The following is a 51,030-nucleotide window of genomic DNA, read 5'->3' on the forward strand; positions in this document are numbered from 1 at the left end:
CCATCGGTTACACCGCCACTGCGGAGTAGCGGGTTGGGCGGCCAGCCAGCGACAGAGTGATGACGCGGGTCATCAGGTTGTTGCGGGACAGGGCCGGGGTCGACGTGATGGTCACGTAGGCGTTGTAGAGGATGCTGTCGCCGTTCGGTAGGTTCAGGCGCAGTACACGGGTCACTTTATCCTCGTCGGCGCCCTCAACCACCGGCACGTACGGCAGGGCCGGGTCATCCGCTACGGTGAACGACATGCTGATCGGGTTCTTGGTGGTCGGGATCTGGCGGTCGTCATCGTCAGCCAAGAAGCCGAAGGTCAGGAACTGCTGGTCGCCGCCCGTGGTTGCCACGTCGGTGATCTGCGATATCTCAACGAAACCGGTTACTTCGCGTACCGAACCCAGGCCAGAGCCGGCCGGGTATGGCTGGAGATTGGTGGTGTTGATGTTCTCCAGGGCGAAAGTGCCGGTCAGGCTGTTGGCCACGCGTGCAGCGCGGTCATTCAGGCGGGTCCAGCCCGAGGTCACAGCGATGATGTCGCCATCAGTCAGGCCGTGGGCCGCTGCGCTCGCTACCGCTGGATTTGCGTTGCTCAGCGCGGTTACCGGGATAGCCGGGCCGTAGGTCGAAGCGATTTGCAGGGTCGCGCCGTTGGGGAGTCGAAAGCCCATGTGTATTTTCCTCTTTGCAGAAATGACAAAACCCGCTCAGTGGCGGGTTCTGGGTTTGCCCAGCGGGCGAATTCAGTTGGTGTCGGCTCGGTATTGGAACGAGGCCGGCACGGTGTAGGTGGAGCCTTCAGGAATGCCTGGGCCTGGGCCAACTGGCGTCAGCACGATGGCGATCAGACCGGCGCGCGGGATGCGCAGGTTCACCGGGAACAGCGCGGCCAGTTCATCCACGATGCCGCTGGCCTCTGTCCGGTACTTGCCGGAGGGTGCAACGATGTTCACCTGGAACACGCCTACGTACAGGTGGTGGTCGCCGCCGAGCGTGTTGCTGGTGGTTACCGCCGGCAGAGTGAAGGACCGCAGGTACGTCTCACCGGAAGCCGGGGTATAGGTCTCGTTCTCCACCACCACCTTCAGTGGCTTGGCTCGAGCCCTGGCCCAGGCCAACAGGCGCGACTCGAAAGCGGCCGCTATGATGTTATGGCTCATACCTGGTTATTCCTGATGGCTTCTTCGACGATCTGCTGAAAGCGCGCCTGGGTGATGCGCACCATGCCGCCCGGCGCCTGATCGGAGTGGCCGTACTCGAGCGGGATGGCGTAAGGCAGGTTGTTCACGATGAAGGCCGTGGTCCCAGCCCGGAACAGGATCGACTCGCCTGCGATGCGCGCCGTGGCTTCAGCCCCGGTAGGATCAAGCGTGCTGAGCGCACCCGCCGGCGGAGCATCAATCGACATCTGCCAGTTGCCACGGAACCGGCCGGTGTCGACCGGCGACATCCGAATCAGCGAGTTGCCGACCTCGATGATGATCTCGCGAAGGCTGGCGTCCACCGCTTCCTTGGCCTGTTCTGCAAACTCGGCCAGTTGTAATCCGAAGCTGCCCTGCTGACCTGCGTACTTTTTCATGAGCGCACCTGCAACTCATACAGGATCGGCGTGCCGGCCGGGTTGATCTCCTTGAAGTTGATCACCGTCCACGTCTTTCCCTGCACGTCAGCCTTTATCAGCGGCTTTGGCTTCCATGCCATGCCCAGCGCCGCGACCTTTAGCTTCTTGTCGCCGCGCACGATCAGGGTGTCGTTCTGGAATTCGAGGCCAGTGAAGTCGAGCAGGATGCCTTGGGCGGTTTGCTCGATGATCACATCACCGCCGGCCGGGTTATCGGGGTCGTACTCGGCGGCCTGGATGTCCCGTAACGTTACTGGTTGGCCGAACTCAGCGATCAATTCGAGAGCCAACGCGGCCATTTCGTCGTAGAAGGCCATGGTGGCTCCGGCTGTTATGCGCGGATGGCGAACAGCCCGCGCTTTTGAAGGTAGTCAGCGAATTGTGTGCGGCTCGGCCGGTCAGGCGCTGCCGGCAGCAATCGGCCGCTGGTGTTGCTGATGGAGGCATATTCGCGAGTCACCGCACCCTCGACACGTTCGAGCGTCACGGCGCCTTTGCGCTTATCGATCGGGTCGATGTCGTCAATGTGGATCTCACCCGCGAGGGCCATCTGCCCGTACTGGATACGTGCAGGAATGTAATCTGACGGCTTGTTCTCACCGTCGATGTTTACGCCGCGGCGAGGCCAGGCTAGAGCCTGGTCATGGTTGGCCCGGCATCCTTTCCAGTTCATGCCATCCATCGCCAAGGCGGCCCGGCGCAGCAGCGCTTCCTGTGCTACCGGCTCCGCTGGAATGGTCACACCGTACCTTGCGGCATAGCTGACCAGTTCCGCTGCGGTCGAGTAGCTGTCTGCGTCCGGCTTGCCGGTGCCGTCCTCGATGATGAGCATGGGTTATTCCTTGGTGGTGGATTTCTTGTCAGCGCCGCCGCCGTTTTTGCGAGCGGCTGGCTCATCAGATTCGGTGCGCACACTGTCGACGCCACCTGTTTCACCGACCGATTCAGGACCGACAGTAATGTTATCAGCGGTACCGCCAAACCCCCAGCGCGCCTTGACGTTGGGATCGATGTGCTTGTCTTTTTCTACTGCCATGATGACTCTCCTTCAATGTTGCCAGCCCCGCAGGGCCGGCTATTGATTAGGCTGCTACGGTGGAAGTGATGAAAGCCAGCGGAACCTGCTTGCGGTCGAATTTGCGCTCCCAGTTGGTGGCCAGCGCCAGATCGGCCCAGTTCGCCGAGATCGGGCGACTGGTGGTCGGAGTGCCGGTGATGGTCGCACTCAGGAACGAGTAGCCAAGTGGGTGCACAACGAAGTTGCGGCGAGTCCACAAGGTCTCCGTGCCGCCGCCGTTGCCGCGATCCGGCGCACGCTCGTATTCCAGGCCGTCTTCGCCTTCTGGCTGCTGCTCGGCGAAACCGAGGGCGCCCGGGCCAAAGATCACAGACAGGTATTTGTTCGGCGTGCCAGCGATCACCGGCATGCTGTCATCAACAACGACGCGCATACCCTGGAAGCGACCGAATTCTGGAATCTGGTCAGCGATCGGGGTGAAATCGATCAGGTTGAGGATCTGCAGCTCAGTTTGAACGGCGGAGTGCATCGCGATGACGCTCAGGCCGCCCAGCTGACCGCTGTAGTCACCCATGGTCGCCTTGGCACGGATGATTGCCGCTGCGCTAATGGTGCCGCCAGCATCCACGACCATGTCGCCGTCGTTGGCAGCCACGTTGTCGTTGTAGATACCGATGGTGGTGGCGATCGCACGACGCTGAGCCACTTTGCGCCAGTAGCTGAGCAAGCGACCAGCAACAAACTCCAGCGGATCCTGCTTGGTGATGTTCTTCACCAGATTCATGCAGTTCCAGCCTTCGTTGAGGTACGCAGCGCGCGCCTGCATGCTGGCGGTATGCACGGACAGCGGTACCGCGATATCGGTGTACACGTCGTTCGAGTAGTTCGACTCGATGGACGCGTCCAGGTCAACCCACCATGGAATGGTGAAGGTGTTGGATGGGCTGGCCAGCAGCGTGCTCATGTCGCTGTTGGTGGTCAGGATTCCCGACTCGAAGAACGCAGTGCGCTCGACGCTGTTGACGGTGATGTAGTCCCGCAGTTCGTCGCGGAAGATGACATCGGAAAGAATGGTTGGCATTGCGATAGATCCTTTTACTGAGCCTCAGCCGCTGCCTTCAGGCGCGCGTGCTCGGCGGGGTTGGTTCGGCGAAGCTCTACGCGCTCCATACCGGTTAATTGGTTCCATGGTTTTGCGGCCCCGCCGCCTTTGCCACCGGCAGCCCCGCCGCCAGAAGCCCTGCTTGAAGCGATCAACGGCGCCAGGGCGGCATCGTTGAACAGCTGCGTCTTGAACTCTTCCACCGTCAGAGCGGTAGGCCGGCGCTCAGCGTCCAGCACCACGACGGTGGGTTTGCCTTCGCGCAACTCCATAGAGAGGCGCGGCTCAATGATCTGTTGAAGCACGGCTGCGGAGCCCTGCACGGCCAGTTCGCCGGCAACGCGTGCAGCGGTTGCACCTACTGTCAACGCATGCACCTGGGCCTGCAGCGCGCTCAGAGTGCCTTCCTTCTCGGCCAGGGCAGCGTTGTGCTTCTCGCTCCAGCTACGGTCGAGCGCTTCGGTGTCGCCGTTCTTGCGGGCTGCTTCTTCAGCTGCCAGCCTGGCCGACTGCTCAGCCTGTTCGCGCCGGGTCTTTTCGTCCTTCTTCTCCCGCAGCAGTTCTTCCACTTTGGCTTTCAGGCCGGCGGTGTCCTCGGGCGCGGGCAAACCTTCTACCGCCAATACGTAGTCTTCGCCCTGGGCCTTGTAAAACACTTGCAAGGATGGCTCCAGCGCGTCATATGCTGCTTTGTCGATCAGGTATTTCATGCTGTCCCCCTGGGACTGGTTTGCAGGCTCGGCCTGCGGATCAGATGCCTGCGCGCTCGAAGGCCAAAGGTTCCAAGGCCTTCATCTCAACGAGCGTCAGTGGTTCGAAGTTGCGGTCTAGCTGGAGCTCAGAGAATCGCTTGACGCTGAGGCCGCCATTGCGGAACAGCGCGCCGCGGGCCTTGCCGATCGCCTTGTCCTGGAAAGCGGCTGGCTGCTGCTTGAGCCAGTGGTAATAGTCGAGGTCAGCACTGACCTGGCCGGCGCCGCTTGCCCCTACTGAGGCCCTTGTCGCCCCCTTTGCGAACATATCGCTCAGACGCGTCAGCAGTACGAAGGTGGTTCGGCAGTTCGGGTGGAACGGTGGCCTTGGGCCCGAGTCCACCGGGAAGCGGCGCTTGTCCAGGGTTCGGCACACCTGACTGGTCTTGCTGTCTAGCGTGGCTACCAGTTGAATCTCGGTCACCACGTCGGTGTTGGCCTTGGCCGTCTCCATGCGCGCCTGGCTGGCAACGTGCTGGATTGCAGTGCGCACCACCGTTGAGGCGTTGCGGTCAGTGATAGCCAGAATGCCGTCGGCGTAGCCTGCTGCCTTCGTGCCTCGAATGTTCTGCAGGATCTGGAAGTTTGTCTGCCCTTCGAAGAATCCTTGCCGGATTGCTCCGGTGACACGCTCGCGCTCGGCTGTCGTCCAATCCTTGATGAACGGCTTGAGCAGCTTGCCGCCCTCTCGGATGCTGAGCGGGTTGTTCATCACTGCCGAGCGAATCGCCGTGACAGAGGGAATCGCAGCCTCAAGGCTGATGCCGGCCGGTACCGCTTTCGTCAGGCTCGTTGCCTCGAACTGTGCTTCGTAGTTGGCCAGGTCGATCAAGTCCAAGGTCAACTGATCGGTGAAGCGGGTGAAGATGCCCAGCAGCAGGCTATCCACCTCATCGAGCAGCTTCTCCATGCGCTTGCGACTGAAACCGGTCAGATCGGACTTCGTCAGTCGCTCACGCAGCGAGCGGTCGATCTCCTTGAGGAAGGGGGTGAACTTCTTCACCTCCCCCGCCTTCAGCCTTTCGAGGAAGACAGCGTGCCGAATGGTGGCATCAAGGATCGCTTGGTTTGCCGCCATTTAGTTTGTCCTCATCGTCCAGGCCAAGGCCTACTGGATTCGCTTCGAGCTCGCCGCGAATGTCGTCGTCGGTCTTCTCTGGATCGATCACGCCGCGATCGCGCAGGTACTGCCAGAAGTCAGACTCCGGCACGCGCCCGGCCTGCACTGCATTGAACAGGCTGGCCATGATTGCCGCGTCGAGGCTCACTTGCGTGAAGTCCTGATTCAGCTTCAGCAGCGCTTCGCCGGCGACGTTCTCGAACGCGCACATCCACATCAGGCACTGGCTGTATGCCTCGCTGACGTTGCTCACGGCCAGCGACAGGATGCTGTGCTCTGCCGCGCTGTCGTTGTCAGCCTGGGTTGCGGTCTTCACCGCGCTACCGCGCTCAATCAGCCGGGCGCCGAGCGAGACCATGTCCTCTTTCTTGCCGTCCATGGCCTCCTTGACGAGGGTGTTTGGCTCAGGCTGTGCAAACCCGCAGGAACCGTTCGCCGGCAGCGTAAGCGGTGCACGCGAGCCGACATAGATGCCGTTTTGTTCCAAATGATCGCGCCATGCCTCATCGAGACCGGCAATCCAGAACTGAGGCTGGCCCGAGAACCAAACTGAATCCTCGTAGTCCGCACTATTGTGGTAATGGCCGATGTTGATCTCGGCCATGTCGTACAGCGGGGAGTCATCAATTGAAGAATCGTTGTTCTCACTGCCCACGAACATGAACGGGATGATCCGCCAGGGCTTCCCCTGCCCGTCCAGGGGCGTCCGAGCCTCAGTAGCCGCCCACTGACCACCATCAGTGGTCCACAGCTCTTGCTCGTATAGGCCAGAGTCATTCAGGCGCAGCACGCGATATTGATCTTTGCTCTCGACGCCGAAACCATCATCGGTGTCCTTATCGACCACTTCCTTCAGCACTACCAAACTCAGCAGGTACTGACCGCCGACCTTGCGAGTCTTCCAGTTGACGATGCATTCGGCGTTGTAGCTGGCGATGGTTGGGCGGATACCCAGCGCAGCGCTGTCTGCTTTGCTGGTTGAACCAGGCTCAACGCTTGGGTAATCAACAAGTAGCCCATGTCGGCCGACTTCGAGGATGTGCCCGATGACTGATTGCGACTGCTGGTAAATACTGATGCCCTGACCATCGACGTCCTTTGCGACGTATTCAAGCGCCGCGGGCGCTGTCAAGGTTGGCCAGGTGCGAAACACTGCTCCGACGAGACTGTTCTTGGTACGGCCAGTAGCGTTGTAGAACACGGCTCTCATCAGGTAGGTGTTGAACCTGGCCTTGTTGTCGTCGCTCGTGTCCTGCGCATTCGGCCGAGGTAGGTAGTGATCTCCTCGGGCCTTCACGGTCTCGGAGCCCTTGCACACGTCGCGCACCAGCCGCCAACGGGACTGTGCCGCGTCGTACTCCGGGCGGGTATAGGTGACGTCTGCCATTAGCGTGCGAATCCCATTTTGATTGATTTGACCGGCTTCCGGGCGCTCTTGGCGACAGCGAAGTACCGGAATGCATCCGCCGCGTGGGATGACCAGTCATGGAGCGGCTTATCCTTCCAGCAGCCCTTTTTGTCGTCCCATTCTTTTCGGTAGTTCTCCAGACAGGTGATGCCTTCTTCGCACTTGGCTTCATCGAAGGCACAGCGCGCCAGGATCTCCCTTGCCTGCTCGATTCCGTCGTCAACGCCAATCTTCGGCACGACTTGGAAAGTCATGCGGTATATCTGGCCATCGATTTCGTAACCCTCGCGCGCTATGTCCTTGCGCGTCTTGGCATCACTACCGAACTCGCGGTTCTCGATATCGTGCGGGCCCCAGTGCTCGGAATAGGTGTAACCCTTATCCTTCAGCACCTTCATGTAGTGCCGCAGGCCTTCTCCTGAGTTTCCGTAGTAGTCGATAACGTGGTACTGCTCGCCAACCTGCCTAACGAACCAAATGGCTGTCGAGTCGCTGACGCCGATATCCCAAATGGTGATCACTGGTAGGTGGCTATTGTCCGGTAACACGCCAATTCGCTGATCGCCGTACAGCTTGGCGAACTGCCTGGCGTAGTAGGCGCCCTCGATAGATTGCTGGAAGGCTTCGGCGGGGATCGACGGGTATTCCCGCTTCATATCGTCGCCGAGGGTCTTCTCTTTGGCTGCGTACCAGGCGCGCTGACCTGGGTTGACGGCGATCCCGTGCTTGGCTGCCAACTCATCGAAGTAAGCGGTCAGGCGATCAGGGATGATCGCTGTAGCAGGGTCGAGCCAGTAAGCCTTGTTGTTCCACCAGCTGAAGAAGAAGAACTTCCAGTCCAGCAGGCCCAGGGCCACGCCGGATAGTTGCTGCTTCTCAGCGCTCTGCGAGTAGTCGAAGAAGTAGCCGGCCCTGCCTTCCGCTGTTGATTCGATGGTGACAAAGCAGTCAGTAGCCACGGCCTCGAAGGCGCCAGTGACGATTTCGCGGGCCTTGTGTGGGAACTTGGCGCAGATCTTCCCGAACTCGGACACGTGCAGGTAACGCAGCGTGCCGCCCCGGAATGAAGTACTGACGTAGAGCGATCCGCCCTTGCTGAATACCAGTTCACCGGCTGCGTCATTACTCGCAGGGTTCGCGGCGCGGATCTCTTTCGGCAGGTTGTCGTAAGCGTACTTCACCTTCTCCCGGAACAAGCGCTTGGCGTCGTTCAGGGTGTGGGCGATCAGTGCGCACTTGGCAGACTCGAACAGCGCGGCATCGAGCTGAATGATGCAGCACTCGGTGGTGAAGCCAAGCTGCCGAGCCTTAAGGATCAGGTTCCGCGTGTGCATCCCCTGGAAATACTCGATCTGCTCGTCCGTCATCCGGAAGCGGACCTTCTTGCCCTGCTTGTCCGTGATGAAGTACAGGTTGTTCAGTCGCCAGAACTTGTCCCGCAGCAGCTTCATGTGCTCGGGCTTCATGGTCAGGCGTCCTTCGATAGATCGTCCATCAGCTTGGACAGCTCGTCGGCATCAGTGCCGCCGGATTTGGTGTCGAGGTCGTAGGCTTGGCGCTCCAGAGCAACCAAAGTCTTCAGAGTTTCGGCCATTTCCTTCATCGTCTTGGAGCGGCCCGGCAGGCTTATCACCTTGCCGTATAGGTCGTTACGTTTGTCGAAACCATTGTCGTCTGGGTCGCGCATCAGTTCGCCCAGCTCTTCGAACAAGTGCCGGTTGTCGGTCAGCCCTTCCAACTCATCCAGCAGCTTGTTGGTGAGCCGCCTGCCGCGAGAGATATCGCCTCGGTGGGCCATCCTGATGTCAGCAATGACCTCAGCATTTGCTTCTACGATTCCACGCTCGGTTGCCAGTGTTTCCGTGGAAACCTTTGTGGAAACCTCTCGTTTGGAAACCAGTGAATCGGCTTTGGCCTTTATCTTGGCATTCAGGTCACGATCCCAGCCTTCAGCCTTCGACCGCTTGTTGATCGCTGTATGGGAGACGCCGCAGGCAGCGGCGATCTCACGCACTGAGAGCAAGCCAGCCCGGAAGAGCTGTTCAATGCGCTCCCAGTCGGGTTGCTTGGTTGTCATGCGGAATCCTTAGTCTTGGCTGTCCAGCAGCACATCAATCAGCTTCTGCTCGCCCAGGCGCATGGCACCCAGGCATTGAAGGTCATCGCACTTGGGCCCGAGACCGAACACGGTCACCTCTCCCTTCGCACCGATCAGCGTCAAAGCGCCTACGGTGCATTCGGGGTGCTCACCTGCGTCGAGGTCGTCGGCAATCTTGCGCAAGGTCTTGGCGGCATCGCGCCAGTCTTCCCGCTTGAACTCAAGAACCTTGACGGTCATGCCCTACTCCTGTCTCGCGCCACGATTTTGCGCATTCGAAAACGTGGCGCGAATTACTGCTTTGGCTGGTCGATGCTTTCTGGCGCCTTCGGGCAACCCATGCACTGCTCGCAGTTCAGCGTCTTGCACAGCCAGGCCTTCACGGTCTGCCAGTAGGTGACCATGAAGATATGGCGGGCGCCGGCCATGGCCAGGGCGACATGCAGCGTCAGGCCAGCAGTGGTCGGGCCGAAGAAGATGTTCTGGCTACGCATCGACACAACAAACCCCGTGATGGCGATCGTGGTGTAGATCAGCTTCCCGAGGATGCCGTCCCTCACCTTCCCGCTCAGTACGCACCAGGCTGCCCAGAAGGCGATGAGGCCGCAGGCGATGGAGTTGATCAGTTCAAGATTCATGGTGGATTGCCTCCCCCGAACCGCTGGCGAATAAGCGCCCAGAGGTCAGCGGCTTTGATGGCTCGGTTGATTGCTGCCAGGAGCGAACCGCCGAACGTGCCCAGCAAGAAGCCAATCCCGGCGACGATCTTGGGCTCAGTGACGTTGAGGTAGGCGCTGACCATGCTCGTCAGGTACAGCGAGCAGGCGACCCCGGTGACCAAGAACACCATCCAGGCGCGCCAGTCGGACAAGTCATCCTTGTGCCACCAGCTCGCAACAACAGCCCCAATCAGGCCCGCAATCAACAATTCGAACCTGTCGATCTTGTCGAGCAGGCGCTGTAGATACTCCATGCGCTCGACTCCGTGGGGCATGTTTGGGAATTGAATCGGCTCACACAGCACTCCCAGCTCGGAGCAATGGGTGTGGTGGAGCCGAAAACTAGAAGGCCCCGATCAATGTCGAGGCCCTGAATAGGTGCGCGGTCTTTCCCGCAGTCAGCCAAAGACGATGCCAGCGTCGACGCCCTAATGCATCGATCTCGCCGCTCCTGTCTCGCGCCACCCTGTAAGCACAGTGAGGTCAGGGTGCGCGGGCTGCCGGTGTTTTTCCGTAGCGCTGCACTACCGGCTTATCAGCGTCCAGGCCTTCCGTGAGGCTGCCCTGGCTACAGGTGAATCAGAAAGCTGGCGAGATGTCGAAGTAGTAGTCCTTCCCTTCTTCGAAATGCTCAGCGCGGTCGGCGGACACGTTCACGGTGTATTCACCGTATGGCGTGTACTTGCCATAGATCGCATCTTCTTCCGCTGGATTGGCCGACCACACCGCACCGAAGTGCAGACGGGCTAGGGATTCCGTGGAGCCCTGAACAGGCCCTTTAGAGCGGAGAGTCATTTTGCATCGGGTGATGTGGGTCATCGGTAGATCCTCGAACATCGATTGAGCAGGAGGGTCTTTCCGGTCTTTCGCCTGCATTTGGACACAAAAAAACCCGGCGCGGTGGCCGGGTTCTTATTAGTCAGTCCTACACACGCAGGAATGACAGGATGGGTATAATTTCGCTCATCCGCTCACTGATGTCAACAGGCAATCACGCAGCACGATCAATCAGGAGACCTTCCGCCTCTAGAATCTCTCCAGCATGCGCCAGTGCCGCGTTTACCAGGTCATCGGCAGCCTTCCCGACGTCCTGTCGCCACCGGCGCCGTGTCGACTCTGGCGTGCCGTCGTTGTCCCAGGTATTCATGTCGTAGAAGCTATCCTTCAGCACGATCATGTCGGCGGATCGGGATTCGTCTTTCTTCGCTTTTGCCTGGCCAGCCGCCAACGCTGCTTTTACGACGGCTTCGCGGCGCCACTCCGGCGCATCAAGTGGAATCTCGACGGATACCGACGTAGCTACCTTGGGGCGCGCGCCCTTCAACTGCGGGATCGCCCAGGCCGTAGTCGCCTTGAACAGGAACAGCTTCGGTGCCGGGGTGCTTATCAGGGCCTGCAACGCAGCAATGGCCTGCACCTTGCGTCCACGGTGCGTGCTGTACTTTGCCACAAGCGCATCCCAGTGCTTCGGCTCTAGCGCGCTATGCAGTCGGGCAGATACCCAGCAATCCACTTGCGTGCGGTCGATGGCGTCGGCCCCGCGGGAGCGAACCAGAGTTGCCAGGTCTCCCCCCTCTTCCTCGTCGGCCGAGTTGTACAGCTTCTGCCATGCTTGCTTGCTGGTGTTGTCGATGGCTTCGGCGGCGAGGGCCGAAACAACTGCGTTCAATACGCCTGGATAGATCATGCTGCAGCCCTCTTGAGTTCTCTGGTCTTTGCCCGGTATTCGGCGGTGATGGCCTTCAGTTGCTCGACGGTGTACTTCTTTGGCTCATGAGGCCCTTCCAGCCACTCAACGGCCTCGATGCCAATCTTCTGGATCAGGCCAGGCCGATACCCAAGGAGGTTTCCTGACTTGCCCATGTTGCAGTTGCGATTGCACTGAAGGTGTACGTTAAGCGGTTCGAAGCGGAGCTCTGGGCTTGCGGCGGTTGTTCTGTAGTGGCCCGCGCAGTACTGAACATCGGCAGTGGTGCCACAACTGATGCAGGGATGCCCGGCATCACGCGCCCTGATCCAGGCGTTGAACGCTTGCTGAGTGTCCTTGAGGTGGTCCGCCCTACTCTTCAGCTTCTCCTTGCGGACCTTGATGTCCTTGCGCTCGATGTCGGCCAGGGCCTTGCGTGCCTTTGGCGCATGCCTCGGCCCGTCGATGAGCGCGCAGGCTGGACTGCACACCGCCTGGCCCATGCGCGAGGGGACGAATAAGGTCCTGCACGTAGCAACGCGGCATTTTTTCGGCTTGGCCGGCTTCCGTTCGATGGTCATACAAGGAACTCCCGAGTCTCACACTGCTTTCCGGTCCTGCGGATGTATTCCTTGCGCTTCGAAACGGCCATCAGATAGCACTGTTGGCAGGAGGCGTCAGGTGCCGCTTGCCGAATTGCCTTGGCGCGACGAACGACGTAATTGCCGCACTGACAACGGCAGGACCAGCGCCCTTTCCCCTCGCCTATCCATCCAGCGACAACCAATCGGCCGAATTTTCTGCCCGCCAGATTCTCCATGCCCTCCGGGAGCGGTTTTATATCGATTGGCAGAAACGAGCAGACCTCGGTTTCCAGCCCGCGATACTCAAATGACTCACCTCGACCTACAACACGGGCTGCCACAGCGTTTATTGGTGCTTCGTGACCCTGCTTCATCAGTAGCGCCCTCCCCAATTATCCTTCTGCGTCCACCGCACCTGGTGCTCGGCGCCGAAAGCAAAAACCCATTCGATCAGCTCGCCGCACTGCTTCACAGTGAGCTTGCTTGTGCGCTCGTAGATGACGTCGAAGCCGTTACCGTCTACCGCAGGTATCATCTGCGGCTGGTCGCCCGACTCGCGCAGCCAGGCGGCGGTCAGCAGGCGCTTCCAGATCAGGACATCCCACTTCTTCCCGGCGTGCTCGACCTGGGCGGCGATATCGGCCAGCACCGCGTGAAGGGCCTTGTTCTGCTCCCCGCTGCGGTCCACTTCGGTGATGGCAAGCTTCTTGGGTTTGGTGATGTCCATGCCAGCGATATGACCAATCACCCGGGCGCGATCTGATTCGTTGCGGATCTGGAGGCTGGTCATGGTTTAACCCCCGTCGTCTTGCTTACCTTCCCTTCAATCTCAAGCTGGCGCATGGTCGTGCGAAGGGTCTTCAGGTCCCAGTAAAACCGCAGGTACTTCCCGATCAGGTTGACCTTCGCGGACAGAACCAGGCTGACCGCCAGGAGCATTGCCGCCACCAGCAGCGCGCCACCGACCATCATCACGCCGTAACCGAGCCACAAAGCGATTGAGTCGATAGTCATGACTGCTCTCCCTTGCCCATGGCGGCGAGGATGTCGTGTAGATACCCGGTCGCCACACTTGGCTGCTTGCCTGCGGAATCACAAAGCTTCTGAACGAAAGCTGTAGCGCTCCGCAGACGATCGGCATCCTTGCGCAGGGCCTCGTTCTCAGAAAGCAGCTCCAGCGCAACCTCCCCCACGGTCTTCTCACCCAGGAACTCATCCAGCGCCTCGGTGTTGCGCTTCCAGTCGGCGCAGTCGGCCCGGTATGACGCAGCCTCAGCCCAGAGCAATCCCTTCAACTTTTCCTTGTCGATATCCATCAGAAGCCCTCCTTGCCGCGCTGTGCATCGCGCTTGATGTTCATTTTCGCCAGCAGCAGCTCGCGGGCGGACTTGCCGTCGGCCGGAATGCCTTGCTGAATGATTTTTGCCTGGACCTGCTGGTCGGCCAGTTCGTTGGCGAGCTCGAAGGCCGTCTTCTGGCTGTCGTGGCCGATCCCGGTGAGGATCTTCCCGTTCAGCGGCTGGCCTTCCTGGGCGCGGCGGATCACCACGGCGTAGTTGTGGTCGAAGCGCTGGCGAAGGCCCTTGTCTTCCTGCTTGGCTGAACGCAGGTCGAAGATTCCGGTCTCGTTGGCAGCGATGCGCACGCCTTCATGGCTGTAGACGCCCATCAATGCCTCCACCCATGCGTCAGCGCTCGCTGGCAGGCCGAACGCCTCAGGGCCAGGCGTGCACCAGCCTATGAACTGGCCGACGCTTGGAGCGAACGGTGAGCCGCTTTTGCGGCACTGCTCGATTCCATAACGGATCTGCTCCAGCGTGCGGATGCCAGCGGCCATGAAGCCCATTGTCCAGTTGCGCATAGCTGCGGCCTTGGCCTTGTCGTCCGGCCATGCCTGCTTGTGGGCCGGGAAGATGGCCTGCAACTGCCGAAACAGGCGCTCGACCACTTCACCGGTGGCGTCATCCACTACGCCCAGTTGGGTTCCTGGCTGCGCCGGGGGCTGATAAGGAGCGGCGGCGACCAAAGCCCGCGCTGCACCTGGGATCATCTGAGTGACGTTCTTCATAGGTCATCACTCGTATCGGTGCGCCACGACTGGTCGTAGAAGTCCGGCCCGTTGCCGACAGTCCTGCCACCCGCAACAACCTTGTCAGGGAACAGACCGGTCCAGCCGTTGCTGATGGACTGGTTGATCACAGCGTCAGCGTCGTGGTGGCCTGCCAGGGTCTTGGCTTGCTTGGCGCAGGTGGTGGCGGTCAGTGGGCGCTTGATCTCGGCGCGGTGCTGGCACCAGTCAGCCCATGCCGAGTCGCTCACGTTGCAGGGCTTGGCGGTCACCGGATCAAACTTTGCAGCCTTGGTGCGCGAGGGTGCTTTAGCGCCCGAAGGTTTTTCAGTCCTTGCTTGCTGTTTCAGTCCTTGCTCACCTTCAATACTTACTAGTGTCGGATTTGCCGGATACGGTTGAGCCGGAAGCGGTGCAGCCGTATACGGTGAAGCCGGAAGCGGTGATTCAGAGACGACATAGTGGGTTTCACCCAGCAAACCAGAACCCAAACGATCCTGGCGGCGCTGTACGTAGCCGGCGATGATCAGCTCTTGCAAGAGGCCGTAAACACCGTCACGCCCGGTAGGCTTCGACGACTTAGAAGTCTCGTTGCGCAGGTGAGTGACTGACACGGCCCAGTGATCAGGCTTACCCAGCAGGAACACCAGCAGGCCACGCGCAGCCCAGCTCAGGCGTGCGTCCTCGCTGATCGACTTGCTGAGCATGTAGAAATTCGCCTCAGGACGAGGCGCACGAATAATGCTCATTGCAAGGTCTCCCACTGAGGGAAGCGGCTACCCTGGAGGATCTTGCTGATAGCGGACTCGCGGATAGATTGAGGGTCAACGCCAGCAAGGCGACGGATCAGTACCTTGGACGCCAGCACGGCGGTTATCAGCTCGAACAGAGCATCGCCAGTGCAGCCTTCACACTTCGACTCTTCAGGGTCCAAATAGACACTCAGCGAGAACTCGCTTTTGTCCCAGGCCATAAAGGCGAGCTGGTCATTGCTGAACTGCTCCATGTAGGCTTCGTCAATGACGGTTGGTTTGATCGACTGCTGACTCATGAGACACCACCTAGCAGATCAGCTTCACGAGCAGCCCACATTGCGCGGATCTTGGTCAGGCCCTTACCAGTAACGCGGGCCGTGGCCACGGTTGTCTTGCCGTTTTCTGGATGCTCGAAAGTGCTGAGCTTCGCCGTCAGATACCCTGACTCAATAGGGGCTTGCATCGGTTCGTTTTTGCGCAGCGTTACCCAGCGTTTCTGGCGCAGGAAGTCCATGAGACGCTTCTGGCCGGTGCCAATCAGTTTGGCCGCCTCGCCCACTGAGTACGTTTCGTGGGTCACCGTGACGGCATTGAAGAACTCAACCTTTGGCGCGTCGGCGCAAACCTTCTGCTCCAACAGCTGGTTTTCATTGGTCAGCTCAGTATTGTCTGCCTCCAGGTGCACGACTTTGCGCACGTTGTCGGTCAGCAGGGCCAACAGGACCTTTGGGTCGTTCAGGCGACTCATGTCAAACGAAGGCTGCGATGCCGATTCCTCCAGCACCTGCCATCTATCGACCAACGCGCCAGTGAATTCGGGACTCAGCTGTGCAACCACCACAAGGCTGTCACGCTTCCCTTTTTCGCCAGAGAATACGTATTCCTCGACCGGGCGCCCGCCAGTGGGCTTCTCCACCATTGGTGGGTTATCAATTACGCCTTTGAATGCCAATCTTTCTATCGCTCGCTTCACGCTGTCGTGTCGAGAGCCAACCAGATCGGCAATTTCTTGCGATGACATACTGCGCGCCACGTTTTCAGCTATCGAAAAACGTGGCGCGGATTCGTTGGTATTGACGACGGATTGGGGAATAGGCATTATTCGCTCCAGAACTTTGTTGTAAGTGCTGCACAAGAAGCCAGGCCACGAACCTGGCTTTTTTGTGCCCGTGATTTGGCAGTTCGGTATTTCATTGGCAGATCCTCAATAGTCCCTCAGGGGCTAATCAGCCCTTGCGTCCTATGGAAGCGACATTGCTCCGGCTCTTGGGCGGCCGGGTCATTCGATCAAGTGCCCGGTTCATAATTGTTGCGGCCATCTCTTCCGGCGTTATCCCGTTGCGTCTGGCCAATAGCTCCAGATCAGCGAGTCCCTGCCAGTCGAGCTGGATTTCCAGCGGTTTTCTCTCAGGCACAGGGCCTCCTGGGCCACTTCAGGCCACGTCAGTTTTCGCGTTAAGCTCTTCCATCATCTGGTTCAGGCCGCGCTCGAGGATTTCCCGAGCGAGAACTGCCTTCTGCGTGCGCTGAAAACGCGCCATCGCAGTGAGCAGATCGTCGGCCACTTCATCCAGGCGGACCTTGGTGGGCTTGTCGTGCATGTGGCTTGGGTCGAAGTGCATCGGTTGTCTCCAGTGGCTGATGAATGGGTTTAAGCAGCGGATTTCTTAAGTTCGTTCTGGTAGAGGCTTTCAATCGCTTTTCCAGTCTCGTACCGGACATCCGCACCTTTGCTTGCTCGGTGAATGGTCGGCTGAGTGGTATCAATGCGATCGGCAATAGCCTTCTGCGAGAACCCCAGGGCGAATAGCCCGGTAAGCATTTCTTGAACGGTCATATGTGCCTCCAATTCGGCAGCGTATTGATCGCATGATACGCAGTCGTATCGATGCAGGCAATACACTGGCGTAATACGTTTATTTATTGGTGAAGCATGCACATTGGTGACAGGGTGGCCGCCGAGATGGCCAGCAACGACTGGAGCGAGGGAGAGTTGGCGCGTCGCGCTGGTGTGACTCAGCCAACGGTTCACCGGATAATTTCTGGAGAGTCAAAATCTCCAAAGCGCGAAAATATCGAAAAAATAGCGAAGGCTTTGCGTGTTTCCAGTAAGTGGCTTTGGGATGGAGGCCCTAAAGGCGAAGCGGATGCTTTCGACTCAAACGTTGAGGCGGCGCAAGGTCCGTCCCGATATTACGAATACCCGGAGATCAGCTGGGTACAGGCCGGAGTTGCAGCTGAGGCAATGGACTTGTTCAATGTTGGCGACTTCGAGGCAATGCACCCATCGGATGCATGGGCGGGCCCTAATGGATTCTGGCTCAAGGTTCGAGGGCCTTCTATGACCTCTACCAATGGAATGAGCTTCAGCGAGGGTATGCTGATCCTGGTGGCGCCAGGCGGCGATGTGGAAAACGGCCAATACGTCGTGGCCAAGCTCATCGATACCAACGAAGCCACCTTCAAGCAATTCATCTGGGATTCCGGCAGGGCCTACCTCAAGCCGTTAAATCCGGCCTTCCCAACCGTAGAGGTGGACGACACCTGGTCAGTTGTCGGCCGAGTCGTTGATGCTAAATGGCCAAGATCGGTCTTATAAGCTTGGCGCGCGGACGTCGCGCCCCCTCCCCTTACACCAACCTGATCAGCCTACAGCCAACCCCCATGCCTATAAGTTGGGGGATCGTGACCTTTTGATTTGCTGTCAGTCTATCTCTGACCTTCACCTCAACCATCACGACCTCCCTGCCATTTGACAGCTCTAGGTCAGGCCATCCGCTAGCCATCGAACCGTCATACCGCGCATAGACATCCAACAATTTATGCCAAAACTCCTGGTCATATGCCTCCAGGAATAGCCTTGCCATAGATTTGCCTGAAGCGCTTTTGGGCCACACCGTCGCGCACGCCTCACACACTTGCAGGTAATCAGACAGAACCTCATCCAGGCACTGAAGTCTTGAATCGATAACATCATGCATCTCGGAAATAGGCATCTCCGGCACGACCCTACCGCCTGCAAGAATCCCCTTGAGCCCCTGAGCCGTCATCGGTATCAGGAAATGGATTGCATGCAACAGGGGCGTCCTCAGCGGATCAACAGTCTTGTATGGGTTGTTGTCGATTAGATAAGGAAGCAGCAAAGCCCTGAATAGCGATCGAGTCAGGTTGCCTTCTGTGTGCTCGCCATACCATCCCTCACTTTTCAGTACAGACAACACGGCTTCTTCCGGCGAGCCCTGATAAGGCAGGCTTATACGCCTCTCTACCATGGGCCACACCATCCATTGCCCAGAGCTTTTTTCTCCACGCTCTTCATGCGCTAGCACATCGATATCCATTCCCGACCAACACCCTTAAATACGAGGGCGAAAGAATGTCATCAAAAATAATGCGTGCGCGTATTGACCGAATCGATACGTCAGCGTATTGTCCACTTCATCGAGTCACCCAACAGGGACTCGCCAGGGCCTCAGGGCCTACCCCGCTCTTTAGTCACACAGCTTCACCCTTGCCGGATCACCACCGGCCCAGATTCAAAGGCAGCGATGAACCGGCCTAAACGGTTCAGAGGGTTGGCAACTGACCCGGGCGTGCAGCGTAAAGCGCCAAGAACAGTTATCCAGCGGGAGAACAAGCCGAAAGGCCCGCGGCTGGAGTGACATTTGATTCAAGCCGGTGACTGACGCCAGTAGCGGGTCACGGCCAGATCCAAACGATTTGAATTAGCGGGCCCGATAGCTTCGGCTGGGACCGCCGGACCTCATGCACCCTGCCCCACTCAATCAGGGCACTCAGAGCTGTAGCGTGCATGTTGTAAGGACCTGTGATCCACGGCGAACAGATGCTGTTTGACGCTGTGAGTAGGAAGCTCAAAGCCCAATCACGAAGACGAACGGCCAGCCCTGCAATCAGCGGCGGGTAACTGGCCAACACCGATGACGCAGCAAACCCAGGCCGTCGCCAGTAGCGGGCCTGGGAACCACAGATTTACTGATGCCGCTTCTATGAGGCGGCATTGGAAATCAACGGAGGGCAAGACCATGAACATTCGTAACGACAAAGGCCAGTTTGTCAGCACCCAGCAAGCGCTCGCTGCCGATCTTCAAGGCTTCATTGACGACTGGACGCACTGGGCCAAGCAAGCGCTGCGCAGCGGTGACAAAGCGAAAGCCACCAACTGTATGGCAGAGGTCCGGGACTGCCGCCAGAAGCTGAATGCGCTGCAAGCATGAGGGGCCTTTTCACTGATGCACCTGAAGACGGGTGCATTGGGAAAATCACCGGAGCACGAACATGAACAAAGAAGAGATCTACGACGAGCAGATCAGCCCGTTGATGAAGCAGATCATCGCCATCTGCAAGGAAAACGGAATCGGATTGTTCCTCACAGCCTGCATCCCGACTGATGAAGACCCACACCTTATGTGCAGCACCTGTCTCCCGTCCAACGCCGCCAACCTGAGCAAGCTAAGCACCGATGAGCCGGGCGACGAGATCATCGAGCAGTTGCGCCGGACGGTCTACAGCCAGCGGCAATCGAAATCGTTGCCAGTCATGCACATCACCACTGAGCACGCCGACGGCTCAAAGACATTAACCGCGATTATCTGAACAACCAGCGCCACGACAGCCTGTCGTTAACTGCCCGATCCTCTCTATGAGAGCGCATCGGGGATTGATCTGCACAGACCGGCGGCAGGCATGCCAATGGATTGTGAGGCTGGTAACTCAGTTCGGTAGAGGCCAGTGCACGGGAGGTCGCGGGTTCAAATCCCGCTCAGCCGAACAGATCAATCCCCGATGCGGACGAAAGCGCGGCCTATAACCGCCCACCCGCATCCTTATTCGATCAACCCGGCGCGGAGGATTGGCAGCCATGTGAACGCAATCAATTGGTACCCCCGCGCCACGTAGGGAGGTCTATGTGTCGCACCGAAAGCCCGGGCAATGTTCGGGCTTTTTTGCGCCCGCCTAACCGGGCTAACCAACGAATGGAGAGAGTCATGAGCAAGATGATTGAGATCGAGGTTTCAGGCCCGACAGGAAGCGGCAAGAGCCATGTTATGGCTGTCATTCGCTCTGCGCTGATGGCGGAGTACGGCGCGCGCATTCAAGTCGCTTCGTACGACCTTGCTGAAGAGTCCGGCCTAAATGGTGACGACCATTCCAAGTGGAATAAGCCGCGCTGCAAAGAGACCGTATTCGTGATTCGCGAAACGAACCTCGCCTAACCCCAAAAACTGGAGGTCGCCATGGCCGAAGAGCTTGTAGCTCACGTTTGCAAGATCTGCGGCAGTGCCTGGCCTACGCGGAAGAAGGCAAAGCTGCACGTAAACCTAAAGCACCACGACCGCGTCTACGCCCAGCACGGGCCAGGACAGCATGTCGAATACCTTTGGCTGGATTTGGAACACTGGAGTTCGCCATGAGCGATTGGATCAGCGTCAAGGATGACCGCAGGCCTGAGCATCGCTGCGATCTGCTGGTTTCCGTGAAGTACATCCGCCGCCATGAAAACGAAGACGGATCTCCGAACGATGAGGAAGGAAGCGAAGTAGCAATGGGAGAGTACGTGCCTGTTTGCAACGACCGCGACCTTTCCTATTTCGACAGCTACAGCTCCCCGCACGGCGATGACTGGTGGATAACCCACTGGCAGCCACTCCCCGCCCCGCCCACCGAGTAATCCGCCATGCGCAACAAGCATCCCGGCACCTGCTACCGCTGCAATCAACGCGTGGAAGTCGGCCAAGGCCACTTTGAGCGCCATGCATGCGGATGGAGAGTCCAGCACGCCGACTGCGCCATAAAGGCCAAGCAAGAAAAGCAGCAAGCCAAATAACGCCAACTGGAGGCGACCATGAACGCAGCATTGAAGATATGCCAAGAGCGTTACGACGCTCAGTTGCCTCCAGAGATCAGCGAGGCGAGCGCGGAGCAGGAGTGGCTGGAACACTCGGCGGAACAGTTGGTGTGCGGCATGGACATCAAATGGAAGCGCCGCTACGGCCAGCCGCGGGTGGTGACATTCGACCGCTATTGCACCTACCTGCAAGGCCACCTGAACCAGCGCCAAATCGACGGCCTGGACGAGCGCGACTCGCTTGCCCGACTGTTCCTGTCGTCGATCCTGGGCGGCCAGGCAGACTCGCGAGGCCACGCCGCTGACTTGATCGGCCAGCCCCGCCCCATCGAAGCCGCCGAGAAGGTGGCTATGGACCTGCTCAGGCAATACGCCACCGACGCCGTTTCAGCGGAGCGGGAAGAGGCAGAAGACGACGTGGATGCGGACCTATGAGCCCTCACATCTTGATCGACGAGGCGCTCGACACCCTCACTCATCCGGAAAGCCCGCAAGGCGCCCAGCACATCGTGCTGAACATGATCACCAACATGCTCACTGGCAACGTGATCACTACCGAAGAGTTCAACCACTACTGCCAGCGCCTCCTGAAGATAACCAGGCAGCGCAAGGAGGCCGCATGACTACTCCAATCGTGAAGTCGCTGATCGACGAGCAAATCGAAGAGCTGCCCGCCGACCGCATGATCCTGGCGTTCACCCACACCAAGTGGCTGGGCGCCCTATCGCTGGCTCATGACGCGGGAATCCCGAACGTTCACGCCTGGAGCGGCCGGGCCTGCATGTGTGGTGAGTGGACTGTTGCTTATGAGGTGAAGGCATGAAGCTTGAGCGCTCGATACTTATTACGCTGGCCGCTCATGAATCAGTATTGCAGCGGATCAAGTCGTTGACAGCCGACATCGGCCTTCATCTTGGCCGGTGTGAGAACCGCTTTGACTTGATTGGCCCTAAGCCTGCCAATGAATTCCCTGAACTTGGCGATCTGCCTTGGCCTAACGGAAGCGAAGAGCACTGGCAGATCCTGTATGACGAGAAAAATCGTCGCAAGACGCACATGTGGGAAGCTTTCCGAGAATGGTCGGAAGAAGAAGATCGAAGGCTGGACGACAAGGAGGTAATGGATTACCTGTTGAAGCAGGGATGTGTCCACTGCACCAGAGCTTGGTATTTCGCCAGAGAACGCAAGAAAGCCCGCCGCGATCTGGGTAACTTCCGCCGCTCATTGCGAGCTCTAGGTAAGTCAGCCATGAAAGCGCTGGACCCTAAACCATGACCACCCACCAGCGGCACCGGCGCCGCGCCATCCGCTGGACCTCGGCCATCGTTGGCCTGACCTTCCTCACCATAGTTCTACTGGGCCCAGCTGTAGGCGGCCTGATCACTTCTTAAACCACACCTTCAATCGCTGCGAGCATCGCGGCAGGGAGTCACCGTGTCCGCACAACAGCAAGTAATCACCATCGACCATATCAGCGAAGAAACTGCTCCGGCCGTTTACGTCCAAAACGGCCTGAAGCCATTTCTTCAGATGATCAAGGATGAGGTTTCTGGAGAGGTTCCCGACCTGTCCACTCTGAAAGGTCGTGAGCGTATCGCAAGCCTTGCCTTCACAGTCAGCAAGCGCAAGGCGGCTGTTGAAAAGCCTGGGCGCGACTACCTGCGCAAGATCAAGGAGCTGCCGAAGGTAATTGAGCAGGAGCTGAAGCAATTCGTCGATGGGGCGAATGCTCTTCGTGACGAGATTCGCCAACCGCTGACTGACTGGGAAAACGCCGAGCAAGCCCGCAAGGACCGCCACGTCGACAACATCCAGGCAATCAAGGATCTAGAGGTGTTTGGCGCGACGCCGACCGCTGCCGCCTTGGCACAAACCATTGCCCAGCTGGAAGCGATTGAGCTGGGCGACTCTTGGGAAGAGTTCCTGCCAGAAGCCGCCCAGGCGAAAGACCGCACCCTCTCGCTGTTGCGCGCCATGCACGCCGAGCGCATCCAGCACGAAGCCGAGCAGGCCGAGTTGACACAACTTCGTCTGGAAAGGGAGGCCCGCGACAAGAAGGACAACGAAGACCGCATTGCCCGTGAAGCTGCCGAGGAAGCCACGCGACTGGCAGAAAAAAAGGCCAGCGATGAAAAAGCGGCTGCCGAGAAACGCGAAAACGATTTGAAGTTGCAGGCCGCCGAAGCCGAACGCAAGGCCGAACAGGCGAAGCGCGAAAAGGTTGAGGCTGACCAGAAGGCAGAGCGCGACCGCCTCCAAGCTATTGAAGATCAGAAAAAGGCAGTTGAGCAGGCTCGACTGGATGAGATTGTCCGGGCAAACGCCGCGGCAGATGAAATCCTGCGCCAGCAGCAAGAGCGCCAGGCTGACGTAGCGCATAAGTCGAAGATCCTGGGCGAAGCCAAGCAGGCTTTGATCGGCATGAACATCAGCGAAGAGTTGGCCAAGGCCATCATCCTGAAGATCGCCCGCGGCGAAGTGCCGAACGTATCCATTCAATTCTGAGGTTTCCATGACTAACTCAGCCCTGGCCGAGCGCACCGAGACTCGGCAGATCGCCAGCCCGGCGACCACCAATGAATCAACCGCGATGCTGACAATGATCCAGCGGGCCGCGACCGATCCGGCATTCGATGCAGACAAAATGCAGAAGATGATGGAGATGTACGAGCGCCATACGGATCGCACGGCGGCAGCAGCCTTCAACGCCGCAATGGTTCGGGCTCAAGCAGAAATTGGCCCCGTTTTTCGTGACAAGTTCAACGCCCAAACGAATAGCGCTTATGCCGCGCTTGAGTCGATTGATCGCAAGATTTCCCCGGTCTACACGCTCCACGGGTTTTCGCTGTCGTTTGGAACTGGTGATAGCCCATTAGTAGGCCATATCCGCACCATATGCGACTGCATGCATGAGGCCGGGCATACAAAGACCTACCACGTCGATCTCCCTATCGACTCCGCTGGGATCAAAGGCAGCGTAAACAAGACCGGGGTGCACGCAAGCGGCTCAACCTTCAGCTATGCCAGGCGCTACCTGACGATGATGATTTTCAACGTCGTGCTGACGAACGAAGATAACGACGGAAACGGCGACGAGGGACAGCCTCAAAGCCTCGGGGAGCTGATGAACCTATGGATACCAAAAGCCTACGCAGCTGACTCCAAAGAATCGCTCACGGCAATCTGGCAAGAGGGCGTCAAGGCCTCTCAGGACCTGAAAGTCACCGACAACAAGACAGCAACCGATCTCTACGAGGCTTTGAAAGTCGCCGTCACCACTCGCGGCTCGCAACTCAGCGCCTCGCCGCAAGAAGGAGAAAGCCAATGATCATCGTCAACTGCACACAAGGGTCCGCCGAGTGGCTTCAAGGCCGCGCCGGGGTGATCACCGCCAGTATGTTCAGCACCGCTCGCTCCAAGGTAAACGGGCTGACTGCGCAGCAGCGCAAATATGTGGAGGCAATGCTCGCTGGGCACAGTGAAGGCCGCGCCCGTGATCTGGCCTGCTACAAGGCTGCGCCAAAAGCAGAAGTAGTTCAGCGCGCCCTGGACGGCGAAAAAGTCGGCGAGCCGTCGAATGCCGCCCTGTCGTACGCCTTTGAGCTGGCGGTCGAGCGTATCGGTGGTGCGCCGCTGGATGGCGGTTTCGAGACCTGGCAAATGCGCCGAGGGCATGAGCTGGAGCCCGAGGCGCGCATGGAGCACGAAATCCAGACAGGCCTGATCGTCACTCAGGTCGGCCTGGTAAAAACGGATGACGGGGTATTTGGTGCCAGCGCGGATGGATTCATCGGCGACGATGGCGGCTCGGAGTACAAGTGCTTCCTGGCGCCCGACAAGCTGCGGTCCTTCCACATTGATAACGACGCGAGCGATGTGATTGACCAGGTGCAGGGCTGCATGTGGATCACCGACCGAAAATGGTGGCATATCGGGATGTACTGCCCGCTCCTGAAGCCGGTGGGCCGCCAGCTATGGTGGAAAGAGTTCAAGCGCGACAACGACTACATCGAAAGCCTTGAGGAAGACCTGTGGGAATTCAAGCTGCTGGTCGACGGGTACGAGGCGGCACTCAGGAGCAAGGCAGCATGATCAGCATCCTACAGAACGAAGTAGAACGCCTTCGGCCGGCATCCGAAGATATCGCGGCCAGGATTGAACTGTTCCTTGCGACAGGCGGAAAGATCGAAGAAGGCCCGGCCAGCGGGTACGTCCCCAAGCCCATCACCTACAAGACTCAGATGCCGCCCGCGCCAAAACCGTTCGTTCGGCGCCGGGTTGAAGCGGCTCCCCTGCCCCTGGACCGGGAAGATGTCCGGGAGCAGGCCAGGCTAAAGCTGGTGGAGCACATGCGCCAACTGAGCGCCACGCACACCCAAACAGAGGCCGCCGCCGCTCTGGGCATCAGTCGCCGCAACGTCTACAAGCACGCCACCATGAACGACATCACGTTCAAGAAGCCGGAACGAGGCGGTGCGAACAACAACTATCGCCGAGACCAAATGGGTGAGCGCGACGCGAAGTACGCCGAGCGCATCCGTGCATTCCTGGCGCTTGGAATCACACGGCGCCAGTGCTGCGGCAAGCTCGCCATCAACAATAAGGCCTTTGAGCGGATCATCACCACCCACGGCATCGACTACCCCAAAGCTCGGCGCGGAAGCACCTCATGCGCCGCATAGCCCGCACCCAGCAACGCAAACGACAAACCTGGCTCGCACTGCCGGCCAGCGGAATAGAAGAGGTAGGCCATGGCCAAGACTGTGCAGGAGCGCTCGGCGAAAACCGCCAGGAAGCGCGTGGCACTTGCCGAAGAGGAATTGAGGCTCAGGGTTCGCCCCGGCACCCGCCAGGCGCTGGCCGAACTGATGGAGTGGTCAGGCATTACTGAGCAAGGCGAGGCGATGACGCTGATGATTCATCACCTGCACGCGCTGGGTTCTGCGAAGTGCCAGCCTCTACTGAATCCACCGCGCCACGTTTTCGAACCTACGGAAATTGTGGCGCGAGAATTCCGCAATAAAAGCCTGCTCGCCATCCAGAAAGACCCGGGCGACGAAATTATTCCCCCTCGGCAGTCTTGAACTGTTCGTAAGCTGACTGCAGCTCATTACAAACTTTCGTAACGTGCGGATGACCGACGTGGCGATACTTGCTGTTATCCAGGATCAGTTCTTGGGATTTTTCGTACAGCTTGTAGTGATCGAGACCGAGCGCTTCAGCGGCCCCAAATGCTGCCACCAGTGCCTGTTCCAATTGAATTTCACGATCTGTAGCCATCTTCTTCTCTCCTTGATCCGGCTCCATGCCGGTCACCCGTAATACCCCATATCACTGAACAGCGCCAGCCGGCGAGAAACTCAACGTTTATCTGTAGCGTCGGGTTTCCATGTGCTGCCCAGAAATATGACTCCGGGAGCAATAAAGAATCCCCAATAACCATTCAGGCCTGGATAGAAAAGCGGGCCAAATGCCCCGATGACAAGAAAAGCCACGCCTACCCAAAACCGCTTTCGCGGCGTGAGCCACTCGCGGAACGCTTCAAGCCTTTTACCTGCCATAACCGCTCTCCCTGGTAGCCAATCAGAAAAGATTATCACTTCTATCAACGAATCACGCCAGCCGGCGAGGATCCCCTATGCATACAGCAATTGACCTATTCGCCGGGCTTGGCGGATGGAGTACCGGTGCGCGCGCCGCCGGCGTTGACGTTCTTTGGGCTGCCAACCATTGGCCCGAGGCAGTCAAATGGCACAGCGCCAATCACCCCAGCACTCAGCATGTCTGCCAAGACCTTCATCAAGCCAAGTGGGAAACAGTCCCCAAGCATGATTTGCTTTTGGCATCTCCATGTTGCCAGGGCCATTCCAAGGCGCGCGGCAAGTCATCGGGCAACCCACAGCACGACGCGAGCCGCTCGACTGCCTGGGCAGTTGTCTCTGCGCTTGAGTTTCACCGACCTGAAGGCGGGATACTGGAGAACGTAGCCGAGTTCATGGACTGGGCGCTATATCCGGCCTGGCTCGCAGCTGTTCAGGCTCTTGGCTACCAGGTTGCACCGCACATCGTCGATTGCGCCGACCTGGGCGTCCCCCAGCATCGTATTCGCCTGTTTCTGGTGCTGACCCGCAGCAGGGCGCCACTGATGCTCCAGATACAGCGGCATGAGCATGTGCCAGCCACCAGCTTCCTTGATTTCAATTCCGGAAAATGGTCGCTCATAGATAAGCCAGGACGCGCCACGGCAACTCTTGCACGCGTGGCCAATGGCAGGGATCGCTTCGGTGATCAGTTCATCATGCCCTACTACGGCAAAGGATCTGGGCTCACGGGCAGAGACATGGGCAGACCCATCGGCACCATCACCACGCTGGATCGGTGGGCGCTGGTACGCGGCGACGAGATGAGAATGCTCAGTGCAAGTGAGGCTCTGGCCGCCCAGTCATTCCCGGCCAATACCCTGCGACCTGACAACCACCGGCTGACCATGCACATGGCGGGCAACGCAGTACCGCCGCTGGCCGGACAGCGAGTTATCGAAGCATACCTCGCAGCCGCATAACTCCCCCACTCCACCGCCCGGGCATGGCCCGGCAAGGACTCACCATGCCTACAGAAACCAAATTCTTCGCCAGTGGCGTGACGCTCCAGGTCGCCCGAGCCAACCGCGTTTACGTGGCCGGCCCCATGACTGGTATCGTCGACTTCAACTACCCGGCCTTCAACGCCATGGCCGACAAACTGCGCGCCCAGGGCTACGAAGTCGAGAACCCCGCAGACCACGGCGTCGTCGAGGGCGCGCAGTGGGCCGACTACATGGCCTACGACCTGACCCGCCTGGGCCTTTGCGGAATGATCGCCCTGCTGCCGGACTGGGAGAAGTCGCAAGGCGCCCGCCTGGAGGTCCTGATCGCCGAGAAGCTCGGCATGACCGTTGTGGATGCCCATGATCTGGTAACGAGGGAGGCTGTATGAGCAGTGAATTCAAGCGCGAAGAGCGCTACGTCGTAATCAAGATCAAGGACCTGGAGTTCAACAGCCCTTCTGGAGACAAAAACAAACGCAGCAAGGAATTGGGCGAGTGGATTTCACGCAACAGCCTACGGACCCGCGAATGCGTTGTCGTCGAATCTGACTGGCCGGAGTACCACCTTGTCTGGGCCATGATTGAACACCGCATGGCCGGCAAGCCTGTTCCGAACTTCAACGACTGGCGGCGCGCTGATGAACTGCAACAGCGCCTGACCGCTGCCGATCAGGAGGTAGATGATCTGCGGGCTGAACTCAAGGCTGTACGCCTAGGCCCCTGCAAGATGATCGCCGGGGACGAACTGCCATGACCCACAAAAGCTACAGGCTCGACCCGAACGTGAGAACAATCACCGACCTGGTGGCCGATGAGCAGGTGCAGAGCTCGTTCCAGGGCACCAACTTCGGGCACGATGACTTTCGCGGGCTATTGGCCCAGGGATGCATCAAGGCGCTGGCCGGCTGGCACCAAGGCCACACGCTGACGAGCATCCTCGAAGAGCTGCGGCTGATCACCTGGAACCGGCAGGTTGGCAAGATCAAAGTCACAGCCAAAGGCCGCCACTACATTTGGCTCGCCTTCAAGGGACGCCCGGGCGTCTGACCCCGACAGGAGTACATCCGCACTCCACCCGCAAAACCTCTAACCCCTCCCCCTTCAAAGTCAGCCGCTATAGCGGCAAGGACGAAGTCATGCCTGAAGAAACTGTTTTGATCCAGCCGCTACCAGTTGAGCGTGACGCACACGGCTACTGGACCCACCCGGCCTGGCCATCCACCGAAGACGAGTTGATCCCATACGCCTGGTTTGACTCGCGCGGCCTGGAAGCGCGCGAACTGGCTTTCGAATACGACGCGTCAGAGGAAGTGCAGGCGTCGTGGCTTGCTGAAGGTATCGCCGATTGTGCGGCCTGGCACCCGACCAATCCTCCTGGCGAAGGCTGGTTCATCTTCTCGATCCACGATACCGACGACGGCCCGATCTGTGTGTGGGTGCGCAAGCGGGTGACGCCATGAGCCGGAGCGGATATTGCGATGATGGCGAAAACACCTGGGCTCTGGTCTGCTGGAGAGGCGCCGTGAACTCGGCGCTGCGGGGCAAGCGTGGTCAGGCCTTCCTGATAGAGCTGGCGGAAGCGATGGACGCAATGCAGGTTAAGCGCCTTGTAACCGAAGAGCTCCAGGCGGAAGGGGAATTCTGCACGCTTGGGGTTGTTGGCAATGCGCGCAACCTGGATATGTCGGTGATTGATCCAGATGACTCGCAGGCTGTCGCGGACAAGTTTGGGTTGGCCGAGGCTATGGTCCGGGAAATAGTCTGGGAGAACGACGAACACCCAGGCGTTTACGGCCTCAGGGCCGATGGAACCACCGGATGGCGACCTGAAACGCCGGAAGAGCGCTGGATCAGGATGCGCGAATGGGTCGAAGCGCAAATCAAGCGGGTGACGCCATGATCGCCCCCCCCTCTGGTTCGCCTACATCTTCATCTACAAGGTGAATAAGCCATGACGCAGACAGCGCAGGAAAAGTTCGAAGCGTGGCATTTGACCCGGTTTCCGGGAGCAAGTCTGTCGAAACGGACAAATGGTGAGTACATCAATCTGTACGTAGGCATGTGCTGGATTGGCTGGAGCGCATCCCGCGAGAGGCTGGTTGTGGAGCTGCCAACGGTTGGGCCTTCGCCTGAACCGCCAGAAGACGCCATCGATGATAGCTGGCTGGATGCCCACCACGCCAAGATTCAAATGCGCAACGCTTGCTTCAAAGCGATCGACGCTGCGGGCATCACCATCAGTTCCTAACCCCAATCCCCCTACATGCCTGCCGGTGAGCGGGATCAAGGAAGCTGACTATCGATCCATCGTTCAGCTGCCGCCATCGCGTCATCAAGCGCTGCCGGATAGTCAGGCCAAGGGCCTTCTAACTTTGCTGCAACCTCACCCAAGCCATTGATGGGTGCTGGTTCAATGATCTTTGCAGCAACAGGGCTCTGGTCGTTCGGGCGGCGCCAGTCGAACTTGAGAAACATCACATGGCCCCGGTAAGCGTGCGCTATCGGAGCATCGAAGTTGTGTGACACGTCCATGCCTCATCACGAACTAAGTTGAACCCTTTTGTACACCGCTTCGGTCCTGTTTGAAAGATAGGCAGAAAGCTATCACTCCAATCCCCTATACGCCGCCCCAGCGCGGCTAGGACACCCCCCATGTTCGCTATGAAACTCACCCTGACTGTACTGGGCGCCCTGTTGTACCTGGTAGGAACCCTCGGCTGGTTCGGCTGGTTCGCTATCGACCTGCTGGACACCGGCACCACCGAGGCACTGCTCTACGCCTTCGCCGGCACATGCGCCTGGCTGCTGGTCAGCTTCGGCGTTGCAATCCACATCATCAAGACAGCGCGGCCCACGGTGGGCGGGAGGTAAGTATGGGCGCGCAACAACTGATACCTCGATTCATCCGAGCAAAGGAAGCGCCTGGGTACCTAGGCATGTGCCGTGCAATTTTCGACGAGACCGTCAGGCCCTTCGTCAGCGAGTTCCCCATCGGCGGGCGCGGCGTTGGCTTTGATCGACAGGAGCTGGACGACTGGGCCACGGCGTACGTCGAGGCAAAGGCGATTGATAAAAAAGGCGCAACGGAGCAACAATCGCACCGCAGCGAGCGCCAGAAAGGAGATAAATCATGGCGCGAAAATCGATCACAGGCCTCTCCCAAAGGAAAGGTATCTGGCATATCGACAAGAAAATCAACGGAGAACGACTTTACGAAAGCACTGGAACTGGTGACCGGGAAGAAGCAGAGCGCTACCTGATCTACAGGCTTGAGCAGATCCGGCAGCAGAAGGTGTATGGAGTAAAGAGGGTGAGGATCTGGCGGGAGGCGGCAACTCGCTTCCTGCTGGAGTTCAAAGACCAGCCGTCTATCAAGCTTTCGGCGCATCACCTCTCACAGCTCGACCCGTTCATTGGCGACATGCCGCTGACCCATATTGATGATCAGGCCCTGGTGCCTTTCATCAAAGACAGGTTGGCGACCAAGAAGCTGGAAGGCGGGAAGGTAAAGAAGGGTGTCAGCAACAGAACGGTGAATATCTCGATCGAGCGTGTGGTTCGGGTTTTGTCTTTGTGTGCCAGGAAGTGGCGAGACGATGAGCGCAGGCCGTGGCTGGATAGCGTGCCGATGCTCACAAAGCTGGAAGAGAAGAAGTCGAGCCGCAAGCCGTACCCGATGTCATGGCCGGAGCAGTTGATTCTTTTTGGAGAGTTGCCCGCCCACCTGCAAACGATGGCGCTGTTCAAGGTGAACACCGGCACACGGGAGCAGGAGGTCTGCAAGCTGAGATGGGATTGGGAGATTGCGGTACCGGAACTGGGCACCAGCGTTTTTCTGATACCGGCCGACTTTGGTGGCAGGCATGAGCGCTCTGGCGTGAAGAACGGTGACGAGAGGCTGGTGGTGCTGAACAGCGTGGCCAGGTCGATCATCGAGAAGCAGCGCGGCATCAGCAAGGAATGGGTTTTCCCATACAACGGCACCGCGATGCACCGCATGAACGACTCGGCCTGGAAGAAGGCGCGGGTGAGAGCGGCGAAACTCTGGCAGGAGGAAAACCTTCGCCCCGCTCACCCTGGGTATGCATCCATCAGGATCCATGACCTTAAACACACGTTTGGCCGTCGGCTACGCGCAGCAGGCGTAACTGAGGAAGACCGCAAGGCCCTTTTGGGGCACAAGAACGGCAGCATCACCAGTCACTACTCGGGCGCTGAGCTCGGTCATCTGATTGAAGCTGCGAACATGGTATCAGCAACCGATTCTCGCGGACCGATACTGACAATCTTGAAGAGGAAGCAGGCGTGAAAAAACGAGAAGTCACGCAAATGTCACGCACATGAAAAAGGCCAATGCTGTGAACATTGGCCTAAGTCATTGAAAAATATGGTCGGGACGGAGTGATTCGAACACTCGACCCCTAGCACCCCATGCTAGTGCGCTACCGGACTGCGCTACGCCCCGACTAGGCGTGTTACTGGGTTCGCTTCTTAACGAAGCGAACCGGAATATACCGCAAGCTTTTGAAATGTGGAAGTATTTTTAAAGCTTGAATCATTTTTTCAGCACCACCAGTACATCTTCCAATTCGGAGATCATCTGGCGGATCAGTTGCTTGTATTGGGTGGTGTCGTCTTTGGCTTCATCACCGGACATACGCTGACGTGCGCCGCTGATGGTGAACCCCTGGTCGTACAGCAACGCGCGGATCTGTCGGATCATCAGCACGTCCTGGCGCTGATAATACCGACGGTTCCCGGTGCGTTTGACGGGGTTGAGTTGAGGAAACTCCTGCTCCCAATAGCGCAGCACGTGCGGTTTTACCGCACACAGCTCGCTGACTTCACCAATGGTGAAGTAGCGTTTGCCTGGGATGACGGGTAGCTCGTCGTTATGACTTGGTTCCAGCATAAGCCTCAACTCGGGCCTTCAACTTCTGCCCTGGACGAAAGGTGACCACACGGCGAGCCGTGATCGGGATTTCTTCTCCCGTTTTTGGATTGCGGCCAGGCCGCTGGCGTTTGTCTCGCAGGTCAAAATTGCCGAAACCGGACAATTTGACCTGCTCGTTGTCTTCCAGAGCGTGTCTGATCTCTTCAAAAAACAGCTCAACCAATTCCTTGGCCTCGCGCTTGTTCAGACCCAACTCTTCGTACAGACGTTCCGCCATCTCAGCTTTCGTCAAAGCCCCCATACGTCACTTCCTTAACGTGGCGTTCAACCTTTGTTCGAGCGAGGTGAGGATATTTTGCGTCGTGGTATTCACCTCATCATCATTAAGAGTGCGCGATGGATGCTGCCAGGTCAAGCCAACTGCAAGGCTTTTTCTATGCGGATCAATGCCTTTACCCTGATAGACGTCAAATAGCCTGAGGTCTGTCAGCCATTCCCCTGCATTTTCACGGATTACATCCAGAACTGCAGTGGCAGCGACTTCACGGTCGGCAATCAGGGCCAGGTCGCGACGCACTTCAGGGAAGCGCGACAACTCGCTGAATTTAGGCATCTTGCCCGACGCAACTTCAGCCAAGACTAGCTCAAACACAAAGACTGGACGGTCCAGCCCCAAGGTTTTCGACAGTTCTGGGTGAATGGCGCCCACGAAGCCTACCAAGCGACCTTCACGCTCGATACGTGCAGTCTGGCCTGGATGCAAGGCTGGGTGGCTACCCGGCACGAACGTAAAGGCGTCCAACGCACCGGCAAAGCCGAGCACCGCTTCCACGTCTGCCTTGACGTCGAAGAAGTCCACGACCTCACGGCCTTGCGCCCAGCCTTCTGGCAGACGGCTGCCGCAAACGACGCCCGCCAGCATCGGCTCTTGCTTCAAGCCATCAAGCTGGCCGACGAAACGCAAGCCGCTTTCGAACAGACGCACGCGGTCTTGCTGGCGGTTCAGGTTGTGGGAAAGCGCCTTCACCAGGCCCGGCCACAGCGACGAACGCATGGCAGCCATATCGTTGGAGATCGGGTTGGCCAGCAGCAACGGCTCAACGCCAGGGTTGAACAGTTCGAACTGCTTTGGATCGATGAAGCTATAGGTCACAGCTTCCTGATAACCACGAGCCACCAGCAAGCGACGCAGTTCAGGCAGGTGCGCACGCGCTTCGGCCTTGGGTTGCGGTGCCAGGCGTGCTTGCGGATAGCGAACCGGCAGGCGGTTGTAACCGTACAGGCGCGCCAGCTCTTCGATCAGGTCGACTTCCAGGCTGATGTCGAAGCGATGGCTAGGTACTGCAACCTGCCACTGCCCTTCCCCACCCGCAGAAATACCCAGTCCAAGCGCGGACAGCAGTTGCTCGATTTCAGCCGGTTCGATGACCAGGCCGAGCATTTGCTCAACGCTTTTGGCACGCAGGGTGATCGGCGCAATCGACGGCAGGAACTGTTCGTTGACGGTTTCGGTAATCGGGCCGGCTTCACCACCGGTAATTTCCAGCAGCAGGCCGGTAGCACGCTCCATGGCTTCACGGGCGAGTTTCCAATCCACGCCACGCTCGTAGCGGTGCGACGCATCGGTGTGCAAGCCGTAGGAACGAGCCTTGCCAGCGATCGCGATCTGGTCGAAGAACGCGCTTTCAAGGAATACGTCACGGGTGGTCGCGGATACACCGCTGTGCTCACCACCCATCACGCCGGCAATTGCCAGGGCGCGAGCGTGGTCGGCGATGACCAGAGTGTCGGCACGCAGGCTGACTTCCTGGCCATCGAGCAGCACCAGCTTCTCGCCTTCTTCGGCCATACGCACGCGGATGCCGCCATTGATTTCGGCAAGATCAAACGCATGCAACGGCTGGCCGAGTTCCAGCATCACGTAGTTGGTGATGTCGACGGCGGCGTCGATGCTGCGTACATCGGCACGACGCAGGCGCTCGACCATCCACAGCGGGGTTGGCTTGGACAGGTCCACGTTACGGATCACACGCCCCAGGTAACGCGGGCAGGCGTTTGGTGCCAGTACCTCAATCGAGCGCACTTCGTCGTGTACCGCCGGTACGGCAGCGACCACTGGACGAGTGACAGGTGCGTTGTACAGCGCGCCCACTTCACGGGCCAGGCCAGCCAGGGACAGACAGTCGCCGCGGTTGGGGGTCAGGTCGACCTCGATGCTGGCGTCTTCCAGTTCCAGGTAAGCACGAATGTCCTGACCCACTGGCGCGTCGGCCGGCAGCTCCATCAGGCCATCATTGCCCTCACCCACTTGCAGCTCGGCCTGGGAGCACAGCATGCCGTTGGATTCAACGCCACGCAGCTTGGCCTTCTTGATCTTGAAGTCGCCCGGCAACTGGGCACCAATCATGGCGAACGGGATCTTCAGGCCCGGGCGCACATTAGGCGCTCCGCATACGACCTGAAAGGTTTCCGAACCGTTGCTGACCTGGCACACACGCAATTTGTCGGCATCCGGGTGCTGCTCGGTGCTCAACACCTCGCCCACCACCACACCACTGAAAACACCGGCGGCCGGCGTAACGCTATCGACCTCAAGACCGGCCATCGACAGACGAGCAACCAGCTCGTCGCGATCTACCTGCGGGCTTACCCAGCCACGCAGCCATTGTTCACTGAATTTCATCCTGCTCTCCTAAAGATTCGTTACGACTAGCGAAATTGCGCGAGGAACCGCAAGTCGTTGTCGAAGAACAGACGCAAGTCGTTCACGCCGTAACGCAGCATGGCCAGACGCTCAACGCCCATGCCGAAGGCAAAGCCCGAGAACTCTTCCGGGTCGATCCCGGACATGCGCAGCACGTTGGGGTGAACCATGCCGCAGCCCATCACTTCCAGCCAGCCGGTCTGCTTGCACACACGGCAGCCTTTACCGCTGCACATCACGCATTCCATGTCGACTTCGGCGGATGGCTCGGTGAACGGGAAGAACGAAGGACGGAAACGTACCGCCAACTCTTTTTCGAAGAACACCCGCAGGAATTCCTCGATGGTGCCTTTGAGGTCGGCGAAATTGATATCGCGATCAACCAGCAGGCCTTCGACCTGGTGGAACATCGGCGAATGGGTGATATCCGAGTCGCTACGGTACACACGGCCTGGGCAGACAATGCGGATCGGCGGCTTGTTCGCTTCCATGGTGCGGACCTGTACCGGCGAGGTATGGGTGCGCAGCAGCATGTTGGCGTTGAAATAGAAGGTGTCGTGCATCGACCGGGCCGGGTGATGGCCTGGGATGTTGAGCGCCTCGAAGTTGTGGTAGTCGTCTTCGACCTCAGGGCCTTCGGCAATGCCGTAGCCGATGTGGGTAAAGAACTGTTCGATACGTTCCAGAGTCCGGGTGATCGGATGCAGACCGCCCGAGGCCTGGCCACGACCAGGCAAGGTCACGTCAATGGACTCGGCGGCGAGCTTGGCCGCAAGATCGGCCTCCTCGAGCGACGCCTTGCGCGCATTGAGAACCTCTGTGACACGCTCCTTGGCGACGTTGATCAGCGCACCGACTTGCGGACGCTCTTCAGCAGGCAGATTTCCCAGGGTCTTCATCACCTGAGTCAATTCACCTTTCTTGCCAAGGTAGTGAACCCGGATTTGCTCCAGGGCATTTACATCTTCAGCGCTTTGCACAGCCTCAAGGGCTTGGGCGACGAGCGCGTCCAGGTTTTCCATGTACAGACTCCAGATACAAAATAGGGGAAGAGCTTGAAGGCTCTTCCCCTATTTATGACGTTTACCACCTTGGGCCACAGGAGTAGCCCAGGGTGACTGTCGGGGGTACTTAAGCCAAGGAGGCTTTAGCTTTCTCGACAATCGCAGCAAACACCGCTTTTTCGTTCACGGCCAGTTCAGCCAGAACCTTACGGTCGATTTCGATGGACGCTTTTTTCAGGCCAGCGATGAAACGGCTGTAGGACAGACCGTTAACACGTGCACCAGCATTGATACGAGCGATCCACAGAGCGCGGAACTGACGTTTTTTCTGACGACGGTCGCGGTAGGCGTATTGGCCTGCCTTGATTACCGCTTGCTTGGCAACACGGAATACGCGTGAACGCGCGCCGTAGTAGCCTTTAGCAAGTTTCAGAATTTTTTTGTGACGCTTACGGGCCATGACGCCACGCTTTACACGAGCCATGAGTTACTTCCTCTATTCTTGAACCAAAATTAACGAAGGCGCAGCATGCGCTCGACTTTTGCCACGTCAGACGGATGCAGCAAGCTGCTACCGCGCAGTTGACGCTTACGCTTGGTCGACATTTTGGTCAGGATGTGGCTCTTGAAAGCGTGCTTGTGCTTGATGCCGTTAGCAGTTTTCAGAAACCGCTTAGCAGCACCACTTTTAGTTTTCATCTTTGGCATGTTCGGTACTCCGCATTCAGTTGATAAACATAATCAGAAGGCCTGCCGTGCCCTGTTGATTACTTCTTCTTTTTCGGGGCGATGACCATAATAAGCTGGCGTCCTTCCATCTTAGGATGCTGTTCGACCGAACCGTACTCGAGCAGGTCAGCTTCAACCCGCTTGAGGAGTTCCATCCCCAGCTCCTGGTGGGCCATCTCACGGCCGCGGAATCGCAAGGATACCTTGGCCCTGTCCCCATCACTCAGGAAACGTACCAGGTTGCGCAGTTTTACCTGGTAATCCCCTTCCTCCGTCCCTGGACGAAACTTGATTTCTTTTACTTGAATCTGCTTCTGGTTCTTCTTCGCTGCGGCAACCTGCTTCTTCTTTTCGAAGATCGATTTGCCGTAGTCCATCACCCGACAAACAGGTGGGATTGCATCGGCGGAGATTTCCACCAGGTCCAGCTTGGACTCTTCTGCAATACGAAGCGCTTCATCAATCGAGACGATGCCAATCTGCTCGCCATCAGCGCCAATTAACCGAACCTCGCGTGCCGAGATATTCTCGTTGATCGGGGCTTTCGGTGCAGCTCGTTTATCTTGTCTCATTTCACGCTTAATAATAATTACTCCGAATCTGGGCGACCACGCCGGGAAACCGCTTGCGCGAGGAACTCAGCGAACTGGGCGACGGGCATCGAGCCCAGGTCAGCACCTTCACGAGTACGCACAGCGACAGTCTGCATCTCGACTTCCCGATCTCCGATAACCAAGAGATAGGGAACCTTGAGCAAGGTATGCTCGCGGATTTTAAAGCCGATCTTTTCATTTCTCAAGTCGGACTTGGCACGAAACCCGCTTTCGTTGAGAGTTTTTTCAACTTCAGCGGCAAAATCTGCCTGTTTATCAGTGATATTCATGATCACTGCCTGAGTCGGAGCCAGCCACGCAGGGAACGCGCCCTCGTAGTGCTCGATCAGGATACCGACGAACCGCTCGAACGAACCGAGGATCGCCCGGTGCAGCATAACCGGGTGTTTACGGCTGTTGTCTTCGGAGACGTATTCGGCTCCCAGACGGATCGGCAGGTTAAAATCGAGCTGCAGGGTACCACACTGCCAGACACGGCCAAGGCAATCTTTGAGCGAGAACTCGATCTTCGGACCGTAGAAGGCGCCCTCACCCGGCTGCAGATCGTACGCAAGGCCCGCACTGTCGAGCGCAGCGGCCAGTGCCGCTTCAGCGCGATCCCACAGCTCGTCGGAACCGACGCGCTTTTCCGGACGAGTGGACAGCTTCATCTCGACTTCGGTAAAGCCGAAATCGCGATAAACGTCCATGGTCAGCTTGATGAACGCTGCGGACTCGGCCTGCATCTGCTCTTCGGTGCAGAAGATGTGGGCGTCGTCCTGGGTGAAGCCACGCACGCGCATGATGCCGTGCAGCGCACCCGATGGCTCGTTACGGTGGCAGGCACCGAATTCGGCCAGGCGCATCGGCAACTCGCGGTAGCTCTTCAGGCCCTGATTGAAGACCTGCACGTGGCACGGGCAGTTCATCGGCTTGATGGCGTAGTCGCGGTTTTCCGACTGGGTGGTGAACATGTTGTCGGCGTAGTTGGCCCAGTGCCCGGATTTCTCCCACAGGCTGCGATCGACCACCTGTGGAGTCTTGATCTCCAGGTAACCGTTTTCGCGCTGCACCTTGCGCATGTACTGCTCAAGCACCTGGTACAGGGTCCAGCCATTCGGGTGCCAGAACACCATGCCCGGCGCTTCTTCCTGAAGGTGGAACAGGTTCAGGCGCTTGCCGATCTTGCGGTGGTCGCGCTTTTCGGCTTCTTCGATGCGCTGGATGTAGGCGGCCAGCTGTTTCTTGTCAGCCCAGGCAGTGCCGTAGATCCGTTGCAGTTGCTCGTTCTTTGCATCGCCGCGCCAGTAGGCACCGGACAGCTTGGTCAGCTTGAACGACTTGAGAAAGCGCGTGTTCGGCACGTGCGGGCCACGGCACATGTCGACGTATTCTTCGTGGTAGTACAGGCCCATGGCCTGCTCGTCCGGCATGTCTTCCACCAGGCGCAGCTTGTAGTCTTCGCCACGCGCGGTAAACACGTCGATCACTTCGGCACGGGGGGTAACTTTCTTGATGACGTCGTAATCTTTTTCGATCAGCGCGTGCATGCGCTGCTCGATGGCCGCCAGGTCGTCCGGAGTGAAAGGACGCTCATAGGCGATGTCGTAATAGAAGCCTTCTTCAATGACCGGGCCGATCACCATCTTGGCGGTTGGATACAGTTGCTTGACCGCATGGCCAATCAAGTGCGCGCAAGAGTGGCGAATGATCTCCAGCCCCTCTTGGTCCTTGGGCGTGATGATTTGCAGGCTGGCGTCGCTGGTGATCAGGTCGCTGGCGTCAACCAGCTTGCCGTCGACCTTGCCGGCCACGGTGGCCTTGGCCAGGCCAGCACCAATGGATGCGGCGACCTCGGCTACGGAAACCGGATGATCGAATGAACGTTGACTGCCGTCGGGAAGAGTAATAGTTGGCATGGCGCCTCCTCTCCTAGTGGTGACCCCTACCAAAGGTCACGTGGGTTGGGATGAGCCAGTACAAGATCCAACACCAGGCCGTTCAATGAAGAACGCCTGCCTTACAGCGGCAGGAGCCTTTCGGCCAACCGATAATCGAACCAGAGTGACTGGAGTGAACAAAAAGGACCTGGCAAGGCGGCAAATGGCGCGCCCGGAAATAGCCAGGCAAGGATGCTAGCACAGATGAACGGTCATCGCGTCGGCCAAGCGTTGGGTAAAGAGCAATTCATGGCTTTATAGCTGCGAAAGTGAACTTGAGCTGTACGCAGGGCCTCAAAGCCACTGAGAATCGCCGTTCGTCCTCGACCCAAAGGAGCATCCCATGATGCGTTTTACCTCTACCCTCGCTGTCGCCGCTACCCTGAGCCTCCTTTCCCTCGGCGCGCAGGCTGCAGCGCCTTCCAACTGGCCAGCCGGCGCCCGTGACGCCTTCGTCAACGACTGCAGTGCCGCCGCCAGCCAGAACGTGGACGTCAAGACCGCCAAGGCCCACTGCGAATGCGGCGCTGACAAGATCAATGCCGAATTGAGCACTGCCGAGATCAAGGAATTGATGACCAACCAGAACGCCAGCCCGGAGCTTAAAAACAAAGCGGTCGCGGCTATTTCGTCCTGCAAAGTGGTGAAGAAAAAGTAAGATTGGCTGACGATTCGACGGCCATTTCGCTGGAAAAACAGCCTGAAAACTGCCATTTCACACAAATTATGCAGGTTTTACGGCTTTTTTTAACAGCTGATATTTCGTCGCAAAGCCCCGTAAATCGGGGCTTTCAGCCGAATGATAAATCAAACGCAAAGCGATTGATTAGCAAACAGTGCCTTGGGGGGGCTCCCAAGCCGAACATTTCGACTATGATAGCCCAGTGTGCCCAGTTGGCCTGAGCAGCACAGCACTACTGAAAATATATGTTTCTTGGAGATACACCATGTCTAATCGCCAAACCGGCACCGTTAAATGGTTCAACGATGAAAAAGGCTTCGGCTTCATCACTCCTACAGGTGGCGGTGACGACTTGTTCGTACACTTCAAAGCTATCGAAAGCGACGGTTTCAAAAGCCTGAAAGAAGGCCAAACCGTTTCCTTCGTGGCTGAGAAAGGCCAAAAGGGTATGCAAGCTGCACAGGTTCGCGGCGAGTAATTCTCCGCTGAGCTAAAAAAACCCCGTCCATGTGACGGGGTTTTTTATGGGTGATGCAAAAGCCGTATCAGCCGCAGTTAACCCGGTTGATCACCAGATTGTTGTCGGTGTTCAGGTTCAAGCGGTCGGAGCGATATTCCAGCGTGATCATGTCATTGGGCTTGAGAATGCGTGCATTCTGCGCGCCGGCACGTGTGCGAGCTTGCTCCAGCAACTGGGGCGAGGCCTTCTGGCCGATGGCGAACTCTGCAGCCTTCGACTCACAGCGGCTATGACCGGCATCGGTCGCAGTGGCAGCTTTGCCTGGCTCAGAGGCACCCGGGGTGCTGCAACCTGCCAACGCGAGCGCAGCCAACAAAGTACCGAATGATGCGAGCTTCCAAGGCATGAAGCCTCCTATGATAAAAAGTGGAGAGAGATCGTGCGACATCAGTCAAAGCGATTGGTTTCAAGACGTTAACCGCTTGTGGGCAAGTCTGCCTGACTCACTGCTGGCAAGCGCCCTGTCAATCGTGACTAGATATGAACGCACTTAGTAGATGTCGATATAGTCTGACGTCGCTGTAGGCCAATTCTGCTTCAGCGCGTTAAAAATCTGCATGACCCACACTTCATCACTGGCCGCCACGAGGCCGACATAACCGGACCCCTTGGCCCAGGTCTCCAGGCGAAACAGCAGGCCACCGATATCAGCCCCCCCGACTACGCCGGAAGAAATGTAGGCAACGCCTGCCTTGCTCACCCGCAGCTGGGTATGTTCGTCGTCACTGGCGCTGCCAAGCAGTTGGCGCACGGCCTCCAGCGTCAGGTTGTCGGGGTTGCTCAAATCGATTTGCACGCGGTGTTTCCCGGCCATTTAACAGGCCGACAGTGTCGCACAGCCGCTGCTTCATGCCTAAGTAGCAGTGCCAAATGCCGTACAAAATGCTTAACTGCGCCCCTCTGGAACGGCGTTCCAGTGCACTACCCCGCATTTTCAGCCCGTGAGATTTCCATGACCACCGTAACGCTTCAAGCCGACATCAAAGCCAAGTGGCCCCAAGGGCAAAGTTCCTACAGCCCCGGAAGCCCGGAAGAACTGGCGATCATTGGTATCGATCTGTTGGTCAAGGAACTGGGCACCCAGGCGGCGCAAGCGTTCATCGGCCAGATATTCGAGAAATACCCGGCCGACTACAGGGGCGCCCAAGAGCGCGATTAGAACCGGGCGACGAGCGCCGCCCCGCTCACTTACTTCAGACGCGCCAGGCGCTCGGTCAACAGATCGAAGAAGCCCTGGGCGTCGCCATTCTCAACCCAGAACACATTCTTTGGCTGCTTGAGCCCATCGTACCAATCGACGATGGTCTGGCCGAAGGTCGGGCCTTCGCGGCTGTCGACTACCATATTGGCCTCACGACCGCTAAACAGCGAAGGCTTGAGCAGGTACGCCACCACGGTAGCGTCATGGACCGGGCCACCCGGAATGCCGTAGTGCTCCATATCGCCTTTGACGTACTCATTCAGAATACTGCTGACGACCTTGCTCGCGTTGTTGTTCAGATCCGCAATCTTCTTCAGGCGGGCGTCGCTGGTGAGGACTTTATGGGTCACGTCCAACGGCAGGTAGGTCAACTTCACACCGCTTTTGAGCACGATCTCCGCCGCCACCGGATCGGCGAACAGGTTGAACTCGGCCACTGGGGTGATATTGCCGCCGTTGAAGTGGGCGCCGCCCATCACGACCACTTCCTTGATGCCCTGGGTGATTTCGGGCGCTTGAGTCAGCGCCAGTGCCAGGTTGGTCTGCGGGCCGAGCATGGCGATGGTGATGCTGTGCGGCTTGGCGCTGCTCAGGGTGTTGATCAGATAGTCGACCGCATTGCCTTCGGCCAGGCCTTTTTTCGGTTCATGCACCGTGACGCCCGAGATGCCTTCCTTGCCATGAATATTCTCGGCGTAGATCGGTTTGCGCAGCAGCGGCGCTGGCGCACCGGCGTACACCGGGATGTCCTCGCGCCCTGCCCACTCGCGCGCCAGGCGTGCGTTGCGGGAGGTCTTGTCCAGGCGCACATTGCCGGCGACGGTGGTCAGCGCACGAATGCTCAACTCCTGCGGCGAGGCCATGGCGAACAGCAAGGCCACCACGTCATCGGCACCCGGGTCGGTATCGATGATCAGGTCGATTTTTTCCGCCGCTTGGGCGCTTGCAGCAGTGAGCGCGGACAAAAGCAGAACACTCCGGAACAGGTTTTTCAGGGTAGGTAGACCACGTTGCATAAAGCACTCCTTGTCATTGGGGGGACGCTAGAACGTTACGCCGGACACCAGCGCGATATTGCAGTACGGCTGGCATTCGCCAGTGCGCACCACGGCGCGGGCATTGCGGCTCAATTGCTTGAATTGGTCATGGCTGAGCAGGCGGCGCTCACCCAGTGCAGCCTGCTCTGTGAGCGCATTTAGCGCGGTCAGCGCGGGCGGTTGCTTCAGCAGGATCTCTTCTGCCAGCACATGGCTTTCCACCTGCATTTCGCTAAGCACGATGCGCAAGGTGCTGATGAAGTCAGGGATGCCCTGAGTCAGTGCCAGATCGATCAGTTCGACGCCGGGAGGCACCGGCAGGCCGGCATCGCCGATGACCAGGATGTCGCCGTGACCCAGGGACGCGATCACGCGCGACAGTGCGATATTCAGCAAAGGTGTCTTTTTCATGCGGGCACAAAACCTTGTACGTCGTGCAGCGTAGGAATGGAAGGCTGAGCGCCGGCGCGGGTCACTGACAATGCCGCCGCCACCTGGCCAAAACGGATCGCCCGGGCTTCGCTCTGGCCCGCGGCCAGCGCGGCGGCAAAGCCACCGACAAAGGTATCGCCAGCAGCGGTGGTATCCACCGCCTTGACCTTCGGCGCCACCAGGTGCTCAAAGCTCTGGCCGTCGGCAAACAGCGCGCCCTGGGCGCCCAGGGTGATGATGACCTTACCGGCGCCCGCCTGGATCAGCGCGGTCGCGGCGACCTTGGCGCTGTCGAGGGAGTCGACCGTCACGCCACTCAGAGCGCTGGCCTCGCTTTCATTGGGGATCAGATAATCGATCGAGGCATACCAATCAGCGGGCAACGGCCCGCTTGCCGGGGCCGGGTTGAGAATGACCGTCTTGCCCAGTTCGCGCCCCCGCTGGAGCGCATACCCAACAGTCTCCATCGGCACCTCAAGCTGGCAGATGATCACGTCTGCCGCCTGCAGCACAGCGTCGCACGTTCGCAGCGACGCAGGCGTCAGCTCACCGTTGCTGCCGGCCACAATGACAATGGCGTTCTGGCTGCTGTCATCGACCACGATCAATGCCACACCGCTGGAGCCGTCCACCGTGCTGACGGCCTGGCAATCGATCCCTTCCACCAACAGCGCATCGCGCAATTGGCTGCCATAGGCGTCGGTACCGATGCATCCCACCATGGCGACACTCGCCCCCAGGCGTGCCGAGGCGACGGCCTGGTTGGCGCCCTTGCCGCCGGGCACAGTGGAGAACGTCTGGCCGATCAGGGTTTCACCGGCACGCGGCAAGCGACTGGCGCGAGTGACCAGGTCCATGTTCAAGCTGCCTATTACCACTACTTTTGCTGGCATACATCAGTACTCATCAATTCGGTTCAGCGGTATTGGGCGAACACATCAGCCAATGGCGCAGTCGACTCACGCAAAACAATACTGGGCGTCACGATACGTTGATCGATCGGCAGTTGGGGTGTTGCTATTCGTTGCAGTAACAATTCGGCCGCAGTCTCGCCCAATTGCAGGATCGACTGGCCGACCGTCGTCAGCGCGGGGTAGACGTAGCGCCCCATCTGGATGTCATCGAAACCGATGACCGACAGCTCGCCCGGCACCCGCACATTGCGCTCGGCGGCGGCGCGCAGCACGCCAAAACCAATCATATCGTTGCTGGCGAAAATCGCGCTGGGCGGGTGTTGCGATAATAACTCTACGGCTGCGGCATACCCGCCCGTGCTGGTGAAATCGCTTTCCAGGGTACGACTGGCCAACACCTCGATGCCCGCCTCGCGCAATGCACGCTGGTAACCCGCCAGGCGCATCTGCGCCACGCGGGTATGCCCAGGGCCGCCGATACAGGCGATGTCCCGGTGCCCCAGTTCAAGCAGGTGCCGGGTCGCCAGGTAAGCGCCCTCTTCGTGATCGATGCGCACCAGGTCCACATCAATCCCATCCAGCGCCCGGTCGACAATCACCATGGGCGTGCGCACTGCACTCAAGCCCGCGGCAAGGCCACTGTCATCGCCGCCCACGGATGTCACGATCAAGCCGTCGACGCGCTTTTCCAGCAACACGCGCAAGTAACTGCGCTGTTTCTCTGCGTCGTCATCCGAGTTGCAGAGGATCACGCAATAGCCATTACGCTCGCAGTAATCCTCGATACCCCGAGCCAGTTCGGCAAAATACGGGTTGAGGCTATTGGGCACCAGCAGGCCGATGGTGGCCGTGGTCTTGGCCTTGAGCGAGCGTGCGACGGCACTGGGCACGTAGTCCAACTGCTTGATCGCCGCCTCGACCTTGATGCGTACCGGCTCGCTGACTGGGCGCGTCTTGTTCACCACATGGGACACGGTGGTGTAGGAAATACCTGCAAGCGCTGCCACATCCTTGATCGTTGCCATGGTTCAGCCCCGCCGACTGGCGCGCTGGCTGCGGTAAGTATCGAGGACCACGGCAATCACGATCACGGCGCCGGTAATGATACGTTTAGTCGGTTCCGTCGCGCCGATCTGTGCCAGCCCGGCGGCCAAGACCGAAATAATCAACACCCCGAAGAACGTACTGATGACCGAGCCACGCCCGCCCATCAGGCTGGTGCCGCCGATCACCACGGCGGCGATCACTTGCAGCTCCAGGCCCGAACCGGCATTCGGGTCCGCCGCTTCCAGGCGCGAAATCTGGAACAGCGCCGCCACACCGGCCAGCAGGCCCATCAGGCTGAACACCAGAATCTTGTATGGCTTGGGGTTAATACCCGCCAGGCGCACCGCTTCTTCGTTGGTACCGATGCCGATCAGGTAACGCCCGAACACAGTACGGGTCAGCACCAACTGGGCCGCAATAATCACCAGCAGCGCAATGATGAACGACGGGGAAATACCAAAAGCAATCGGGTTGGACAGCCAGGCAAACGAGTCACCGATATAAGCGGTGCGCGAGCCCGTCATCTGGTAGGCCACGCCGCGGGCCATCTCCAGCACGCCGAGGGATACGATAAATGAGGGAATGCGCCAGGCCACCGTGATGGAACCGGTGATGGTGCCGGCCAACGCCGCGCAGCCCATGCCCAACAGGGCGGCGGGCAACACGCTCCAGCCCCAGCCCAGGATCGCCACGCTGACTGCCGAGGCTGCCAATGCCAACACCGAGCCCACGGACAGGTCGATGCCGCCAATGATCAGGATGAAGGTCATGCCCACCGCGAGCACCATCAGGTCAGGAATCTGGTTGGCCAGGGTGCTGAAGGTGTCATAGGACAGGAAGTGATCGCTGAGCACCGAGAACAGCGCAATCATTGCCAGCAAGGCACCTGCCAGCCCCAGGTAAGTACCCAGGCCATAGAAGTTGCCGCCAGTTTTACCGGGGGAAATGCTTGTTTTCATGGGGTATTCCTAGGCGCGGCTTCGTTGAGCAGCGCATCACGTTTCTGATAGCCGGCAAAGGCGGCGGCGAGCAATTCGTCCTGGGTCCAGCTGTCACGCTCGAAGGTCTCGATCAGCCGCCCGGCGGACAACACACCGATGCGGTCACAGATCAGCATCAGCTCACGCAGGTCACTGGACACCACTACCAGCGCTTTGCCCTGACGGGTCAATTCACCGAGCAAAGCGTAGATGTCGAACTTGGCACCGACGTCGATACCACGGGTGGGCTCATCGAACAGCATCACCGCGCAATCGCGCTCCAGCCAGCGGCCAATCACCACCTTCTGCTGGTTACCACCCGACAGCTCGGACACCAGTTGCGTCGGGCTGGAACTGCGGATACGCATGGCGTCGATCTGGCGCTTGGCCAGAGCGGTTTCGTTGCGACTGTTGACGACGCCACCGCCGGAAATTTCCGGCATGTTGCCCAGGGCGATGTTGGCGCTGATGGATTGGGTCAGCAGCAGGCCCTCACCCTTGCGGTCTTCGGTGATCAAGGCAATACCATGACCGACCGCGTCCACCGGCGAGCGAATGCTCACCACCTTGGCCGGCGAACCCAAGGCCACGGTGCCGCTGTCGGCCGGATCGGCGCCGAAGATCAGGCGCAGCAACTCGGTGCGGCCGGCGCCGATCAGGCCGGAAATGCCATAGATTTCACCGGCGCGCACTTCAAAGGACACATCGCGGACCTTGTCCGAACGGGTCAGGCCCTTCACCGTCAAGGCCGGGCCTCCGATGGTGCGCGGGCCCAAATCGATGTGTTCACCCAGTTCGCGACCGACCATCAAGGTCACCAACTGCTCACTGTTGTAATTGGCCATCGGCTCGACGCAGACCAGCTTGCCGTCGCGCAATACCGCAATGCGCTGGGCGACACGGGCCAACTCTTCGAGCCGGTGAGAAATATAAATGATCGCCACGCCTCGAGCCTGCAGGCGCGTGACTTGTTCGAACAGCATCTCGACTTCACGAGCAGTAAGCATCGCCGTGGGCTCGTCGAGGATCAGTACATGGCAGTCGCCGATCAGGTTACGGGCGATCTCGACCATTTGCTGGTGACCGATGCCCAGGCTGCCCACCAGCGTGTCCGGGTCGATCGCGTCCAGGCCGACTTGGGCCATGGCTTCGATCGCGGCTTTGCGCAGTTGTTTGCGGCTGATCCAGCCACAGCGGCTCGGCAGGTTATCCAGGAATAGGTTCTCAGCCACGGTCAGCGTCGGCAGCAGGTTGAGTTCCTGCATGACCATGCGCACGCCCAAGGCTTCGGCCTGGGTGCGGCTGGCGGGGCGGTAATCCTGACCATTGAATTGCATGTGCCCGGTAGTGGGCGTGACCAAGCCACCGATGATCTTCGACAAGGTGCTTTTGCCTGCGCCGTTCTCACCGGTCAGCGCCAACACTTCCCCGCGATTGAGCGTCAGGGTGATGTCGGACAGAACCGGTTGGGCATAGGTCTTACCGATACCGCTGACCGAGAGGACAGCGTTCGGGGCGGAAGATGACATAGGAAAATCTCCAGGCGCCCGCTCAGGACGAGCAGGCGCTGTTGGGTACTGCCAGGATTACTGCTTGATGACGAGCTCGACCGGGGTTTCGATCACGCCATCTTTGGCATCGACTTTCTCACCCTTGACCAGCTTCAGCGCGTTCTGGATACCAAACACGGCTTGCTGGGCAGCGGCCTGGTCAGCGGTGGCCAACACACGACCGTCCTTGAGCATTGGTTTGATCGCGTCAATGTTGTCATAACCCACAACCAGCACCTTGCCGGCCTTGCCTGCCGCACGCACGGCGGAAACAGCGCCCAGGGCCATGTTGTCGTTACCGGCCAACAGCGCCTTGATATCCGGTGTTTCGCTCAGCATCGCTGCCGCGATCTTGTTGCCTTGGTCGATTTCCCAGTTACCGGATTGGGTGGAAACAATCTTCATGCCTGCCGCGTCCATCGCATCCTTGAAGCCTGCGGTGCGCTGCTGGGCATTGGTGGTAGTGGGTACGCCCTCGATGATGCCGACCTTGTCACCGGCGGCCAGTTGCTTGGCCAGGTAGTCGCCCACCAGCTTGGAGCCTTTGCGGTTATCCGGGCCTACGAACGGGATATTGAGGTTTTTGCTTTTGAGTACTTCCGGGTCCAGGCGGTTGTCGATGTTGACGACTTTGATACCGGCATCGGAAGCTTTCTTCAGCACACTGGCGAGTGCCTTGGAGTCGGCGGGAGCGATGACAAGCGCATCGACCTTGGCGTTGATCATTTCGTTGACAATGGCGATCTGCGCGCTGGTATCGGTTTCGTTCTTGATGCCGTTGGAGATCAACTTGAATTCTGTTGGGTGCGCTTTCTGGTAGTCCTTCGCACCGTCGGTCATGGTGACGAAAAACTCATTGGCAAGGGACTTCATCACCAAACCCACGGTAGGCGTTTTGGCAGCGTCATCGGCAAATGCAGAAGAGAGAGGCAAAGCGGCGGATGCGGCAGCAAGCACAGCAACAGCAAGAAGACGTCCAGCAAATGGCAGCTTCATGGGTTCACTCCGATCTTATGATTATTGTGAGCAACGCTTGCACCGAAGACCCCTTCGGCAGCCCTCCCACTTGGGCGGCTGATACGAGCTGTCACGATGTGCCAAGGGCGCAGTGAAACATCTCGCAAACGTTTGCGTTGAGTAAACTATGAGAACCTTGTCGAGATTTGTCAACGGTAGCAGCAAGGCTTTCATGGACGCCCTCCAGGCCCTCCCTTCAGCTATCGGCCGCTGATACGTTTAAGCAAGCTCGCCCTCTCTGACCTTCGCTGAAACGACAGCCTGGGTGGCGAATGATCACGCAGGGTGCCTGGACAAATCGTGAACGCTTTTCGGACAACCGAACACCACAGCCCTTCTCGTTCGGAAAGCCGGACAGCACCGCCCCCCACCAAACCGAAATCTTGCTTTAAGTTGTTTTAAATCAATAAGTTAATTTAAAAAAACCAACATACTCAGCCTGGTACAAATCCTGCTCTTTCTCAGCACCTCGCGGCGTTCAGAACCGCCCGGGTGTTCTAGATGAACCTGCTACAGCACTCATCAAAAACCAGAGAGAAAAATAATGAAATCTGCATTGAAGAACGTTATTCCGGGCGCCCTGGCCCTTCTGCTGCTGTTCCCCGTTGCCGCCCAGGCAAAGGAAGTTGAAAGCAAGACCAAACTGTCCAACGTGGTCATCCTCGCCACCGGCGGCACCATCGCTGGCGCCGGCGCCAGCGCGGCCAACAGCGCCACCTACCAGGCAGCCAAAGTCGGCATCGAACAACTGATCGCCGGCGTTCCTGAGCTTAGCCAGATCGCCAATGTTCGCGGCGAACAAGTAATGCAAATTGCGTCGGAAAGCATCAATAACGAAAACCTGCTGCAATTGGGTCGCCGTGTCGCCGAATTGGCCGACAGCAAGGACGTGGATGGCATCGTGATCACCCACGGCACCGACACCCTTGAAGAAACCGCCTACTTCCTGAACCTTGTGGAAAAAACCGACAAGCCTATCGTGGTCGTCGGCTCCATGCGCCCAGGCACCGCGATGTCGGCAGACGGCATGCTCAACCTGTACAACGCCGTTGCGGTCGCAGGCAGCAAGGAAGCCCGCGGCAAAGGCGTGCTGGTGACCATGAACGACGAGATCCAATCGGGTCGCGACGTCAGCAAGATGATCAACATCAAAACCGAAGCCTTCAAGAGCCCATGGGGGCCAATGGGCATGGTCGTTGAAGGCAAATCCTACTGGTTCCGCCTGCCGGCCAAGCGTCACACCATGGATTCTGAGTTCGACATCAAGACCATCAAAAGCCTGCCTGACGTTGAAATTGCCTACGGCTACGGCAACGTGAGCGACACCGCTTACAAAGCATTGGCCCAAGCGGGCGCCAAAGCGATCATTCACGCCGGTACCGGCAATGGCTCGGTATCGTCCAAGGTCGTTCCAGCATTGGTGGAATTGCGCAAGCAAGGCGTGCAGATCATTCGTTCTTCCCACGTCAACGCCGGTGGCATGGTTCTGCGTAACGCCGAACAGCCAGACGACAAATACGACTGGGTCGCCGCCCTTGACCTGAACCCGCAGAAAGCCCGCATCCTGGCCATGGTCGCACTGACCAAGACCCAGGACAGCAAGGAACTGCAACGGATCTTCTGGGAATACTGATCCCTGCTGATTCACCTGTAGATGCTTTTGTGGCGAGGGAGCTTGCTCCCTCGCCATATTCAACCCCTCTCCCCCCGCACCTCAACAAACTTCCTGATTCGCTGTCAGACGAACTTCTTGAAATTTAAGCAGTTGCGAAATTGCCTACAGTTAAATACTGTATGTGCGTACAGCCAATTAAGGAATGTTCTGTGGCAAAGCCCTCTTCCGCAGCCCCTGCATCGCCTGACGCCTACCAGCGCCTGGCTATCCGCGTGCAAAAAATCATCAATTCGACCAACGCCCAAAAAGCCAAGGCAGCGTTGATCTTCCGTTTACCCGATGAACCGGAGACCGATTGGCAACGTTTACTGGAAGAGATTTCGGAAAACGACAACGTCACCCTCGCCTATCGAGATGACGGTGGCGTGCAGATTTTCTGGGTTGTGCCGAAGGAAGATTGATTCAATGAGTGCCCGTTTTATTGCTGTGTGCTGTCTGTTTTTAACCGTCACCGCCAACGCCCAAGCCCCTCGAACCTTCAGCGAAGCCAAGAAAATCGCCTGGAAGCTCTACGCGCCGCAATCCACCGAATTTTATTGCGGCTGCAAATACACCGGTAACCGGGTCAACCTGAAAGCCTGCGGTTACATCCCCCGCAAAAACGCCAACCGCGCCGCGCGCATTGAGTGGGAACACATCGTACCGGCCTGGCAAATCGGGCATCTGCGCCAATGCTGGCAAAATGGCGGGCGAAAAAACTGCACGCGCCATGATGAGGTGTTCAAGCGCGCCGA

Annotated in this window: 79 protein-coding genes and 2 tRNA genes (2 of these 81 cut by a window edge); 31 read left to right on the forward strand and 50 right to left on the reverse strand. The window is 58.6% G+C overall.

What is annotated here, in order from left to right; genetic code table 11:
- The 28 genes from MHH62_RS13945 to MHH62_RS14080 all read right to left on the reverse strand — a co-directional run.
- On the reverse strand, positions 1–4 hold the start of the coding sequence (locus MHH62_RS13945; protein WP_339231081.1) for a phage tail assembly chaperone. 380 nt of this gene lie to the left of the window's left edge; the window shows 4 of its 384 coding nt (coding positions 1–4); the start codon lies at positions 2–4; its stop codon lies beyond the left edge, outside the window.
- Between the two features lie 3 nt (positions 5–7).
- Positions 8–664, reverse strand: a complete 657-nt coding sequence (locus MHH62_RS13950; protein WP_339231084.1) for a phage tail protein — start codon at positions 662–664, stop codon at positions 8–10.
- A 72-nt stretch (positions 665–736) separates the two neighbouring features.
- Complete coding sequence (locus MHH62_RS13955) at positions 737–1,153, reverse strand: phage tail terminator-like protein (RefSeq protein ID WP_339231087.1); 417 nt, start codon at positions 1,151–1,153, stop codon at positions 737–739.
- Complete coding sequence (locus MHH62_RS13960) at positions 1,150–1,572, reverse strand: HK97 gp10 family phage protein (RefSeq protein ID WP_339231089.1); 423 nt, start codon at positions 1,570–1,572, stop codon at positions 1,150–1,152. Before MHH62_RS13960 ends, MHH62_RS13955 begins: the two co-directional genes overlap by 4 nt.
- Positions 1,569–1,931 (reverse strand): hypothetical protein, encoded by a 363-nt coding sequence (locus MHH62_RS13965; RefSeq protein ID WP_339231091.1) that lies wholly within the window; start codon positions 1,929–1,931, stop codon positions 1,569–1,571. The genes MHH62_RS13960 and MHH62_RS13965 overlap by 4 nt, the downstream gene beginning before the upstream one ends.
- Before the next feature lie 14 nt (positions 1,932–1,945).
- Complete coding sequence (locus MHH62_RS13970) at positions 1,946–2,446, reverse strand: DnaT-like ssDNA-binding protein (protein WP_339231094.1); 501 nt, start codon at positions 2,444–2,446, stop codon at positions 1,946–1,948.
- A gap of 3 nt (positions 2,447–2,449) precedes the next feature.
- Complete coding sequence (locus MHH62_RS13975) at positions 2,450–2,650, reverse strand: hypothetical protein (protein ID WP_339231096.1); 201 nt, start codon at positions 2,648–2,650, stop codon at positions 2,450–2,452.
- Positions 2,651–2,696: 46 nt separating this feature from the next.
- A complete protein-coding gene (locus MHH62_RS13980; RefSeq protein WP_339231097.1) occupies positions 2,697–3,713 on the reverse strand; it encodes a hypothetical protein in 1,017 nt (338 codons plus the stop codon).
- A 14-nt stretch (positions 3,714–3,727) separates the two neighbouring features.
- A complete protein-coding gene (locus MHH62_RS13985; RefSeq protein ID WP_339231100.1) occupies positions 3,728–4,444 on the reverse strand; it encodes a hypothetical protein in 717 nt (238 codons plus the stop codon).
- A gap of 40 nt (positions 4,445–4,484) precedes the next feature.
- Positions 4,485–5,564, reverse strand: a complete 1,080-nt coding sequence (locus tag MHH62_RS13990) for a minor capsid protein (protein ID WP_339231103.1) — start codon at positions 5,562–5,564, stop codon at positions 4,485–4,487.
- Positions 5,539–6,993 carry a DUF4055 domain-containing protein gene (locus tag MHH62_RS13995; RefSeq protein ID WP_339231105.1) on the reverse strand — a complete coding sequence of 485 codons (1,455 nt, stop codon included), beginning with the start codon at positions 6,991–6,993 and terminating at the stop codon, positions 5,539–5,541. Before MHH62_RS13995 ends, MHH62_RS13990 begins: the two co-directional genes overlap by 26 nt.
- Positions 6,993–8,480: a terminase gene (locus MHH62_RS14000; RefSeq protein ID WP_339231108.1), complete on the reverse strand. Its 1,488-nt coding sequence runs from the start codon at positions 8,478–8,480 to the stop codon at positions 6,993–6,995. Before MHH62_RS14000 ends, MHH62_RS13995 begins: the two co-directional genes overlap by 1 nt.
- Before the next feature lie 2 nt (positions 8,481–8,482).
- Positions 8,483–9,091 carry a hypothetical protein gene (locus MHH62_RS14005; protein ID WP_339231111.1) on the reverse strand — a complete coding sequence of 203 codons (609 nt, stop codon included), beginning with the start codon at positions 9,089–9,091 and terminating at the stop codon, positions 8,483–8,485.
- Positions 9,092–9,100: 9 nt separating this feature from the next.
- The gene (locus MHH62_RS14010) at positions 9,101–9,352 is read right to left on the reverse strand and encodes a hypothetical protein (RefSeq protein WP_008431846.1); all 252 of its coding nucleotides are present in this window, start codon (positions 9,350–9,352) and stop codon (positions 9,101–9,103) included.
- A gap of 53 nt (positions 9,353–9,405) precedes the next feature.
- Positions 9,406–9,750, reverse strand: coding sequence for a hypothetical protein (locus MHH62_RS14015; protein ID WP_339231116.1), 345 nt, complete (start codon positions 9,748–9,750; stop codon positions 9,406–9,408).
- Complete coding sequence (locus MHH62_RS14020) at positions 9,747–10,085, reverse strand: hypothetical protein (protein WP_003175039.1); 339 nt, start codon at positions 10,083–10,085, stop codon at positions 9,747–9,749. The genes MHH62_RS14015 and MHH62_RS14020 overlap by 4 nt, the downstream gene beginning before the upstream one ends.
- Positions 10,086–10,410: 325 nt before the next feature.
- Positions 10,411–10,650, reverse strand: coding sequence for a hypothetical protein (locus MHH62_RS14025; protein WP_339231118.1), 240 nt, complete (start codon positions 10,648–10,650; stop codon positions 10,411–10,413).
- A gap of 172 nt (positions 10,651–10,822) precedes the next feature.
- A complete protein-coding gene (locus MHH62_RS14030; protein ID WP_058410624.1) occupies positions 10,823–11,518 on the reverse strand; it encodes a hypothetical protein in 696 nt (231 codons plus the stop codon).
- On the reverse strand, positions 11,515–12,099 hold the full coding sequence (locus MHH62_RS14035; RefSeq protein ID WP_339231122.1) for a recombination protein NinG: 585 nt from the start codon (positions 12,097–12,099) through the stop codon (positions 11,515–11,517). Before MHH62_RS14035 ends, MHH62_RS14030 begins: the two co-directional genes overlap by 4 nt.
- Positions 12,100–12,475: 376 nt before the next feature.
- Positions 12,476–12,892: a recombination protein NinB gene (locus tag MHH62_RS14040; protein ID WP_339231125.1), complete on the reverse strand. Its 417-nt coding sequence runs from the start codon at positions 12,890–12,892 to the stop codon at positions 12,476–12,478.
- Positions 12,889–13,116 (reverse strand): hypothetical protein, encoded by a 228-nt coding sequence (locus MHH62_RS14045; RefSeq protein ID WP_339231127.1) that lies wholly within the window; start codon positions 13,114–13,116, stop codon positions 12,889–12,891. Before MHH62_RS14045 ends, MHH62_RS14040 begins: the two co-directional genes overlap by 4 nt.
- Positions 13,113–13,418 (reverse strand): hypothetical protein, encoded by a 306-nt coding sequence (locus MHH62_RS14050; RefSeq protein WP_339231129.1) that lies wholly within the window; start codon positions 13,416–13,418, stop codon positions 13,113–13,115. The genes MHH62_RS14045 and MHH62_RS14050 overlap by 4 nt, the downstream gene beginning before the upstream one ends.
- Complete coding sequence (locus MHH62_RS14055) at positions 13,418–14,170, reverse strand: replication protein P (protein ID WP_339231131.1); 753 nt, start codon at positions 14,168–14,170, stop codon at positions 13,418–13,420. The genes MHH62_RS14050 and MHH62_RS14055 overlap by 1 nt, the downstream gene beginning before the upstream one ends.
- On the reverse strand, positions 14,167–14,919 hold the full coding sequence (locus MHH62_RS14060; RefSeq protein ID WP_339231132.1) for a hypothetical protein: 753 nt from the start codon (positions 14,917–14,919) through the stop codon (positions 14,167–14,169). Before MHH62_RS14060 ends, MHH62_RS14055 begins: the two co-directional genes overlap by 4 nt.
- Positions 14,916–15,221, reverse strand: coding sequence for a hypothetical protein (locus tag MHH62_RS14065; protein ID WP_278918238.1), 306 nt, complete (start codon positions 15,219–15,221; stop codon positions 14,916–14,918). Before MHH62_RS14065 ends, MHH62_RS14060 begins: the two co-directional genes overlap by 4 nt.
- On the reverse strand, positions 15,218–16,024 hold the full coding sequence (locus tag MHH62_RS14070; RefSeq protein WP_026136765.1) for a phage antirepressor KilAC domain-containing protein: 807 nt from the start codon (positions 16,022–16,024) through the stop codon (positions 15,218–15,220). Before MHH62_RS14070 ends, MHH62_RS14065 begins: the two co-directional genes overlap by 4 nt.
- 334 nt (positions 16,025–16,358) lie before the next feature.
- The gene (locus MHH62_RS14075) at positions 16,359–16,547 is read right to left on the reverse strand and encodes a hypothetical protein (protein ID WP_010568074.1); all 189 of its coding nucleotides are present in this window, start codon (positions 16,545–16,547) and stop codon (positions 16,359–16,361) included.
- Between the two features lie 29 nt (positions 16,548–16,576).
- Positions 16,577–16,762, reverse strand: a complete 186-nt coding sequence (locus tag MHH62_RS14080; protein ID WP_339231138.1) for a hypothetical protein — start codon at positions 16,760–16,762, stop codon at positions 16,577–16,579.
- Positions 16,763–16,858: 96 nt separating this feature from the next.
- Here MHH62_RS14080 and MHH62_RS14085 point away from each other — a divergent pair, with 96 nt between their 5' ends.
- Positions 16,859–17,524, forward strand: coding sequence for a S24 family peptidase (locus MHH62_RS14085; protein WP_339231140.1), 666 nt, complete (start codon positions 16,859–16,861; stop codon positions 17,522–17,524).
- Positions 17,525–17,555: 31 nt separating this feature from the next.
- Here MHH62_RS14085 and MHH62_RS14090 read toward each other — a convergent pair whose 3' ends face one another.
- Positions 17,556–18,266: a hypothetical protein gene (locus MHH62_RS14090; protein ID WP_339231142.1), complete on the reverse strand. Its 711-nt coding sequence runs from the start codon at positions 18,264–18,266 to the stop codon at positions 17,556–17,558.
- 702 nt (positions 18,267–18,968) lie between these two features.
- On the opposite strand from MHH62_RS14090, the gene MHH62_RS14095 reads away from it, so the two are divergent.
- From MHH62_RS14095 to MHH62_RS14160, 14 genes are all read left to right on the forward strand, one after another.
- Positions 18,969–19,160, forward strand: coding sequence for a hypothetical protein (locus tag MHH62_RS14095; RefSeq protein WP_124424304.1), 192 nt, complete (start codon positions 18,969–18,971; stop codon positions 19,158–19,160).
- 61 nt (positions 19,161–19,221) lie between these two features.
- On the forward strand, positions 19,222–19,539 hold the full coding sequence (locus tag MHH62_RS14100; RefSeq protein WP_339231143.1) for a hypothetical protein: 318 nt from the start codon (positions 19,222–19,224) through the stop codon (positions 19,537–19,539).
- A 106-nt stretch (positions 19,540–19,645) separates the two neighbouring features.
- Positions 19,646–19,713: transfer RNA gene (locus MHH62_RS14105), tRNA-OTHER, on the forward strand.
- A gap of 218 nt (positions 19,714–19,931) precedes the next feature.
- A complete protein-coding gene (locus MHH62_RS14110; protein WP_339231145.1) occupies positions 19,932–20,159 on the forward strand; it encodes a hypothetical protein in 228 nt (75 codons plus the stop codon).
- A gap of 194 nt (positions 20,160–20,353) precedes the next feature.
- Positions 20,354–20,614: a DUF551 domain-containing protein gene (locus tag MHH62_RS14115; RefSeq protein WP_339231147.1), complete on the forward strand. Its 261-nt coding sequence runs from the start codon at positions 20,354–20,356 to the stop codon at positions 20,612–20,614.
- 174 nt (positions 20,615–20,788) lie between these two features.
- Entirely contained in the window at positions 20,789–21,226 is a 438-nt protein-coding gene (locus MHH62_RS14120) for a hypothetical protein (protein WP_339231149.1), read from the forward strand.
- Complete coding sequence (locus MHH62_RS14125; protein WP_339231150.1) at positions 21,223–21,414, forward strand: hypothetical protein; 192 nt, start codon at positions 21,223–21,225, stop codon at positions 21,412–21,414. Before MHH62_RS14120 ends, MHH62_RS14125 begins: the two co-directional genes overlap by 4 nt.
- Positions 21,411–21,614 (forward strand): hypothetical protein, encoded by a 204-nt coding sequence (locus tag MHH62_RS14130; RefSeq protein WP_177141930.1) that lies wholly within the window; start codon positions 21,411–21,413, stop codon positions 21,612–21,614. The genes MHH62_RS14125 and MHH62_RS14130 overlap by 4 nt, the downstream gene beginning before the upstream one ends.
- Positions 21,611–22,066, forward strand: a complete 456-nt coding sequence (locus MHH62_RS14135) for a hypothetical protein (protein WP_200583002.1) — start codon at positions 21,611–21,613, stop codon at positions 22,064–22,066. Before MHH62_RS14130 ends, MHH62_RS14135 begins: the two co-directional genes overlap by 4 nt.
- A 159-nt stretch (positions 22,067–22,225) precedes the next feature.
- Entirely contained in the window at positions 22,226–23,296 is a 1,071-nt protein-coding gene (locus MHH62_RS14140) for a hypothetical protein (protein WP_339231152.1), read from the forward strand.
- Between the two features lie 7 nt (positions 23,297–23,303).
- The gene (locus tag MHH62_RS14145; RefSeq protein ID WP_339231154.1) at positions 23,304–24,119 is read left to right on the forward strand and encodes an ERF family protein; all 816 of its coding nucleotides are present in this window, start codon (positions 23,304–23,306) and stop codon (positions 24,117–24,119) included.
- On the forward strand, positions 24,116–24,883 hold the full coding sequence (locus tag MHH62_RS14150) for a lambda exonuclease family protein (protein ID WP_339231156.1): 768 nt from the start codon (positions 24,116–24,118) through the stop codon (positions 24,881–24,883). The genes MHH62_RS14145 and MHH62_RS14150 overlap by 4 nt, the downstream gene beginning before the upstream one ends.
- Positions 24,880–25,473, forward strand: coding sequence for a hypothetical protein (locus MHH62_RS14155; RefSeq protein ID WP_339231157.1), 594 nt, complete (start codon positions 24,880–24,882; stop codon positions 25,471–25,473). The genes MHH62_RS14150 and MHH62_RS14155 overlap by 4 nt, the downstream gene beginning before the upstream one ends.
- 69 nt (positions 25,474–25,542) lie before the next feature.
- Positions 25,543–25,875, forward strand: a complete 333-nt coding sequence (locus MHH62_RS14160; protein WP_339231158.1) for a hypothetical protein — start codon at positions 25,543–25,545, stop codon at positions 25,873–25,875.
- On the opposite strand, the gene MHH62_RS14165 is transcribed toward MHH62_RS14160, so the two are convergent.
- On the reverse strand, positions 25,853–26,071 hold the full coding sequence (locus MHH62_RS14165) for a hypothetical protein (RefSeq protein ID WP_339231160.1): 219 nt from the start codon (positions 26,069–26,071) through the stop codon (positions 25,853–25,855). The genes MHH62_RS14160 and MHH62_RS14165 overlap by 23 nt on opposite strands.
- Positions 26,072–26,151: 80 nt before the next feature.
- Positions 26,152–26,352, reverse strand: coding sequence for a hypothetical protein (locus MHH62_RS14170; RefSeq protein ID WP_339231162.1), 201 nt, complete (start codon positions 26,350–26,352; stop codon positions 26,152–26,154).
- A gap of 77 nt (positions 26,353–26,429) precedes the next feature.
- Between MHH62_RS14170 and MHH62_RS14175 the strand changes: the two genes are divergently transcribed.
- The 7 genes from MHH62_RS14175 (at position 26,430) to MHH62_RS14205 (ending at position 29,625) form a co-directional block, all read left to right on the forward strand.
- Positions 26,430–27,353, forward strand: coding sequence for a DNA cytosine methyltransferase (locus MHH62_RS14175; protein WP_339231164.1), 924 nt, complete (start codon positions 26,430–26,432; stop codon positions 27,351–27,353).
- 44 nt (positions 27,354–27,397) lie between these two features.
- Positions 27,398–27,766 (forward strand): DUF4406 domain-containing protein, encoded by a 369-nt coding sequence (locus tag MHH62_RS14180; RefSeq protein ID WP_339231165.1) that lies wholly within the window; start codon positions 27,398–27,400, stop codon positions 27,764–27,766.
- A complete protein-coding gene (locus MHH62_RS14185; protein WP_044275277.1) occupies positions 27,763–28,131 on the forward strand; it encodes a hypothetical protein in 369 nt (122 codons plus the stop codon). The genes MHH62_RS14180 and MHH62_RS14185 overlap by 4 nt, the downstream gene beginning before the upstream one ends.
- Positions 28,128–28,424 carry a hypothetical protein gene (locus tag MHH62_RS14190; protein WP_339231166.1) on the forward strand — a complete coding sequence of 99 codons (297 nt, stop codon included), beginning with the start codon at positions 28,128–28,130 and terminating at the stop codon, positions 28,422–28,424. Before MHH62_RS14185 ends, MHH62_RS14190 begins: the two co-directional genes overlap by 4 nt.
- Before the next feature lie 89 nt (positions 28,425–28,513).
- A complete protein-coding gene (locus tag MHH62_RS14195) occupies positions 28,514–28,837 on the forward strand; it encodes a hypothetical protein (protein WP_339231167.1) in 324 nt (107 codons plus the stop codon).
- A 62-nt stretch (positions 28,838–28,899) separates the two neighbouring features.
- Positions 28,900–29,277: a hypothetical protein gene (locus tag MHH62_RS14200; protein ID WP_339231169.1), complete on the forward strand. Its 378-nt coding sequence runs from the start codon at positions 28,900–28,902 to the stop codon at positions 29,275–29,277.
- A gap of 51 nt (positions 29,278–29,328) precedes the next feature.
- The gene (locus MHH62_RS14205) at positions 29,329–29,625 is read left to right on the forward strand and encodes a hypothetical protein (RefSeq protein WP_339231171.1); all 297 of its coding nucleotides are present in this window, start codon (positions 29,329–29,331) and stop codon (positions 29,623–29,625) included.
- A 35-nt stretch (positions 29,626–29,660) separates the two neighbouring features.
- Here the strand turns inward: MHH62_RS14205 and MHH62_RS14210 are convergent, their stop codons facing one another.
- On the reverse strand, positions 29,661–29,852 hold the full coding sequence (locus MHH62_RS14210) for a hypothetical protein (protein WP_238346546.1): 192 nt from the start codon (positions 29,850–29,852) through the stop codon (positions 29,661–29,663).
- A 177-nt stretch (positions 29,853–30,029) separates the two neighbouring features.
- Here MHH62_RS14210 and MHH62_RS14215 point away from each other — a divergent pair, with 177 nt between their 5' ends.
- Genes MHH62_RS14215 through MHH62_RS14225 form a run of 3 tightly spaced genes read left to right on the forward strand, consistent with a single transcriptional unit; the run spans position 30,030 to position 31,686 of the window.
- Positions 30,030–30,248 carry a hypothetical protein gene (locus MHH62_RS14215; protein WP_339231174.1) on the forward strand — a complete coding sequence of 73 codons (219 nt, stop codon included), beginning with the start codon at positions 30,030–30,032 and terminating at the stop codon, positions 30,246–30,248.
- Between the two features lie 2 nt (positions 30,249–30,250).
- Positions 30,251–30,637, forward strand: a complete 387-nt coding sequence (locus MHH62_RS14220) for a hypothetical protein (RefSeq protein ID WP_339231176.1) — start codon at positions 30,251–30,253, stop codon at positions 30,635–30,637.
- A complete protein-coding gene (locus MHH62_RS14225; RefSeq protein WP_339233035.1) occupies positions 30,523–31,686 on the forward strand; it encodes a tyrosine-type recombinase/integrase in 1,164 nt (387 codons plus the stop codon). The genes MHH62_RS14220 and MHH62_RS14225 overlap by 115 nt, the downstream gene beginning before the upstream one ends.
- Before the next feature lie 79 nt (positions 31,687–31,765).
- Here MHH62_RS14225 and MHH62_RS14230 read toward each other — a convergent pair.
- The 9 genes from MHH62_RS14230 to thrS all read right to left on the reverse strand — a co-directional run bounded on the left by MHH62_RS14230 (position 31,766) and on the right by thrS (position 39,220).
- A tRNA-Pro gene (locus MHH62_RS14230) sits at positions 31,766–31,842 on the reverse strand.
- Positions 31,843–31,932: 90 nt separating this feature from the next.
- The gene (locus MHH62_RS14235; RefSeq protein ID WP_003174972.1) at positions 31,933–32,289 is read right to left on the reverse strand and encodes a MerR family transcriptional regulator; all 357 of its coding nucleotides are present in this window, start codon (positions 32,287–32,289) and stop codon (positions 31,933–31,935) included.
- Complete coding sequence (gene ihfA / locus MHH62_RS14240; RefSeq protein WP_002553164.1) at positions 32,270–32,572, reverse strand: integration host factor subunit alpha; 303 nt, start codon at positions 32,570–32,572, stop codon at positions 32,270–32,272. The genes MHH62_RS14235 and ihfA overlap by 20 nt, the downstream gene beginning before the upstream one ends.
- Positions 32,573–32,575: 3 nt before the next feature.
- Complete coding sequence (gene pheT, locus MHH62_RS14245) at positions 32,576–34,954, reverse strand: phenylalanine--tRNA ligase subunit beta (protein WP_122300006.1); 2,379 nt, start codon at positions 34,952–34,954, stop codon at positions 32,576–32,578.
- 26 nt (positions 34,955–34,980) lie between these two features.
- Positions 34,981–35,997, reverse strand: a complete 1,017-nt coding sequence (pheS, locus tag MHH62_RS14250) for a phenylalanine--tRNA ligase subunit alpha (protein ID WP_003192486.1) — start codon at positions 35,995–35,997, stop codon at positions 34,981–34,983.
- Between the two features lie 109 nt (positions 35,998–36,106).
- On the reverse strand, positions 36,107–36,463 hold the full coding sequence (gene rplT, locus MHH62_RS14255) for a 50S ribosomal protein L20 (RefSeq protein WP_003192488.1): 357 nt from the start codon (positions 36,461–36,463) through the stop codon (positions 36,107–36,109).
- A 29-nt stretch (positions 36,464–36,492) separates the two neighbouring features.
- Positions 36,493–36,687, reverse strand: a complete 195-nt coding sequence (rpmI, locus tag MHH62_RS14260; RefSeq protein WP_002553160.1) for a 50S ribosomal protein L35 — start codon at positions 36,685–36,687, stop codon at positions 36,493–36,495.
- Positions 36,688–36,746: 59 nt separating this feature from the next.
- A complete protein-coding gene (gene infC, locus MHH62_RS14265; RefSeq protein ID WP_015884933.1) occupies positions 36,747–37,298 on the reverse strand; it encodes a translation initiation factor IF-3 in 552 nt (183 codons plus the stop codon).
- Positions 37,298–39,220: a threonine--tRNA ligase gene (gene thrS, locus MHH62_RS14270; RefSeq protein WP_003192490.1), complete on the reverse strand. Its 1,923-nt coding sequence runs from the start codon at positions 39,218–39,220 to the stop codon at positions 37,298–37,300. Before thrS ends, infC begins: the two co-directional genes overlap by 1 nt.
- A gap of 364 nt (positions 39,221–39,584) precedes the next feature.
- On the opposite strand from thrS, the gene MHH62_RS14275 reads away from it, so the two are divergent.
- Together MHH62_RS14275 and MHH62_RS14280 are read left to right on the forward strand one after the other, a co-directional pair.
- Positions 39,585–39,899 (forward strand): hypothetical protein, encoded by a 315-nt coding sequence (locus MHH62_RS14275; RefSeq protein WP_019820908.1) that lies wholly within the window; start codon positions 39,585–39,587, stop codon positions 39,897–39,899.
- 289 nt (positions 39,900–40,188) lie between these two features.
- A complete protein-coding gene (locus tag MHH62_RS14280) occupies positions 40,189–40,401 on the forward strand; it encodes a cold-shock protein (RefSeq protein ID WP_003192493.1) in 213 nt (70 codons plus the stop codon).
- A gap of 67 nt (positions 40,402–40,468) precedes the next feature.
- Here the strand turns inward: MHH62_RS14280 and MHH62_RS14285 are convergent, their stop codons facing one another.
- Together MHH62_RS14285 and MHH62_RS14290 are read right to left on the reverse strand one after the other, a co-directional pair.
- Entirely contained in the window at positions 40,469–40,789 is a 321-nt protein-coding gene (locus MHH62_RS14285; RefSeq protein WP_003192494.1) for an I78 family peptidase inhibitor, read from the reverse strand.
- 144 nt (positions 40,790–40,933) lie between these two features.
- Positions 40,934–41,239 (reverse strand): hypothetical protein, encoded by a 306-nt coding sequence (locus MHH62_RS14290; RefSeq protein ID WP_014719123.1) that lies wholly within the window; start codon positions 41,237–41,239, stop codon positions 40,934–40,936.
- Positions 41,240–41,395: 156 nt separating this feature from the next.
- On the opposite strand from MHH62_RS14290, the gene MHH62_RS14295 reads away from it, so the two are divergent.
- Positions 41,396–41,602 (forward strand): hypothetical protein, encoded by a 207-nt coding sequence (locus MHH62_RS14295; protein ID WP_014719124.1) that lies wholly within the window; start codon positions 41,396–41,398, stop codon positions 41,600–41,602.
- A gap of 29 nt (positions 41,603–41,631) precedes the next feature.
- Here the strand turns inward: MHH62_RS14295 and MHH62_RS14300 are convergent, their stop codons facing one another.
- The 7 genes from MHH62_RS14300 to MHH62_RS14330 are packed head-to-tail and all read right to left on the reverse strand — an operon-like array spanning position 41,632 to position 48,600.
- On the reverse strand, positions 41,632–42,660 hold the full coding sequence (locus MHH62_RS14300; protein WP_019820906.1) for a nucleoside hydrolase: 1,029 nt from the start codon (positions 42,658–42,660) through the stop codon (positions 41,632–41,634).
- 27 nt (positions 42,661–42,687) lie between these two features.
- Positions 42,688–43,092: a D-ribose pyranase gene (gene rbsD, locus MHH62_RS14305; protein WP_019820905.1), complete on the reverse strand. Its 405-nt coding sequence runs from the start codon at positions 43,090–43,092 to the stop codon at positions 42,688–42,690.
- A complete protein-coding gene (gene rbsK / locus MHH62_RS14310; protein ID WP_019820904.1) occupies positions 43,089–44,006 on the reverse strand; it encodes a ribokinase in 918 nt (305 codons plus the stop codon). The genes rbsD and rbsK overlap by 4 nt, the downstream gene beginning before the upstream one ends.
- A gap of 23 nt (positions 44,007–44,029) precedes the next feature.
- The gene (locus tag MHH62_RS14315; RefSeq protein ID WP_014719128.1) at positions 44,030–45,052 is read right to left on the reverse strand and encodes a LacI family DNA-binding transcriptional regulator; all 1,023 of its coding nucleotides are present in this window, start codon (positions 45,050–45,052) and stop codon (positions 44,030–44,032) included.
- Positions 45,053–45,055: 3 nt separating this feature from the next.
- On the reverse strand, positions 45,056–46,033 hold the full coding sequence (locus tag MHH62_RS14320) for an ABC transporter permease (protein ID WP_003192502.1): 978 nt from the start codon (positions 46,031–46,033) through the stop codon (positions 45,056–45,058).
- Positions 46,030–47,583 carry a sugar ABC transporter ATP-binding protein gene (locus MHH62_RS14325; protein WP_339231179.1) on the reverse strand — a complete coding sequence of 518 codons (1,554 nt, stop codon included), beginning with the start codon at positions 47,581–47,583 and terminating at the stop codon, positions 46,030–46,032. The genes MHH62_RS14320 and MHH62_RS14325 overlap by 4 nt, the downstream gene beginning before the upstream one ends.
- Before the next feature lie 57 nt (positions 47,584–47,640).
- Positions 47,641–48,600 (reverse strand): sugar ABC transporter substrate-binding protein, encoded by a 960-nt coding sequence (locus MHH62_RS14330; RefSeq protein WP_014719130.1) that lies wholly within the window; start codon positions 48,598–48,600, stop codon positions 47,641–47,643.
- 565 nt (positions 48,601–49,165) lie between these two features.
- On the opposite strand from MHH62_RS14330, the gene MHH62_RS14335 reads away from it, so the two are divergent.
- The 3 genes from MHH62_RS14335 to MHH62_RS14345 all read left to right on the forward strand — a co-directional run.
- On the forward strand, positions 49,166–50,254 hold the full coding sequence (locus MHH62_RS14335) for an asparaginase (protein WP_019820900.1): 1,089 nt from the start codon (positions 49,166–49,168) through the stop codon (positions 50,252–50,254).
- A gap of 191 nt (positions 50,255–50,445) precedes the next feature.
- A complete protein-coding gene (locus MHH62_RS14340; RefSeq protein WP_014719132.1) occupies positions 50,446–50,697 on the forward strand; it encodes a DUF1654 domain-containing protein in 252 nt (83 codons plus the stop codon).
- 4 nt (positions 50,698–50,701) lie between these two features.
- A protein-coding gene (locus tag MHH62_RS14345; RefSeq protein ID WP_019820898.1) for an endonuclease I family protein crosses the window boundary here: on the forward strand, positions 50,702–51,030 show its 5' portion. Its footprint extends 361 nt past the window's final position; the window shows 329 of its 690 coding nt (coding positions 1–329); it begins with the start codon at positions 50,702–50,704; its stop codon lies off the right edge, out of view.

The sequence above is a fragment of the Pseudomonas sp. FSL L8-0168 genome, assembly GCF_037976155.1.
GTDB lineage: Bacteria > Pseudomonadota > Gammaproteobacteria > Pseudomonadales > Pseudomonadaceae > Aquipseudomonas > Aquipseudomonas paracarnis.

Coding starts and splice junctions, on each gene's coding strand:
- MHH62_RS13950 (WP_339231084.1), bottom strand. CDS start 664: ATGGGCTTTCGACTCCCCAACGGCGCGACCCTGCAAATCGCTTCGACC.
- MHH62_RS13955 (WP_339231087.1), bottom strand. CDS start 1,153: ATGAGCCATAACATCATAGCGGCCGCTTTCGAGTCGCGCCTGTTGGCC.
- MHH62_RS13960 (WP_339231089.1), bottom strand. CDS start 1,572: ATGAAAAAGTACGCAGGTCAGCAGGGCAGCTTCGGATTACAACTGGCC.
- MHH62_RS13965 (WP_339231091.1), bottom strand. CDS start 1,931: ATGGCCTTCTACGACGAAATGGCCGCGTTGGCTCTCGAATTGATCGCT.
- MHH62_RS13970 (WP_339231094.1), bottom strand. CDS start 2,446: ATGCTCATCATCGAGGACGGCACCGGCAAGCCGGACGCAGACAGCTAC.
- MHH62_RS13975 (WP_339231096.1), bottom strand. CDS start 2,650: ATGGCAGTAGAAAAAGACAAGCACATCGATCCCAACGTCAAGGCGCGC.
- MHH62_RS13980 (WP_339231097.1), bottom strand. CDS start 3,713: ATGCCAACCATTCTTTCCGATGTCATCTTCCGCGACGAACTGCGGGAC.
- MHH62_RS13985 (WP_339231100.1), bottom strand. CDS start 4,444: ATGAAATACCTGATCGACAAAGCAGCATATGACGCGCTGGAGCCATCC.
- MHH62_RS13990 (WP_339231103.1), bottom strand. CDS start 5,564: ATGGCGGCAAACCAAGCGATCCTTGATGCCACCATTCGGCACGCTGTC.
- MHH62_RS13995 (WP_339231105.1), bottom strand. CDS start 6,993: ATGGCAGACGTCACCTATACCCGCCCGGAGTACGACGCGGCACAGTCC.
- MHH62_RS14000 (WP_339231108.1), bottom strand. CDS start 8,480: ATGAAGCCCGAGCACATGAAGCTGCTGCGGGACAAGTTCTGGCGACTG.
- MHH62_RS14005 (WP_339231111.1), bottom strand. CDS start 9,091: ATGACAACCAAGCAACCCGACTGGGAGCGCATTGAACAGCTCTTCCGG.
- MHH62_RS14010 (WP_008431846.1), bottom strand. CDS start 9,352: ATGACCGTCAAGGTTCTTGAGTTCAAGCGGGAAGACTGGCGCGATGCC.
- MHH62_RS14015 (WP_339231116.1), bottom strand. CDS start 9,750: ATGAATCTTGAACTGATCAACTCCATCGCCTGCGGCCTCATCGCCTTC.
- MHH62_RS14020 (WP_003175039.1), bottom strand. CDS start 10,085: ATGGAGTATCTACAGCGCCTGCTCGACAAGATCGACAGGTTCGAATTG.
- MHH62_RS14025 (WP_339231118.1), bottom strand. CDS start 10,650: ATGACCCACATCACCCGATGCAAAATGACTCTCCGCTCTAAAGGGCCT.
- MHH62_RS14030 (WP_058410624.1), bottom strand. CDS start 11,518: ATGATCTATCCAGGCGTATTGAACGCAGTTGTTTCGGCCCTCGCCGCC.
- MHH62_RS14035 (WP_339231122.1), bottom strand. CDS start 12,099: ATGACCATCGAACGGAAGCCGGCCAAGCCGAAAAAATGCCGCGTTGCT.
- MHH62_RS14040 (WP_339231125.1), bottom strand. CDS start 12,892: ATGACCAGCCTCCAGATCCGCAACGAATCAGATCGCGCCCGGGTGATT.
- MHH62_RS14045 (WP_339231127.1), bottom strand. CDS start 13,116: ATGACTATCGACTCAATCGCTTTGTGGCTCGGTTACGGCGTGATGATG.
- MHH62_RS14050 (WP_339231129.1), bottom strand. CDS start 13,418: ATGGATATCGACAAGGAAAAGTTGAAGGGATTGCTCTGGGCTGAGGCT.
- MHH62_RS14055 (WP_339231131.1), bottom strand. CDS start 14,170: ATGAAGAACGTCACTCAGATGATCCCAGGTGCAGCGCGGGCTTTGGTC.
- MHH62_RS14060 (WP_339231132.1), bottom strand. CDS start 14,919: ATGAGCATTATTCGTGCGCCTCGTCCTGAGGCGAATTTCTACATGCTC.
- MHH62_RS14065 (WP_278918238.1), bottom strand. CDS start 15,221: ATGAGTCAGCAGTCGATCAAACCAACCGTCATTGACGAAGCCTACATG.
- MHH62_RS14070 (WP_026136765.1), bottom strand. CDS start 16,024: ATGCCTATTCCCCAATCCGTCGTCAATACCAACGAATCCGCGCCACGT.
- MHH62_RS14075 (WP_010568074.1), bottom strand. CDS start 16,547: ATGCACTTCGACCCAAGCCACATGCACGACAAGCCCACCAAGGTCCGC.
- MHH62_RS14080 (WP_339231138.1), bottom strand. CDS start 16,762: ATGACCGTTCAAGAAATGCTTACCGGGCTATTCGCCCTGGGGTTCTCG.
- MHH62_RS14085 (WP_339231140.1), top strand. CDS start 16,859: ATGCACATTGGTGACAGGGTGGCCGCCGAGATGGCCAGCAACGACTGG.
- MHH62_RS14090 (WP_339231142.1), bottom strand. CDS start 18,266: ATGGATATCGATGTGCTAGCGCATGAAGAGCGTGGAGAAAAAAGCTCT.
- MHH62_RS14095 (WP_124424304.1), top strand. CDS start 18,969: ATGAACATTCGTAACGACAAAGGCCAGTTTGTCAGCACCCAGCAAGCG.
- MHH62_RS14100 (WP_339231143.1), top strand. CDS start 19,222: ATGAACAAAGAAGAGATCTACGACGAGCAGATCAGCCCGTTGATGAAG.
- MHH62_RS14110 (WP_339231145.1), top strand. CDS start 19,932: ATGAGCAAGATGATTGAGATCGAGGTTTCAGGCCCGACAGGAAGCGGC.
- MHH62_RS14115 (WP_339231147.1), top strand. CDS start 20,354: ATGAGCGATTGGATCAGCGTCAAGGATGACCGCAGGCCTGAGCATCGC.
- MHH62_RS14120 (WP_339231149.1), top strand. CDS start 20,789: ATGAACGCAGCATTGAAGATATGCCAAGAGCGTTACGACGCTCAGTTG.
- MHH62_RS14125 (WP_339231150.1), top strand. CDS start 21,223: ATGAGCCCTCACATCTTGATCGACGAGGCGCTCGACACCCTCACTCAT.
- MHH62_RS14130 (WP_177141930.1), top strand. CDS start 21,411: ATGACTACTCCAATCGTGAAGTCGCTGATCGACGAGCAAATCGAAGAG.
- MHH62_RS14135 (WP_200583002.1), top strand. CDS start 21,611: ATGAAGCTTGAGCGCTCGATACTTATTACGCTGGCCGCTCATGAATCA.
- MHH62_RS14145 (WP_339231154.1), top strand. CDS start 23,304: ATGACTAACTCAGCCCTGGCCGAGCGCACCGAGACTCGGCAGATCGCC.
- MHH62_RS14150 (WP_339231156.1), top strand. CDS start 24,116: ATGATCATCGTCAACTGCACACAAGGGTCCGCCGAGTGGCTTCAAGGC.
- MHH62_RS14155 (WP_339231157.1), top strand. CDS start 24,880: ATGATCAGCATCCTACAGAACGAAGTAGAACGCCTTCGGCCGGCATCC.
- MHH62_RS14160 (WP_339231158.1), top strand. CDS start 25,543: ATGGCCAAGACTGTGCAGGAGCGCTCGGCGAAAACCGCCAGGAAGCGC.
- MHH62_RS14165 (WP_339231160.1), bottom strand. CDS start 26,071: ATGGCTACAGATCGTGAAATTCAATTGGAACAGGCACTGGTGGCAGCA.
- MHH62_RS14170 (WP_339231162.1), bottom strand. CDS start 26,352: ATGGCAGGTAAAAGGCTTGAAGCGTTCCGCGAGTGGCTCACGCCGCGA.
- MHH62_RS14175 (WP_339231164.1), top strand. CDS start 26,430: ATGCATACAGCAATTGACCTATTCGCCGGGCTTGGCGGATGGAGTACC.
- MHH62_RS14180 (WP_339231165.1), top strand. CDS start 27,398: ATGCCTACAGAAACCAAATTCTTCGCCAGTGGCGTGACGCTCCAGGTC.
- MHH62_RS14185 (WP_044275277.1), top strand. CDS start 27,763: ATGAGCAGTGAATTCAAGCGCGAAGAGCGCTACGTCGTAATCAAGATC.
- MHH62_RS14190 (WP_339231166.1), top strand. CDS start 28,128: ATGACCCACAAAAGCTACAGGCTCGACCCGAACGTGAGAACAATCACC.
- MHH62_RS14195 (WP_339231167.1), top strand. CDS start 28,514: ATGCCTGAAGAAACTGTTTTGATCCAGCCGCTACCAGTTGAGCGTGAC.
- MHH62_RS14205 (WP_339231171.1), top strand. CDS start 29,329: ATGACGCAGACAGCGCAGGAAAAGTTCGAAGCGTGGCATTTGACCCGG.
- MHH62_RS14210 (WP_238346546.1), bottom strand. CDS start 29,852: ATGTTTCTCAAGTTCGACTGGCGCCGCCCGAACGACCAGAGCCCTGTT.
- MHH62_RS14215 (WP_339231174.1), top strand. CDS start 30,030: ATGTTCGCTATGAAACTCACCCTGACTGTACTGGGCGCCCTGTTGTAC.
- MHH62_RS14220 (WP_339231176.1), top strand. CDS start 30,251: ATGGGCGCGCAACAACTGATACCTCGATTCATCCGAGCAAAGGAAGCG.
- MHH62_RS14235 (WP_003174972.1), bottom strand. CDS start 32,289: ATGCTGGAACCAAGTCATAACGACGAGCTACCCGTCATCCCAGGCAAA.
- ihfA (WP_002553164.1), bottom strand. CDS start 32,572: ATGGGGGCTTTGACGAAAGCTGAGATGGCGGAACGTCTGTACGAAGAG.
- pheT (WP_122300006.1), bottom strand. CDS start 34,954: ATGAAATTCAGTGAACAATGGCTGCGTGGCTGGGTAAGCCCGCAGGTA.
- pheS (WP_003192486.1), bottom strand. CDS start 35,997: ATGGAAAACCTGGACGCGCTCGTCGCCCAAGCCCTTGAGGCTGTGCAA.
- rplT (WP_003192488.1), bottom strand. CDS start 36,463: ATGGCTCGTGTAAAGCGTGGCGTCATGGCCCGTAAGCGTCACAAAAAA.
- rpmI (WP_002553160.1), bottom strand. CDS start 36,687: ATGCCAAAGATGAAAACTAAAAGTGGTGCTGCTAAGCGGTTTCTGAAA.
- thrS (WP_003192490.1), bottom strand. CDS start 39,220: ATGCCAACTATTACTCTTCCCGACGGCAGTCAACGTTCATTCGATCAT.
- MHH62_RS14275 (WP_019820908.1), top strand. CDS start 39,585: ATGATGCGTTTTACCTCTACCCTCGCTGTCGCCGCTACCCTGAGCCTC.
- MHH62_RS14280 (WP_003192493.1), top strand. CDS start 40,189: ATGTCTAATCGCCAAACCGGCACCGTTAAATGGTTCAACGATGAAAAA.
- MHH62_RS14285 (WP_003192494.1), bottom strand. CDS start 40,789: ATGCCTTGGAAGCTCGCATCATTCGGTACTTTGTTGGCTGCGCTCGCG.
- MHH62_RS14295 (WP_014719124.1), top strand. CDS start 41,396: ATGACCACCGTAACGCTTCAAGCCGACATCAAAGCCAAGTGGCCCCAA.
- MHH62_RS14300 (WP_019820906.1), bottom strand. CDS start 42,660: ATGCAACGTGGTCTACCTACCCTGAAAAACCTGTTCCGGAGTGTTCTG.
- rbsD (WP_019820905.1), bottom strand. CDS start 43,092: ATGAAAAAGACACCTTTGCTGAATATCGCACTGTCGCGCGTGATCGCG.
- rbsK (WP_019820904.1), bottom strand. CDS start 44,006: ATGCCAGCAAAAGTAGTGGTAATAGGCAGCTTGAACATGGACCTGGTC.
- MHH62_RS14315 (WP_014719128.1), bottom strand. CDS start 45,052: ATGGCAACGATCAAGGATGTGGCAGCGCTTGCAGGTATTTCCTACACC.
- MHH62_RS14320 (WP_003192502.1), bottom strand. CDS start 46,033: ATGAAAACAAGCATTTCCCCCGGTAAAACTGGCGGCAACTTCTATGGC.
- MHH62_RS14325 (WP_339231179.1), bottom strand. CDS start 47,583: ATGTCATCTTCCGCCCCGAACGCTGTCCTCTCGGTCAGCGGTATCGGT.
- MHH62_RS14330 (WP_014719130.1), bottom strand. CDS start 48,600: ATGAAGCTGCCATTTGCTGGACGTCTTCTTGCTGTTGCTGTGCTTGCT.
- MHH62_RS14335 (WP_019820900.1), top strand. CDS start 49,166: ATGAAATCTGCATTGAAGAACGTTATTCCGGGCGCCCTGGCCCTTCTG.